At 69.5% G+C, this 57,671-nt stretch carries 49 protein-coding genes and 1 pseudogene (2 of these 50 running past the window's edge); 37 read left to right on the top strand and 13 right to left on the bottom strand.

The genetic code is table 11. The annotated features are described in order from the left end of the window. The 17 genes and pseudogenes from LC438_RS03125 to LC438_RS03205 all read left to right on the top strand — a co-directional run. A protein-coding gene (locus tag LC438_RS03125; protein ID WP_223585811.1) for a proline dehydrogenase family protein crosses the window boundary here: on the top strand, nt 1-3,090 show its 3' portion. Its footprint begins 555 nt before the window's first position; 3,090 of the gene's 3,645 nt are visible here — the last part of the coding sequence; its start codon lies beyond the left edge, outside the window; the stop codon is at nt 3,088-3,090. 163 nt (nt 3,091-3,253) lie between these two features. Then, nucleotides 3,254-3,700: a hypothetical protein gene (locus LC438_RS03130; RefSeq protein ID WP_223585812.1), complete on the top strand. Its 447-nt coding sequence runs from the start codon at nt 3,254-3,256 to the stop codon at nt 3,698-3,700. Continuing rightward, nucleotides 3,700-3,924, top strand: a complete 225-nt coding sequence (locus LC438_RS03135; RefSeq protein WP_105675110.1) for a helix-turn-helix transcriptional regulator — start codon at nt 3,700-3,702, stop codon at nt 3,922-3,924. The genes LC438_RS03130 and LC438_RS03135 overlap by 1 nt, the downstream gene beginning before the upstream one ends. Next, nucleotides 3,917-4,912 (top strand): NAD(P)-dependent alcohol dehydrogenase, encoded by a 996-nt coding sequence (locus LC438_RS03140; protein WP_223585813.1) that lies wholly within the window; start codon nt 3,917-3,919, stop codon nt 4,910-4,912. The genes LC438_RS03135 and LC438_RS03140 overlap by 8 nt, the downstream gene beginning before the upstream one ends. Before the next feature lie 172 nt (nt 4,913-5,084). After that, nucleotides 5,085-5,945, top strand: a complete 861-nt coding sequence (ddaH, locus tag LC438_RS03145; protein ID WP_105675114.1) for a dimethylargininase — start codon at nt 5,085-5,087, stop codon at nt 5,943-5,945. Next, on the top strand, nt 5,942-7,141 hold the full coding sequence (gene rocD / locus LC438_RS03150; protein WP_223585814.1) for an ornithine--oxo-acid transaminase: 1,200 nt from the start codon (nt 5,942-5,944) through the stop codon (nt 7,139-7,141). The genes ddaH and rocD overlap by 4 nt, the downstream gene beginning before the upstream one ends. Before the next feature lie 88 nt (nt 7,142-7,229). Then, nucleotides 7,230-8,357: a hypothetical protein gene (locus LC438_RS03155; RefSeq protein ID WP_223585815.1), complete on the top strand. Its 1,128-nt coding sequence runs from the start codon at nt 7,230-7,232 to the stop codon at nt 8,355-8,357. Between the two features lie 244 nt (nt 8,358-8,601). Next, nucleotides 8,602-9,282 carry an LPXTG cell wall anchor domain-containing protein gene (locus LC438_RS03160; protein WP_223585816.1) on the top strand — a complete coding sequence of 227 codons (681 nt, stop codon included), beginning with the start codon at nt 8,602-8,604 and terminating at the stop codon, nt 9,280-9,282. Beyond that, nucleotides 9,282-15,725 carry a DUF6531 domain-containing protein gene (locus tag LC438_RS03165; protein WP_223585817.1) on the top strand — a complete coding sequence of 2,148 codons (6,444 nt, stop codon included), beginning with the start codon at nt 9,282-9,284 and terminating at the stop codon, nt 15,723-15,725. Before LC438_RS03160 ends, LC438_RS03165 begins: the two co-directional genes overlap by 1 nt. Before the next feature lie 801 nt (nt 15,726-16,526). After that, complete coding sequence (locus LC438_RS03170) at nt 16,527-16,820, top strand: hypothetical protein (protein ID WP_223585818.1); 294 nt, start codon at nt 16,527-16,529, stop codon at nt 16,818-16,820. A 133-nt stretch (nt 16,821-16,953) separates the two neighbouring features. Then, entirely contained in the window at nt 16,954-17,682 is a 729-nt protein-coding gene (locus tag LC438_RS03175; RefSeq protein WP_223585819.1) for a DUF4328 domain-containing protein, read from the top strand. Between the two features lie 27 nt (nt 17,683-17,709). Further along, nucleotides 17,710-18,813: a hypothetical protein gene (locus tag LC438_RS03180; RefSeq protein WP_223585820.1), complete on the top strand. Its 1,104-nt coding sequence runs from the start codon at nt 17,710-17,712 to the stop codon at nt 18,811-18,813. A gap of 99 nt (nt 18,814-18,912) precedes the next feature. Further along, a pseudogene (locus LC438_RS18905) lies at nt 18,913-19,047 on the top strand (DUF2510 domain-containing protein); the annotation flags it as partial. A 33-nt stretch (nt 19,048-19,080) separates the two neighbouring features. Beyond that, the gene (locus tag LC438_RS03190) at nt 19,081-19,398 is read left to right on the top strand and encodes a hypothetical protein (RefSeq protein WP_223587495.1); all 318 of its coding nucleotides are present in this window, start codon (nt 19,081-19,083) and stop codon (nt 19,396-19,398) included. A 318-nt stretch (nt 19,399-19,716) separates the two neighbouring features. After that, a complete protein-coding gene (locus tag LC438_RS03195) occupies nt 19,717-20,058 on the top strand; it encodes a hypothetical protein (protein WP_223585821.1) in 342 nt (113 codons plus the stop codon). A gap of 8 nt (nt 20,059-20,066) precedes the next feature. Further along, complete coding sequence (locus LC438_RS03200; RefSeq protein WP_223585822.1) at nt 20,067-20,534, top strand: DUF4279 domain-containing protein; 468 nt, start codon at nt 20,067-20,069, stop codon at nt 20,532-20,534. A 98-nt stretch (nt 20,535-20,632) separates the two neighbouring features. Next, the gene (locus tag LC438_RS03205) at nt 20,633-21,721 is read left to right on the top strand and encodes a hypothetical protein (protein WP_223585823.1); all 1,089 of its coding nucleotides are present in this window, start codon (nt 20,633-20,635) and stop codon (nt 21,719-21,721) included. A gap of 21 nt (nt 21,722-21,742) precedes the next feature. Here the strand turns inward: LC438_RS03205 and LC438_RS03210 are convergent, their stop codons facing one another. Together LC438_RS03210 and LC438_RS03215 are read right to left on the bottom strand one after the other, a co-directional pair. Next, nucleotides 21,743-23,071, bottom strand: a complete 1,329-nt coding sequence (locus tag LC438_RS03210; RefSeq protein ID WP_105675213.1) for an MFS transporter — start codon at nt 23,069-23,071, stop codon at nt 21,743-21,745. A gap of 5 nt (nt 23,072-23,076) precedes the next feature. Then, nucleotides 23,077-23,517: a MarR family winged helix-turn-helix transcriptional regulator gene (locus tag LC438_RS03215; protein WP_105675140.1), complete on the bottom strand. Its 441-nt coding sequence runs from the start codon at nt 23,515-23,517 to the stop codon at nt 23,077-23,079. A gap of 73 nt (nt 23,518-23,590) precedes the next feature. Between LC438_RS03215 and LC438_RS03220 the strand changes: the two genes are divergently transcribed. The 5 genes from LC438_RS03220 to LC438_RS03240 all read left to right on the top strand — a co-directional run bounded on the left by LC438_RS03220 (nt 23,591) and on the right by LC438_RS03240 (nt 28,267). Continuing rightward, nucleotides 23,591-24,325 (top strand): copper homeostasis protein CutC, encoded by a 735-nt coding sequence (locus tag LC438_RS03220; RefSeq protein WP_223585824.1) that lies wholly within the window; start codon nt 23,591-23,593, stop codon nt 24,323-24,325. Between the two features lie 45 nt (nt 24,326-24,370). Beyond that, complete coding sequence (locus LC438_RS03225) at nt 24,371-25,225, top strand: alpha/beta fold hydrolase (protein ID WP_105675144.1); 855 nt, start codon at nt 24,371-24,373, stop codon at nt 25,223-25,225. A gap of 131 nt (nt 25,226-25,356) precedes the next feature. After that, nucleotides 25,357-26,094, top strand: a complete 738-nt coding sequence (locus LC438_RS03230) for a DUF1684 domain-containing protein (RefSeq protein WP_223585825.1) — start codon at nt 25,357-25,359, stop codon at nt 26,092-26,094. Between the two features lie 26 nt (nt 26,095-26,120). After that, nucleotides 26,121-27,170 (top strand): biotin/lipoate A/B protein ligase family protein, encoded by a 1,050-nt coding sequence (locus LC438_RS03235; RefSeq protein ID WP_105675148.1) that lies wholly within the window; start codon nt 26,121-26,123, stop codon nt 27,168-27,170. Between the two features lie 134 nt (nt 27,171-27,304). After that, a complete protein-coding gene (locus tag LC438_RS03240; protein ID WP_223587444.1) occupies nt 27,305-28,267 on the top strand; it encodes a site-specific DNA-methyltransferase in 963 nt (320 codons plus the stop codon). Nucleotides 28,268-28,518: 251 nt separating this feature from the next. On the opposite strand, the gene LC438_RS03245 is transcribed toward LC438_RS03240, so the two are convergent. After that, nucleotides 28,519-29,085 carry a TetR/AcrR family transcriptional regulator gene (locus LC438_RS03245; RefSeq protein WP_223585826.1) on the bottom strand — a complete coding sequence of 189 codons (567 nt, stop codon included), beginning with the start codon at nt 29,083-29,085 and terminating at the stop codon, nt 28,519-28,521. 149 nt (nt 29,086-29,234) lie between these two features. Here LC438_RS03245 and LC438_RS03250 point away from each other — a divergent pair, with 149 nt between their 5' ends. The 3 genes from LC438_RS03250 to LC438_RS18715 are packed head-to-tail and all read left to right on the top strand — an operon-like array spanning nt 29,235 to nt 32,766. Further along, on the top strand, nt 29,235-30,542 hold the full coding sequence (locus LC438_RS03250) for an MFS transporter (RefSeq protein ID WP_223585827.1): 1,308 nt from the start codon (nt 29,235-29,237) through the stop codon (nt 30,540-30,542). Between the two features lie 17 nt (nt 30,543-30,559). Beyond that, complete coding sequence (locus LC438_RS03255) at nt 30,560-32,035, top strand: carboxylesterase family protein (RefSeq protein WP_308116170.1); 1,476 nt, start codon at nt 30,560-30,562, stop codon at nt 32,033-32,035. After that, a complete protein-coding gene (locus LC438_RS18715) occupies nt 32,032-32,766 on the top strand; it encodes a phosphatase PAP2 family protein (RefSeq protein ID WP_223585829.1) in 735 nt (244 codons plus the stop codon). Before LC438_RS03255 ends, LC438_RS18715 begins: the two co-directional genes overlap by 4 nt. A gap of 42 nt (nt 32,767-32,808) precedes the next feature. Here the strand turns inward: LC438_RS18715 and LC438_RS03265 are convergent, their stop codons facing one another. The 4 genes from LC438_RS03265 to LC438_RS03280 all read right to left on the bottom strand — a co-directional run bounded on the left by LC438_RS03265 (nt 32,809) and on the right by LC438_RS03280 (nt 35,736). Next, entirely contained in the window at nt 32,809-33,270 is a 462-nt protein-coding gene (locus LC438_RS03265; protein ID WP_223585830.1) for a DUF3237 domain-containing protein, read from the bottom strand. After that, nucleotides 33,267-33,749 (bottom strand): MarR family winged helix-turn-helix transcriptional regulator, encoded by a 483-nt coding sequence (locus LC438_RS03270; RefSeq protein ID WP_105675159.1) that lies wholly within the window; start codon nt 33,747-33,749, stop codon nt 33,267-33,269. The genes LC438_RS03265 and LC438_RS03270 overlap by 4 nt, the downstream gene beginning before the upstream one ends. Further along, nucleotides 33,746-34,996 carry a flavin-dependent oxidoreductase gene (locus LC438_RS03275; RefSeq protein WP_223585831.1) on the bottom strand — a complete coding sequence of 417 codons (1,251 nt, stop codon included), beginning with the start codon at nt 34,994-34,996 and terminating at the stop codon, nt 33,746-33,748. The genes LC438_RS03270 and LC438_RS03275 overlap by 4 nt, the downstream gene beginning before the upstream one ends. A gap of 77 nt (nt 34,997-35,073) precedes the next feature. Continuing rightward, nucleotides 35,074-35,736, bottom strand: a complete 663-nt coding sequence (locus tag LC438_RS03280) for a TetR/AcrR family transcriptional regulator (protein ID WP_223585832.1) — start codon at nt 35,734-35,736, stop codon at nt 35,074-35,076. 160 nt (nt 35,737-35,896) lie between these two features. On the opposite strand from LC438_RS03280, the gene LC438_RS03285 reads away from it, so the two are divergent. The 5 genes from LC438_RS03285 (at nt 35,897) to LC438_RS03305 (ending at nt 42,694) form a co-directional block, all read left to right on the top strand. After that, complete coding sequence (locus tag LC438_RS03285; protein ID WP_223585833.1) at nt 35,897-37,570, top strand: amidohydrolase; 1,674 nt, start codon at nt 35,897-35,899, stop codon at nt 37,568-37,570. Next, nucleotides 37,570-39,210: an ABC transporter substrate-binding protein gene (locus LC438_RS03290; RefSeq protein ID WP_223585834.1), complete on the top strand. Its 1,641-nt coding sequence runs from the start codon at nt 37,570-37,572 to the stop codon at nt 39,208-39,210. Before LC438_RS03285 ends, LC438_RS03290 begins: the two co-directional genes overlap by 1 nt. A 90-nt stretch (nt 39,211-39,300) precedes the next feature. Further along, entirely contained in the window at nt 39,301-40,257 is a 957-nt protein-coding gene (locus LC438_RS03295) for an ABC transporter permease (protein WP_223585835.1), read from the top strand. Continuing rightward, nucleotides 40,254-41,120, top strand: coding sequence for an ABC transporter permease (locus LC438_RS03300; RefSeq protein ID WP_223585836.1), 867 nt, complete (start codon nt 40,254-40,256; stop codon nt 41,118-41,120). Before LC438_RS03295 ends, LC438_RS03300 begins: the two co-directional genes overlap by 4 nt. Continuing rightward, nucleotides 41,117-42,694, top strand: coding sequence for an ABC transporter ATP-binding protein (locus LC438_RS03305; RefSeq protein ID WP_223585837.1), 1,578 nt, complete (start codon nt 41,117-41,119; stop codon nt 42,692-42,694). The genes LC438_RS03300 and LC438_RS03305 overlap by 4 nt, the downstream gene beginning before the upstream one ends. 148 nt (nt 42,695-42,842) lie before the next feature. On the opposite strand, the gene LC438_RS18720 is transcribed toward LC438_RS03305, so the two are convergent. Genes LC438_RS18720 through LC438_RS03320 form a run of 3 tightly spaced genes read right to left on the bottom strand, consistent with a single transcriptional unit; the run spans nt 42,843 to nt 45,182 of the window. After that, nucleotides 42,843-43,286 carry a cupin domain-containing protein gene (locus LC438_RS18720; protein ID WP_223585838.1) on the bottom strand — a complete coding sequence of 148 codons (444 nt, stop codon included), beginning with the start codon at nt 43,284-43,286 and terminating at the stop codon, nt 42,843-42,845. Then, on the bottom strand, nt 43,283-44,686 hold the full coding sequence (locus LC438_RS03315) for an FAD-binding oxidoreductase (RefSeq protein ID WP_223585839.1): 1,404 nt from the start codon (nt 44,684-44,686) through the stop codon (nt 43,283-43,285). Before LC438_RS03315 ends, LC438_RS18720 begins: the two co-directional genes overlap by 4 nt. Nucleotides 44,687-44,714: 28 nt before the next feature. Next, on the bottom strand, nt 44,715-45,182 hold the full coding sequence (locus LC438_RS03320; RefSeq protein ID WP_105675177.1) for an Lrp/AsnC family transcriptional regulator: 468 nt from the start codon (nt 45,180-45,182) through the stop codon (nt 44,715-44,717). Between the two features lie 100 nt (nt 45,183-45,282). On the opposite strand from LC438_RS03320, the gene LC438_RS03325 reads away from it, so the two are divergent. Then, nucleotides 45,283-46,728: a gamma-aminobutyraldehyde dehydrogenase gene (locus LC438_RS03325; protein WP_223585840.1), complete on the top strand. Its 1,446-nt coding sequence runs from the start codon at nt 45,283-45,285 to the stop codon at nt 46,726-46,728. Between the two features lie 165 nt (nt 46,729-46,893). On the opposite strand, the gene LC438_RS03330 is transcribed toward LC438_RS03325, so the two are convergent. Next, nucleotides 46,894-47,607 carry a FadR/GntR family transcriptional regulator gene (locus LC438_RS03330; protein WP_223585841.1) on the bottom strand — a complete coding sequence of 238 codons (714 nt, stop codon included), beginning with the start codon at nt 47,605-47,607 and terminating at the stop codon, nt 46,894-46,896. Between the two features lie 168 nt (nt 47,608-47,775). Between LC438_RS03330 and LC438_RS03335 the strand changes: the two genes are divergently transcribed. From LC438_RS03335 to LC438_RS03345, 3 genes are all read left to right on the top strand, one after another. Beyond that, complete coding sequence (locus LC438_RS03335; RefSeq protein WP_105675183.1) at nt 47,776-49,179, top strand: GntP family permease; 1,404 nt, start codon at nt 47,776-47,778, stop codon at nt 49,177-49,179. A gap of 2 nt (nt 49,180-49,181) precedes the next feature. After that, entirely contained in the window at nt 49,182-49,769 is a 588-nt protein-coding gene (locus LC438_RS03340; RefSeq protein ID WP_223585842.1) for a gluconokinase, read from the top strand. Nucleotides 49,770-49,896: 127 nt separating this feature from the next. Continuing rightward, complete coding sequence (locus LC438_RS03345; protein WP_223585843.1) at nt 49,897-52,530, top strand: hypothetical protein; 2,634 nt, start codon at nt 49,897-49,899, stop codon at nt 52,528-52,530. A 30-nt stretch (nt 52,531-52,560) separates the two neighbouring features. Here LC438_RS03345 and LC438_RS03350 read toward each other — a convergent pair whose 3' ends face one another. Then, entirely contained in the window at nt 52,561-53,085 is a 525-nt protein-coding gene (locus tag LC438_RS03350; protein WP_105675188.1) for a GNAT family N-acetyltransferase, read from the bottom strand. A gap of 102 nt (nt 53,086-53,187) precedes the next feature. Between LC438_RS03350 and LC438_RS03355 the strand changes: the two genes are divergently transcribed. Genes LC438_RS03355 through LC438_RS03365 form a run of 3 tightly spaced genes read left to right on the top strand, consistent with a single transcriptional unit; the run spans nt 53,188 to nt 56,560 of the window. Continuing rightward, complete coding sequence (locus LC438_RS03355; protein ID WP_223585844.1) at nt 53,188-54,321, top strand: ROK family transcriptional regulator; 1,134 nt, start codon at nt 53,188-53,190, stop codon at nt 54,319-54,321. Further along, a complete protein-coding gene (locus tag LC438_RS03360; protein WP_223585845.1) occupies nt 54,318-55,241 on the top strand; it encodes a polysaccharide deacetylase family protein in 924 nt (307 codons plus the stop codon). The genes LC438_RS03355 and LC438_RS03360 overlap by 4 nt, the downstream gene beginning before the upstream one ends. After that, nucleotides 55,238-56,560, top strand: coding sequence for an MFS transporter (locus LC438_RS03365; RefSeq protein ID WP_223585846.1), 1,323 nt, complete (start codon nt 55,238-55,240; stop codon nt 56,558-56,560). The genes LC438_RS03360 and LC438_RS03365 overlap by 4 nt, the downstream gene beginning before the upstream one ends. 144 nt (nt 56,561-56,704) lie before the next feature. On the opposite strand, the gene galE is transcribed toward LC438_RS03365, so the two are convergent. Further along, nucleotides 56,705-57,671, bottom strand: partial view of a UDP-glucose 4-epimerase GalE gene (galE, locus tag LC438_RS03370; RefSeq protein WP_223585847.1) — the 3' portion only. 11 nt of this gene lie beyond the right edge of the window; only the last 967 of its 978 coding nucleotides appear in the window; its start codon lies beyond the right edge, outside the window; the stop codon is at nt 56,705-56,707.

Below are 57,671 nucleotides of genomic sequence, written 5' to 3' on the forward strand. Positions count from 1 at the left end.
AGCCACATCTCCATGTGGGCGTTCGACGAGGTCGTCGACAGCGTGGTCGAGCGTCTGCTGCCCCTCTACCTCACGGCGTCCGCCGACGGCACGTTCATCAACCTCGACATGGAGGAGTACCGCGACCTCGACCTCACCATCGCGGTGTTCACGCGCATCCTGGAGGATCCGCGCCTGAAGGGACTGGAGGCCGGGATCGTCCTGCAGACCTATCTGCCCGATGCCCTCCCCGCGCTGCAGGAGCTCAGCGCCTGGGCGCAGGACAGGGTGCTGCACGGCGGCGCGGCCATCAAGGTGCGCCTCGTGAAGGGCGCCAATCTCGCGATGGAGCGCGTGGACGCGACCATGCACGGCTGGACGCCCGCGACCTACGACATCAAGCTCGACACCGACGCGAACTACCTGCGCTGCCTGGACTGGGCGCTGGACCCCGACCGCACCCACGCTGTGCGGATCGGCGTCGCCGGGCACAACCTCTTCGGCATCGCCCACGCGTGGCTGCTCGCGGGGGAGCGCGGCGTGCGCGACGGCGTCGAGTTCGAGATGCTGCTCGGCATGGCGCAGGGGCAGGTGCAGGCCGTGTCGCGCGAGGTCGGACCGGTGCTGCTGTACGTCCCCGTCGTGAAGCCCGCCGAGTTCGACGTCGCGATCAGCTATCTGGTCCGCCGACTCGAGGAGAACGCGTCGTCGGACAATTTCCTCTCCGCCGCGTTCCGCCTCGACGAGGACCCGTCGCTCTTCGACCGCGAACGGGATCGCTTCCTCGATGCGCTGCGCCGTTCGACGTCGCCGACGCTGCGGACCGGCCCGCGGCGCTCGCAGAACCGCCTCTCTCCCGTGCACGAGTCGGCGCGGCCCGCACCGGCCGCTCCCCGCGAGGAGGAGGAGCTGACCAAGGCGGTGCTCGGCATCACCCGGGGCTCGGACGATGAGGCCTTCCTCGAGACCGCCGTCTACTCCGACCGGGAGCTGGCCGCCGCGGAGGTCGGTGCGGATGCCGGCGGAGCCCCCGGCTTCGTGAACACCGCGGACAGCGACCCCTCCCTGCCGGCCAACCGCGACTGGGCGCGCGCCGTGATCGGCCGCATCGGCTCCGCGGAGCACGCGGTTCCTCCTCGTGTCAGCGACCCCGATGAGCTCGATCGCGTGATCGCCGGGGTGCAGGAGGCCGGTGCGCGCTGGGGGTCGCGGTCGGCGGCGGAACGTGCCGAGGTCCTGCTGCGTGCCGCGGCCGCTCTGGAGGGGCGTCGGGGTGAGCTCATCGAGATCGCGGCATCCGAGACCGGCAAGGTCTTCGCCGAGGGCGACGTCGAGGTGAGCGAGGCGGTCGACTTCGCCCGCTACTACGCCGCCAAGGCCAGGGAGCTGGATGCCGTCTCCGGCGCCGCCTTCGAGCCCGCTCGCGTGACGGTCGTCACGCCCCCGTGGAACTTCCCCCTCGCGATCCCGGCCGGGGGAGTGCTCGCCGCGCTCGCCGCAGGCTCCGGTGTCGTCTTCAAGCCGGCGCCGCAGGCCCGCCGCTGCGCCGCCGCCATCGCCGAGGTGCTGTGGCAGGTGGGGGTGCCGCGCGACGCGCTCGCCCTCATCGACATCGACGAGGACGGTCTCGGTCAGCGGCTCATCGCGCACGAGGCCGTCGACCGCGTCATCCTCACCGGGTCGTGGGAGACCGCCGCCCTGTTCCGGTCGTGGCGCCCCGACCTGCCGCTGCTCGCCGAGACGAGCGGCAAGAACGCGATGATCATCACCCCATCGGCCGATCTCGATCAGGCGGCATCCGACCTGGTCCGCAGCGCCTTCGGGCACGCGGGGCAGAAGTGCTCGGCGGCATCCCTCGCGATCCTCGTCGGTCCCGTGGGTCGGTCGAAGCGGTTCGCGCGGCAGCTGGCGGATGCCGCGCGGTCGCTGCACGTCGGCTGGCCGTCCGACCCGCTCGCCGAGGTCGGTCCGGTGATCGAGAAGCCGCAGGGCAAGCTGGCCTGGGCGCTGAGCGAGCTGGAGGCCGACGAGGAGTGGCTGATCCGCCCCCGGCTGGTCGGCGGAGATCCGTCCGGGAGGCTGTGGAGCCCCGGCATCCGGGTCGGCGTGCAGCCGGGCTCGCGCTTCCACCGGGAGGAGTTCTTCGGACCGGTGCTCGGCGTCATGCACGCGCCGACGCTGGAGAAGGCGATCGAGCTGCAGAACGCGGTCGCCTATGGCCTCACCGCCGGGCTGCACACGCAGGACCCCGACGATCTCGCGCTGTGGCTGGACCGCGTCGAGGCGGGCAACCTCTACGTCAACCGCGGCATCACCGGCGCGATCGTGCAGCGGCAGCCCTTCGGCGGCTGGAAGCGCTCGTCGGTCGGACCCGGTGCCAAGGCGGGAGGCCCGAACTACCTCATCGGCCTCGGCTCCTGGCGTGCTCAGCAGGCGGGCGCCGTGTCGAGCACACTCCACCTCCGCGGTCTCGACGCCCGGATCACTGCTCTCATCGAGGCCGCCCAGCCGTCGCTCGACTACGAGGCCTTCGAGTGGCTGCGGAGGGCGGCGCTGTCCGACGCCCTCGCCTGGGATCGCGAGTTCGGCAGGGTGCGCGACGTGTCGAGGCTCGGCGTCGAGCGCAACCTGTTCCGCTACCGCCCGGTGCCCGTCGCGATCAGGGCGACGGGGGATGCCGGATGGCAGGAGCTGCTGCGGGTCGTCATCGCCGCGGTGCGTGCGGGTGCCGGCTTCACCCTGTCGACCCCGGTGGGCCTGCCGTCGGCCGTTCGTCATGCCCTGGGCGACCTCGGCGCGGTCGTGTTCATGGAGACCGACGAGGAGTGGATCGAGCGGATGCGCCGGCGCGATGCGACCGAGGCGGACCCGTTCGCCGACGCGGCGCCGCGCCCCGACCGCGTGCGGCTCGTCGGGCAGCGCGCATCGGTGGCGGCGCTGCATCGAGCGCTGGCCGTCGCCGTGGAGGGCGACCCCGACCTCGCGGTCTACGCCGGCGAGGTCACGTCCGCCGGTCGCATCGAGCTGCTCACGTTCGTTCACGAGCAGTCCATCACGATCACCGCGCACCGCTACGGCAACCCAGACTCCACGTTCAGCGACGTCATCTGAGCCTCCGCCCTCGGGGCTGTGCGCTCCCGTCGCAGAAGATCCCGGTATCCGGCGTCGATACCGGGATCTTTCGCGACGGGAGCGGAGAGGCAACGATGGGAGTGTAAAGAATTCTTGACATGGGGTGAGAGGGCGGCGTACGCTCATGTCAAGAATCTTTTACATGGAGGCTGACATGGTCTATCACGAGCGCTTCGCCTGGTCGGGGCTCATCACCTCGGTCGTCACGATGGTCGCCTATGTCGTGCTCGTGCTGCGGGATGCCGCGGGCGGACCTCTGGAGCAGGTCGACTGGCTCCCGCTGATGCTGTGGACCATCGGCGGCGGCATCGTGCTCAGCATCGTGCTCACGATCGCGTGGGGCATCATCGGCAGCCGCGGCGATCGTGAGTCGGCGATGGCGTCGGACATCCGCGACCGCGACATCAGCCAGCTGGGCGGGCGGGTCGAACAGGGCTTCGTCACGATCGCCGGGCTCGGCGTGATCGCCCTGTGCGCGGTCGGAGCCGACGTGTTCTGGATCGCCAACACGATGTTCGCGGGCTTCGCGATCGCGGCGTTCGTCGGCGGCATCGCCAGGGTGGTCGCCTACCGCAGGGGGCTCGTCTGATGGTCAAGCCGACGCTGGTGTCCAACAGCATCCGCTCTCATCGCGAGGCTGCGGGGTTCACGCAGGCCGAGCTCGCTCGCACGGTCGGCGTGACGCGGCAGACCCTCATCGCGATCGAACAGCAGAAGTACTCCCCGACTCTCGAGCTGGCGTTCCAGATCGCACGCGCGTTCGGCGTCGGGCTCGACGAACTCTTCCAGTACCCGGAGGTGCGCAATGACTGAATCGATGAGGGCCTGGCGTCGTGAGACGTACGGGCCGGCCGCGGGCGTGGCGCTGGAGCAGGTGCCGATCCCCGAGCCCGGCGCCGGCGAGGTGCTGCTTCGTGTGCGTGCGACGTCCCTCAACGCGGGCGACGTGCGGCTCCTGCTCGGAGATCCCCTCCTGGTGCGTCCGGTGTTCGGGCTCACCCGCCCGAAGTATCCGATCCGCGGGATGGATGCCGTGGGCGAGGTTGTCGCGGCGGGCCCCGGTGTCATCGGCGTCGAGGTCGGCGATGTCGTCCTGGGCGAGATGCAGGGCGGCGGAGGGCTGGGGGAGTACGTGAGCGTTCCGGCCACCAGGGTGCAGCCGCTGCCGCCGGGGATCGACGAGCGCATCTCGGTCACCCTCCCGGTCGCCGGTGGCACCGCGTGGCAGGCGCTCGACCTCGCCGAGGTGGGCCTCGGCGAACGCCCCGCGCGGGTGCTGATCATCGGCGCCTCGGGCGGGGTCGGCACCTTCGCCGTGCAGTTCGCCGCCCTGCGCGGCGCCGAGGTGTGGGCCAGTTGCTCCGAGCGCAACGCGTCGTTCGTGCAGGGCCTCGGAGCGGTGCGGACTCTCGATCACCGTCGCGAGCCGCTCTCGGCGATCCCCGGCGGCCACTTCGACGCGGTCGTCGACATCGCCGGAGGCATCGACCTGCGCGACCTGCAGCGGCTCGTCGCGCGCGACGGCGTGATCGTGCTCGTCACCGGAGACGGAGGTCACGTGATGGGGCCGATCCCGCGCATGATCAGGGCGGCGCTGCTGTCGATCGGTTCGGGGCCGCGCATCCGCTCGCTCGCCGCGAGCAACCGTCCGGAGGTGCTCACGAAGATGCTCGAACTGCTGGCCGCCGGACGCTTCGCGCCCGTGATCGCGCAGGAGTACGACTTCGCGGATGCCGGTGCGGCGCTGGAGCGGCTCGAAGCGGGGCACGTCGTGGGCAAGCTCGTGGTCCGCGGCTCCTGAGCCGCGGGCGGCCGCGGCATCCCTGGCGACGCCCAGCCAGCGGTGACAGAATGGATGCTGGCGTGCCCGAGTCGCATCTTCCCCGGGCGCCGACTCTGACAGAGCGGCGTGGGTCGAAGGACCGCCGGGCCCCTGGACAGCGTCCGCCGCACCTGTGTCCCCAAGGAGCACCATGTCGACGCCTGAGACCGCCGTCACGTCCACTCGCACCGCGCATCACCGCCGCTACCTGATGTGCAAGCCGGAGCACTTCACGGTGAACTACTCGATCAACCCGTGGATGGAGCCGGCCAACCCGACCGACACGGCCAAGGCCGTCGCGCAGTGGCAGAAGCTGTACGACCTCTACATCGAGCTCGGCCACGAGGTGGAGCTCATCGAGCCGCTCCCCGGCTACCCCGACATGGTCTACACCGCCAACGGCGGCTTCCTCATCGGCGGACGCGCGTACGTGCCCTCGTTCTACTACGAGCAGCGTCAGGGCGAGTCCCCCGCGTTCGCCGACTGGTTCCGCGCGCACGGCTTCGACACCGTGATGCCGAAGGAGATCAACGAGGGCGAGGGCGACTTCCTGCTCGCGGGCGATGTGATCCTCGCCGGCACCGGTTTCCGCTCCGCCGGCGACAGCCACCGCGAGGTGAGCGAGGTCTTCGGCCGCGAGGTCGTGACGCTGACCCTGGTCGACCCGCGCTTCTACCACCTCGACACCGCGCTCACCGTGCTCGACCCCGTGGTCGAAGAAGGACGGACCGCGGGCATCGCGTACCTGCCGCACGCCTTCGACGAGGCCTCGCAGAAGGTGCTCGCCGAGCGCTTCCCCGACGCCATCCTGGTCTCCGACGAGGACGGCGCCGTCTTCGGGCTGAACTCGGCCAGCGACGGCTACAACGTCGTCATCTCGCCGCGGGCGAAGGGCTTCGAGAAGCAGCTGCGCGAGCGCGGCTACAACCCGATCCTCATCGACCTGTCCGAGCTGCTGCTCGGCGGCGGCGGCATCAAGTGCTGCACCCTCGAACTGCGCGGTGCCGAGTGACCTCCGCGGGCGTCGACGTCGCGGCCGAGCCGCACGTCGCGCACAACTACCACCCGCTGCCTGTCAACATCGCCCGCGGTGAGGGCGCCTGGGTGACGGACGTCGAGGGCAAGCGCTACCTCGATCTGCTGGCGGCCTACTCCGCGGTGAACTTCGGGCACCGGCATCCGGCCCTCGTCGCCGCGCTCACCGAGCAGCTCGGCAGGGTCACGCTCACGAGCCGCGCGTTCATGAGCGATCGGCTCGAGCCGTTCGCCGCGGCGCTCGCGAAGCTCGCGGGCAAGGACATGGTCCTGCCGATGAACACCGGGGCCGAGGCGGTGGAGACCGGCATCAAGGTCGCCCGCGCCTGGGGCTACCGGGTCAAGGGCATCGCCGACGGGCGGGCCCGGATCATCGTCGCGGCGGGCAACTTCCACGGTCGCACCACCACGATCGTGAGCTTCAGCGACGACGAGTCGGCGCGCGAGGGCTTCGGCCCGTACACGCCCGGCTTCGACGTCGTCCCGTACGGAGATGCGGATGCCGTGGCCGCCGCGATCACGCCGGACACCGCCGCCGTGCTGATCGAGCCGATCCAGGGCGAGGCGGGAGTCGTCATCCCGCCGGAGGGCTACCTCCGACGCATCCGCGAGATCTGCGATGAGAACAACGTGCTGTTCATCGCCGACGAGATCCAGGCCGGTCTCGGCCGCGTGGGCGAGACGTTCGCGTGCGACCGCGAGGAGGTCGTGCCCGACCTGTACCTGCTCGGCAAGGCGCTCGGCGGCGGCATCCTTCCGGTCTCGGCTGTCGTCGGGAACGCCGACGTGCTGGGTGTCATCCAGCCGGGCGAGCACGGCTCGACCTTCGGCGGCAACCCGCTCGCGGCGGCCGTCGGGCTCCGCGTCGTCGAGATGCTCGAGTCGGGTGAGTTCCAGGAGCGCGCCCGCGCTCTCGGCGCCCACCTCGCGCAGGCACTCGAGCCGCTGATCGGGCACGGCGTCACCGTGGTGCGCATCGCGGGCCTGTGGGCCGGCGTCGACATCGACCCCGCTCGCGGAACGGGGCGTGAGATCTCCGAGAAGCTGATGCACCGCGGCGTGCTCGTGAAAGACACGCACGGCCAGACGATCCGCATCGCACCGCCCCTGGTGATCCGCGCGACGGAGCTCGACTGGGCGGTCGAGCAGCTCCGTCTCGTGCTCGGCGAGTAGTCCATCGCATCGAACCGCTCCCCGCCGCGCACCGGGGAGCGGTTCGCGTGCGGAGTCGCGGCGTCGGGCTAGGCTGACCATCCAGGGGGTGGTCCGCATCGAGCAGCGAACGGACATGCGCGTCGGCATCGACGCCTTCTCCGCGCCGCCTCCGGGCCGCGGCGGACCGACCGGGATCCTCGGCTTCGTCTGGGCGGTCTGGCCGTGGATGAACTGGATCCTGCCGGTGTTCCTCGTGCTCCACGGATTCATCGGCAGCGTCGGCGGCTGGGAGTCGCTGATGCTCCTCGTCGGCTCGCCCGTGATCGTCCCGGCGTTCGGACTCCTCGGCTCCCTGCCCCGCTTCATCCTCCGCAGGCGCGGCCACCGCACGGCGCCCGGTGTCATCGTTCCGCTGCTCTTCCTCAACTGGTGGGGGTGGGTGACGTTCACCCTCACGATGGAGGGATCCGGAGACAACGGCGCACTGCCCTCGATGCTCCGGATGTTCGTCACGGCCCCGCTGGCGCGTGACTACGAGGGGACTCTCTTCGGCGGAGCCGTTCTGACCGCGGTGGCCGCCTGGGTGGTGGTCCTCGTGCTCGCGTGCGTGCTGAAGCCGCAGCCGTCGCAGCAGACCCGCACGTGGAGCATCGTGGCGTGGGCATCCGCCGTCGCCGTCCCTGCCCTGCTCATCGGGGTGATCGTGCTCGGCGTCTCGCTGACCCCGCAGCAGCGCGATTCCGCGGGGCTCACGGTCGCGGAGGTCGCGGCGACGCCCCTGCAGGAGCAGGCCGACCGCGCACGGGAGAACTACACCGAGACGCAGGAGCGGGCAGCGGCGGTGCGCGAGCTGATCGCTCCGGACGGGTGGACCGTGAGCGAGAGCGGCTTCACCGGAACCCCGAGGGCGTGCCGCATCGCGGATGCCGAGTGCTATGCGTTCGCCGCGGAGTTCGCGGCCCCGTCGACGTCTGGGGCGTCGGACCTGGAGTCGATCGTCGAGCCGCTGCGTGCTCAGGGCTGGGATGTCGAGGCGACAAGCCGTCTCGAGGCGACCGACGCGCAGGGCTACACGCTGCGCATCGAGGTCGTGCGAGACGACATCTATGTCGAGGTCACGAGCCCGCACTGGTGGGGCTACGACTACGACATCGGCGAGGTCATCGGAGACCGGGAGCCGCTCGATCCCGCTCGCGTCTACCGGTTCGACGAGTGGCCGGAGCTCGGGGCGTAGACCGCCTGGGCTGTTCTTCGCCGCGCTCGTGCGTGACCGGATGCGGTTTCGAGGTTAACAAGACCCGGTGACGGCGGTTTCATTACGCGATTGCGAGAAGTTCCCCTGAACGGGGGATTTTTCCGTCTTCGGGCTTGCAGTAGGCCTGTGCATGCCGCCATTCTGGGTGGCAGTGTCGGCGCCTGTGAGGCGCCTGTGAGCGTCCGGGGGGATCGCTGTGGCTGGTCGTGGTGTGAGGCGAGCGGTGGCTCGTATGGTGCTCGGTGTCGTGGCTGTGCTGTCGATGATGCTGGTGCCGCAGGTGGCGTCGGCCGGAGTGCTGCCGGCCGGTCCGGCGGTCGGAGTGCAGGCTCTGGCGGCTCCGGCGAGCGTGCTGGTGCCGCTGGCGGCGTCGGAGAAGGATGTCGATGGCGACACGATCCCCGACGTGGTCGAGCGGGAGGTGTGCGGCACGGCGACGTGCGCGGTGGGCACCGAGGATCGGGATGCGGACGGCATCCCGGATTGGACCGAGGTGCTGTCGTGCGATTCGACGACGTGCGCGAAGGTGACGGCCGACCGTGACAAGGACGGCATCCCCGACTTCGCGGAGCGTCTGGTGTGCGGGACCGACACGTGTTCGAACTCGAAGGAGGATGCCGACGGCGACCGTATCGGCGACTGGGTCGAGTTCGTGATCTGCGGGACGCGGACGTGCGCGGACGGCAGTGAGGACTTCGACGGCAACGGCGTCTCGGATGCGGCGGAGCTCGCGGCGTGCGTGGTGCGCATCGATGATCTCGCCATCACGGGCGGGCAGATCGCCTGGGGGCTGATCATCCTCGCGGTGGTCCTCCTCGGCGGTGGTGGAGGACTGTGGTGGTGGCGTCGGCGCCGGGCTGCCGCTGAGGTGGCGGATGCCGACTCGACCGAGGCTGTTCTCTGATGTGGTTCCGTTCGCTGGCCGCCTCGACGGCGGCGGTGCTCGTGCTCGGTGTCGGCGCGGTCGCGCCTGCTCCGATGACCGCGGCCGAGTTGATGGAGGCTGCGCGTGATGAGGTGCTGCAGCGTGTCTACGCCGCTGCGGGACTGAACGCGGAGGGGGAGCCGGAGGCGACGGCCACGCCCGAGCCGGAGTCGACGCCCGCTGTTCCGGGCGGGTTGTCGTCGGTGCCGGTGGCGGGCGCGAAGACCGCAGCCGCGACGGATGCCGACCTGAGCCCCGGTGAGCAGGCGACGGTGTCGTCCGATGCGCTGGGCGTGGAGGCGGTGTTCTCCGGGCATGAGGTGACGGCGCCGGTGACGCTGAGTCTCACGGAGGCGCCGGCGGAGGCGCAGGCGCGCCGGTCGGCCGTGGTGGACACCTCCGGGGTCGTGGTGAGCGACCCGGTGGAGATCATCGCCCGCAACGGCGACGGCGACAAGGTCACGTCGTTCCCCGCGGAGCTCATCGACGTCCCCGACGAGGACCCCGAGCACGGCCCGGTGGTCAAGGACGTCATCCCGGGCATCAGCCTCTCGTTCGATGTCGACATGGACCGGGTGAAGGATGCCGGTGTGGCGACGTCGACGCTGCGGATCTACACGCGGTCGACGCCGGATGAGGAGTGGACGGAGCTGCCGTCGTACTTCGACGCGAAGACGAAGACGGTCAAGGGCGAGTCGGATCACCTGTCGCAGTTCGTCGTCATCGGCACCCCGTTCCCCGTTCCCCCTGGCCCGGTGGTCGTTCTCGACCCGGACAACGACGAGGGCATCGTCACGACTCCGTCGCCGGCGACGGAGTTCCCGTACAACTGGAATCTCGTGCAGGGGCTGAGCGCGTACCTGGCCCTCCAGTGCAACGCGCGGGTCGTCGTCACCCGCCCGGCAGGGGTTCCGTTCGTGTCCCGCGCGACTCGTGCGGGGGTCGCCGCGGCGGCGAACCCGGTCGCGACGGTGGGGTTCGGTTTCGCGACGAACCAGGGGCACGCGTGGGGGACGGTGTCGGAAGGCGGCACGATGGGCTTCTCCCGAGGAGGGGCTGCGGACAATGCGCTGCGGGATTCGTTCCTGACGCACATGCCGACGTACACAGGTCGGCCGGCGAATGCGGAGCCGTCGAACGCGAACTTCCCGTTCTCTCAGTACGCGGGTCTTCCCGGGGCGTACGCGCACATCGAGACGTTGTTCCTGGACGGCAACTTCGACCGCCCGGTCATCGACAACGGGTTCCCGTCCATCGTCGACGGGGCGTTCCGGAGCCTGGGCGGGTATCTGGAGGGTGCGGGGTTCGACTGCACCGACCCGGTGGTGGGCGGCTGGCCGTCGCCGCCGTCGCAGGCGGAGCTCGCCCGGTGGCGGCAGCTCGGCTACCAGAACTACCAGACCTACGGGGCTGACCCGGTGTCGTTCTCGACGGGCAACCTCGTCGAGTCCTTCCCGCTCTTCGACCTCACGGGCCCCGGCGAGAGCAGCATCGGCGCATCGCTGGTCTACAACTCGCAGGACGGGCGGCTGTCGCGCGTCGGGGCGGGGTGGACGTTCGGGCTGGGAGCTCGGGCGCAGCGCTTCGACGACGACTCGGTCATGGTCGTGCGCGGTGACGGGGCGTCGTTCGTGTTCGCTCTCGACGGGAACGGGGGATACGAGGGCGAGGATGGCCTGGGGCTGACGCTGACCGAGGCCGGCGCCGGGCAGCTGCGGCTGGACAGCGACACGGGTGAGACGTGGGTGTTCGACGCGGCGGATGTCTGGGGCATCGGCGAGCTCGTCCGCCATGTCGACCGGCAGGGCAATGCGACGACGCTGACTTATGGTCCGGCGGACCGGAACGTCCACCAGTTCACCCCGCTGACCTCCATCACGGATGCCGCGGGGCAGACCGTCTCCGCCAGCAGCGACGGCGTCGGACGTGTGACAGGGTTCACGCTCCCGGACGGTCGCACGTGGGGGCTGGCGTACAACGCGGCGGGCGACCTGACGTCTCTCTCGTACCCGGATGGGACGACCCGGTCGTTCACGTACGACGCGGCGCATCGGATGCTGACCGCTGTCGACCCGAACGGCGTCACGTACCTCGTCAACGAGTACGACGACGCGGGTCGTGTGACGAAGCAACTGGATGCGGAGAGCAACGTCCGCACGTTCGAGTACGGCGACGGGGAGACCACGTACACCGACAACGAGGGCCAGGACACGGTCTTCGCGTTCGACGACAAGTCCCGCATCACCGGCATCACGAACGCCGCGGGTGAGACGGCGAAGTGGACGTTCACGTCCACGGGCGAAGTGAAGTCCCACACCGATGAGGCCGGCCGCACCTGGACCTACACGTACGACGGCGACGGGAACCTCCTCACGGAGACCGATCCGACCGGCGCAATCGTGGAGTACACGTACACCGCCGAGGGCGATGTCGCGACGGTCACCGACCTCGACGGCGACCGCACGGAGACGACCGTGTACGACGCGCGGGGTCTGGTGACCGAGGTGCAGCAGGCCGATGGCACGACCGTGCGGTTCGAGTACGACGCGGCGGGTGACCTGACCCGCAGCATCCTGCCCTCAGGGTCTGCGACCACGTACGTGTACGACGCCCGGGGCAACCTCGTCACGTCCACGGACCCGCTCGGCCGCGTCACGACGTTCGCCTACGACGCGGGCAACAGGCTCACGTCGGTGACCGACCCGGCGGGCGGCGTCACCTCGTTCGCGTGGGATGCTGCTGACCGCCTCACCGCGTCGACGGATGCCGAGGGCGGGGTCACGGCGTACGCGTATGACGCGAACGGACAGCTCACGTCTGCGACCGACCCGACCGGTGCGGTCACCGCGTATGCGTGGGACTCGATGGCACGTCTGGTGACGGTCACCGACCCTGAGGGTGGGGAGTCGTCGTTCTCCTACGATGCGGAAGACAACCTCACCGGGACGGTCGACCCGGAGGGCGGGACGACGAAGTTCCTTCTCGACGATACGTACCGCACGGTCGGGGTCGTCGACCCCAACGGCGGGGAGTGGAAGCGGACCTACGATCCGACCGGCATCCTGACCGGCTCGACCGACCCGCTCGGCGCCTCCACGACGTTCGCGGTGGACGATGCCGGCCGTCCCACGACGACGACCGATGCGACCGGCGCCTCCTCGAAGGTGGCGTACGACAGCGCGGGCCGAGTCGTGTCGGAGACCGACGCCGCGGGTGGGAAGACGACCTACACGTACGACCTGATGGACCGGGTCACGAAGGTCACCGACCCGGCCGGCTTCGAGACCACGTACCTGTACGACGTGGACGGGTTCCTCATCGGGATGGTGGACCGCAACGGCAACCCGACGCTGTACGAGGTGGATGCCGCGGGGCAGGTGCTGACCGAGACGGATGCGACCGGGGCGGTCACGACATTCGAGTACGACCCCGCCGGGCGCATCGTCTCCATCACCGATGCCGACGGACGAGTCACGGGCATCGAGTACGACCGCAACGGTCAGGAGACCGCGATCGTTGCTCCGGGTGGGGCGCGCACGAAGTACGCCTATGACGCGGCGGGGCGGATGCTGTCGATGACCGACCCGATGGGCGCCACGACGACGTATGCGTATGACAGGGCGTCGCGTGTCGTGTCGGCGACCGACGCGCTCGGCGCGGTGTCGTCGTTCGCGTACGACAGGGCGGGGCGGCAGACGTCCGTCACAGATCCGCGGGAGGAGACCACGCGTTTCGGGTACGACTCTGCCGGTCAGCTCACGAGCGTGATCGAGGGGTATGCGTCCGGGGAGCCCGTGTCGGCGGACACGAACGTGAAGACCGCGTATGCGTACACGCCGACCGGGCTGTTGGAGAGCATCACGAATCCGCTGGATGCGGTGACGTCGTTCGCGTATGACGCGGCGGGTCGTCCGACGTCGGAGACGGGTCCGACCGGTATCACCACGACGACCGTGTATGACGCGGCGGGGCGGGTGGCGCGGGTCACGAATCCTGCGGGTCTTGTCGCGGCGTACGCGTATGACGTACGCAGTGACGTGAAGTCCCTGTCGCGGGCGGATGGGGAGGTGTCGTTCGAGTATGACGGGGAGCAGCAGCCCATCGTGATGGACGACCCGACCGGCACCACCGGGTGGGTGTACGACGAGGTCGGCCGGCTGGTGGAGCAGACGGACACGCACGGCCAGACCCTGACCTCGACGTATACGGCGGCGGGGTTGCGGGAGTCGTTGACGTATCCGGATGGGGCGACGACGGCGTACACGTTCGATGCGGCGGGGAACCCGGTGACTCAGTCGACCCCGGATGGGGACCTGGGGTACACGTGGGATGCCGCGAATCGGTTGACCGGTGTGACGCGCCCGAATCAGGTGACGACGTCTGTCGCGTATGACGTGACGGGTCGGGTCACGCAGGTGCGGCACGAGACCCCGCAGCCTGCGACGGTGGCCCCGCCGGCGGTGGCGCCGGTGGTGCCGTTGCAGATGACGGCCGAGCAGTGCGCGGCATCCGATTACTACAAGGATCGGGATATCCCCGCGGCGGGTGGGCAGAAGCCGTGTGTGAAGACGTGGGACTATCTGAGTCGTCGCACGCTCCCGGAGCCGGTGTCTCCGGTTCCGGCGGGTGCGTCGTTGCAGTACGACTACGAGTACGACCCGGCGGGGAACGTCACCGACACGGTCCGCACCATCGACGGCCCCGAGATCACCGAACCGGAGGCGCCGGTGACTCCGGAGGTTCCGGCGGGTGAGGTGCCTGCCGTGGAGGCTCCGGTGGTTCCGACGCCTGCTGCTGTGGTGCCGGAGGTTCTCGAGCATGCGTATACGTATGACCGGGTCGGGAGGCTGTCGTCGTCGACGGCGTCGGATGGGGAGGTCAACGAGTACGGGTATGACCCGGCGGGCAACCGCACCCGTGTGACCACCTCCGGCACTCCGGCGGGGGAGTCGGAGGTGGTGGCGCAGTTCAACGCGGCGGGGCAGCTGACCGGCACGACCACGACGGGTGCTGGTGCAGGGTCTGCGTCGTATGCGTTCGACGGGGCCGGGAACCGGTCGTCGCAGACGGTGAACGGCCAGTCGACGTCGTTCGCTCACGACCCCGCGGGACGGTTGTTGTCGACCCAGGCGGATGGGCGGTCGACGTCGTATGCGTATGACGGTCTCGACCGTCGCACCCAGGTCACCGATGTGACCGAGTACGGGTCCAACACGACCGGCACGGTGTGGGATGGGTTCGACCCCGCCGCGACGTCCAGCGACCTGCACGGGGCGACCGACCTGTTCCGCGACCCGTATGGTGCGGTCGCGTTCCAGGACGGCCCGTATGGCAACGAGTGGGTTCTCGGGGACCAGCGCAACGCAACCGCGACCGCGGGAGCCGACGGCGCCATCACCGACCTCGTCGACTACGCCGACTTCGGCGGCGCGGACTACGAATCCACAGGATGGTCCAGCCTGGTCGGCAACGACCAGCAACCCGGCGACCCCACCCTCGGACTCGACAACTACTACGCCCGCGACTACGACACCACCACAGGCACCTGGGTGCAGCCGGACGAATGGCGAGGACTCCTCGAACGCCCCCAGTCGTTGAACCGGTACGCGTACATCGAGAACACCCCCGTGTCGTTCAGCGACGACCTCGGGTTCCTGAAGAAAGCGATGGGGAGCCTCGCCGTGAAGTCGCCGGCGAAGAAGGTGGTCGCCAATGCGTTCGCGCATGCGGCGCCGGCGAAGGTTGCAAACAAGCTCAACAACGCATTCACGAAGCAGGCGCTGGGCAAGTCAGCTGGAGTGATCCCGAAGGCGAAAGTGGAAAATCCAAGCAAACGATCGGGGCCGCTACTGTCGCAGACGCACAGGGCTGAGACAGCTGGATGCGCTTTCGCTGACTGGGATTGCCGTGTAGACAAAGCAAACAAACAAGAAGTATGCAAGGGTGGCGGACGTAAGCAATCTTGCAAGAACATGCCCGGTGCGGGAGTGTGGTCCTATTACTACGAATATGACCAGCTCTTGGACGTGCCCCGTGGAACCACGGCGCAAGAGGCCATGTCCGTATTCAAGGCGAATCCATCGAAGATATTCCCCTTCCCCGTAAAGGGCTGTAAAAGCTTCTATACAGGTGCAGAATGTCAGCTCAAGACTGGAGTTCCCATCAATCCAGATGGGGTTGTGGGAGTGACGGCGACATCAACGTCGGTGAAGTTCACGGTCTTGGAGAGAGGATACTTTGATGCGCCTGGTTCGACTATCATGTTCAGTACATGGACGGATAGTAAAGGAAACGTGTACCTCCGCCAGACGGGCGACGGCCACGGGACAGACTTGTTTACCAAGCTAGGAGTCGATTTGTTCGGTGCGGCGCGTCCGGGTTGGGAAGAGCAGGCGGACAACCTTAGCGAGTTGATTCGATGACAGAAAACGAAGGTCGAGTAAGTCGACGACAGTTATTTTGGCGGGCGATCTTTCTCCTTGGTGCATCGCTTATTGTTGCTGTCGGTTCCACGATTGCTAGAGAGATCATCTTTTTCGAACCTTCAAAGATCATCGCCCGAGGTGAGGTTTCAATCCTACGTCAGCTTGCCGAGTGTAGTGTGATATTGCTGGGGGGGATAATTGCATCTCTGGTGATTCTCGTGCAGGCGAGAAAGGTTCGACATCTTTCTTGGCGACGTGCACTGTTTGCATCATCGATTGCAAACTTTGTTGTGGTGCCCGTAGGGTTCATCTTTCTCGCCCTCGTTTGGTGGCGCTACTTGGACTCTGCCATTTGGGCGCTTTTGCTAGGGCTTGGCGGGACGGTTATGCATACAGTTGCGCTCTGGGTCTCCAATCGAGTCTCTCCATGAAGTTAGATTCGAATCGGTGTGACATGCCGAGAGTCGGTCTCGCGCGGGCTGTGATTCCATGACAGTGAAATACGACTCCGAAGCGGATGCCGTCTACATATACCTCGCCGATAGAAGTGATCTGGAAAGAATTGGACATACTGTCCCAGTCGATCCGGCCGAAATCGAGGGTGGTCAAATACCATTGCGAGCGGCCGATCCCTGGCTGCGTGATTCACGTGGATGAAAGTGTGAAGAAGCTGAGCGGACCCCCTGCGGCGGGGTGGTATCCGGCACCGGACGGATCGGCGGCCAACTTTCGTTGGTGGCTGTGACCGCCGTTTATGGATATTTTGCACACAAAGCTCCGAGATGAGGATTGCGGAACATGTCCAATGGTCGTAATTTTCGATTGCTGAGTTTGGCTCACAGCGCGCTTACGAGCTACTCGGACGGAAGATCCTCACTTCGTGAATTGGTCAATACTCTAGATGCCGTATGGTCTCAACTGGAAATGCCTGAGGCATGGATGAATGATTTTCGTTCCGAATGGCTCACACTCGAAACCGTGCTTGCGGTGACTTCTGATGATCCTCCTCGACGGCGGGACGAGGAAATGGAACGAATCGTTGTCGAATCTGTCAGCGCACTTTCTAGCTTGATTCGCTTAGAAGAGAGCTGAGCACAAATCTTCAAGTGGCGGGGTGAAGATCGACACTACGGATGAGCTACTCACCCCGAAAGTGAGATGAGGGTCTTCAGTGATTTCTGACACCACAATCTGGGCGCAGATCGAATCTCTGTAAGGAGGAGCAATGTCAATACTCCCCCCTGTGGCGGGGTGGTATCCGGCGCCGGACGGATCGGCGGCGGTTTGGTGGTGGGACGGGGCGAAGTGGGCGCAGTCGCAGCCGCACCCGGTTGCGCCCAGAACGATCGCCAATCTGGCGGTCGCCATTCAATCTCTTCTGATCGTCACTGCCGTCGCTACGCTCGCGTTCTTCTGCGTCGACGTCTACGGCATCGCCGTGGTCACAGACTTCCTTGACGGACGCAACTCGTCGATCGAACTTCTTGATGCATATGACCAGTTGGCTTTCGGTGCCCTTGTCGTGTGGTCACTGGCTTTGCTCAGCACAGCCGTGTGTTGGGTCCTCTGGCAGTACCGGGTCGCCAAGCGGTTTACGGGGAGAACGCGACGCGTAGCAGGTTGGCATGCGGGCGATTGGTTTATCCCTGTCCTGAGCTACTGGCGGCCGTACCAGGACATCGCTGATCTCTGGCGCGCGCTGGGGCGAGACCGGCCTCGGTGGCAGATCGTCTGGTGGATCCTGTGGGTCGCGAGCACCATCATGACCGCCGTCGCAAACCGGATCACGCTCACGGCCGTGACGCTTGATCAACTGCGATCGGCGATGTGGTTCGATGCCGTCGCCGACCTCCTTCTTCTTGTCGCGGTGCCCTTCGCCTGGCTCGTCGTCAGCGGCATCACGCGCTTGGTCGCTCAACCAACACAAATGGGTGAACTCTTGACACCTCGCTGACGCGTGCTCGTTGTGGGGGCACGATGAGTGAGCACCAGACTGCGGAGGAAAGGGGAGAGGGTGGACCATCCGAATGACGGGCAGAGCCACGAGAGGGGTGTCGTTGGCGGGTCAACGATCACAGTGACTGCTGAGGATCAGAAGGCCGTGCTCCGTGGCTATCGCTCCCAATCACGCGGGATGCTCTGGATAATCCTGATGGTGGTGCTCCTGACAGCCGGAGCCGCACTGCTCAGCTCGATAGACGACTCGTGGGGTGATCCGGAGTGGTTCGCCATCGTCGCTCTCGCGATCATTGTCGTTCTCGTCTCCATCGTCTTCGTGTCATCTATGGGGTGGGTCCGACGACAGTTGCCGATCGGTAGCGAGATCGGTCTCCGGGTGGCGGATGAAGGACTTTACATGTCAAGCCCATCCGGTGACGACCTGATTCTCTGGCATCGGCTGTCGAACCTCAAACGCGTCGGTGGAGGAGTGTTCTTCAACTGCGAGCCCTCCAAGATTCAGCTGGCTGTTCCGGGGCGCCTGGTGAGCGAGGAGGACTTCGCGTCCTTCGGCCAGCAAATTGAGGTCGCGGCGCGAACAGCTCAGGAGGAGCACGTAGTTTCACCAACTCCAACCGCTTCGACGGCGGACTCAGCGAACACCTTTGTCATCACCGCAACCGCTTCCGATCAGAAGAACATGGCTCGACTGATGCGCCGCCGTTTTTCGCGATTGCTGCTCATCTCAACGGCGTGCGCGCTTGTCGGTATCGCTGGGGTGGTGATGATCGTTTGGGGGGTCCTTCCCGGCCCGCTCCTGGCGGTCTTTCTGACAGTCGCGGGAATCGGGTGTTTGTTGGTCGCAACAGTCGTCCGGGGGATCGGAAAGAATACGAAGTCAGCGTTTCCGCTCGGGGCGGAGCAGCGCCTCGTCCTTCGGGAGGAAGGGCTCGAAGTGACAGGGCAGTTGGGCACGATGACTCTCCCGTGGGATCGGCTGTCCGATCTGAAGAGGGAGAATGGTGCGGTCTTCGTCACGAACACGGCGACCAAGGTGGTGTTCGTCTTCTCGGGGCGGCTCGTGACTGACGAAGCCTTCGCAGCGATCAATGAACGAATCAGACATGTGACTGATCGGGATGGGTGACGAACCGGCTGATGCCAGGGAAGGCCGAGCAGGCACCGAACGAGGATGCTCACCTGTTGGGTGCACTGCGGTCCTTGAGGATGAAGAAGGGAAGAAGTGATGCGAAGGTCGCGAACGTCGCGGGAAGGGCTGATCGCTGTTGCGCCGAAGCCTGGCTGGTATCCGGACCCGGAAGATCTCGATGGGTCGCTGCGGTGGTGGGACGGACAGGACTGGGCTGAGGCGACCGCTCCATCTACGGCGGACGTCGCTACTCTCCCCGGTGCGGTGGCCGTCGAAGTGGACTTCTGGTCGCGGCTGTACAGCGCTCGAGCGGACGAGTCAGCGAGGGGCAACGCCCCTGCGACGATGTCGGTCGTGATGGGGGTGGCTTCGGTCATCACCGGGCAGATTCCGCACTTCACGGCCGTGTTGTTGAGCGTGTTCACGGCAATCAGCGCGGTCGTATGGGGGTTGATCGGCGTGCGTCGAGCGATGAAGACCCGGGTGGGGCTCGCTCGTGCGCTCTCGGGCACGGTGCTCGGAGTCCTCGTGTGTGTGCTCTCCGCGATCGGCGTTGTCTACCTCGTCGGCGCGTACTCATGAGTGCAGCGTCGGTGAGAGGTGTTGAGACGGTAGCGAGCCCGCAAGCACACATGGAGGGGTGTGTCGCCCCGTCGGGATCGAGATCGACACGATGCCAGCTCGGCCTCTCGGGCCGTACGGCAGGTCACGGATGGTGCCGGGCGCGGGGGAATCGGAACAGAGGAAATGATCAATGGACGGACGGAGGGACCCGCGGTGAGATGGTTGACGCGAGAGTGGGCGTCGGGGGAGTTGGACGACGACGAGTGGGACGCGCGGTGGGAGCAGTACGCCTCTCATTGCGCTGATGTGCGTTCGCGTCTCTCCAAGGATGCAGAGTTGCTGCTGGACGTGAATCTGCACGATGCGCAGCATCGGTCGTTCGAGTACAGCCCGCATGAGACCCTCACGGTTCGCGCGCTCATGGGTGATCTCATCGTCGGATACGAGTTCGTCGAGCTCACGTACATGGATGCCGAGCTTCGGGTGAGCGAGGTCGGGAGCGTTCGAGCTCTTCGACTTCTGCACGACCGGACGGAGATTCTCTACACGGAAGTCGATGCGGAAGCCGACGGCCGATTCGTGCATCGTGTTCTGCTCTGGCCTCGCGGCGAGTACGAGGTCGTCTTCACGGCCGTGAAGGTGCATCGCGAACCCGCGAGCCCGGGCGACCGGAGATAGGAGAGTCCATGCGCATCCGCCAGTACGTGTACTTCGCTCTGGACAGTGAGACTGTGCCCGCAGCAGACATCAGCGGTGTGCTCGCGAGCGAACCCGACCGGTTCACCGTGCGGGCGAGCAGACGATCAGAGCCGCCGATTCCGATCCAGCATTCGTGGCAGGTGCGCTGCGACGAGCCGGGCCTCACGATCGACGAGCAGATCGAACGTGTTCTCGGACGCGTCCGCCCGCTGGTCGAACCGATAGCCACTCTCGTCGAGACGACCGACGTCACCGCCAGGCTACAGATCGTTCGCGACTTCAACGCGAGAGACGGAGAGGACGAAGTCCTCGACGAGATCGTGACCCCGGACGGAGAGATCCTCACCAAGCTGCCCGGCCAGCATCAGTTGCTCGGATGGGGGTTGGAGCCTGCCGACCTTGCGTTCCTGGTCCGCATCGGGGCGAGCCTCGATTGCGATGAGTACGGAAGCTGATCGGAGTGGCGTTCCCACGTGGTTGCGGGTGGGAGCGATTCCCGCCCTTCTTCCGGTGTCTCCGTGACACCACGGGGTAGCCTGTGCCCGGGGGTGCGATGGCAGATCGGCAGGGGCTCGAACCGCGGGTGAGACACGGCATCCATGTGGTCACCTGGTGGATGTGGTGGCCCATGAGCTGGCTGTTGCCGGTGCTCTTCTGCTTCCACGGCGTGTTCGCGCCCGGAACGTTCATCGCCGCCGTGCTGATGGTCGGATCCGTGGTCATCGTGCCGCTGGTGGGGTTTCTCGGGATGCTCCCCTGCAAGATCCTGCAGGATCGTGGCGTCGAATCGACGCCGCCGCCGATCACCGGACTGCTGATCCTGCACTGGTGGAGCGCGGTGACGGTGACGCTCGTGGCGACCGACTTCACGTGGGCGGGGGAGCCGACATCGGTGCTGCGCACGGCGTTGAGGGTGCCGATCTCCGAGGCGTCCGCGCATGCGATCTTCGTCGTCGCGGCGATCGTCACGGTCGTGACCTGGGGTGCGATGGTGGCGTTCGCGCTCGCCGCCACCCCGGTCTCCGCCACGCACCAGATCTGGGGCGTGGTGGCGTGGATCGTGGTCTTCGCCGCCCCGGCGATCGTCGTGGCGGCGGTCGCCTCCGGGGCCGCGGCATCCGCGGAAGAGCAGGACGCGGCCGGCGACAGCCGCTCCGTCGCGAGCTCGCGCACGCTCGACGAGGAGCGCGCACTCGTGCAGGCGCGGTACGAGCAGCAGCAGGAGCGGCTGTCGGCGGTGCGTCAGGCGATCGTCGGCGGGGTCTGGCAGGCGCAGCCGACCGTGATCGACGACTGCTACGGCACCGCAGGTGAGTGCTATCGGATCACGATCGGCTACGTCTACACGCCCGACGGTCCGGTCGACGTCGACGATGTGCGCAGGGTGCTCGCCGATGCCGGCTGGGACATCGCCGACTCCGAGGATGAGGCCTTCGGGTCGGATCGGATCGAGGCGTCCGACGAGGCCGGACGGATGCTCGTGTTCGACGCGTTCACGAACGGCAGTTTCACGCTCGAGCTGCACTCCGAATCCTGGTGGATCGCGCCGGAGTCCTTCCGGGCGATCGCGACCGGTGAAGAGCTGCCGCCGCCCGGAGAGCTTTACGCGCCCGACGACTGGCCCGAACTGGAACCCCGCTGACGAGGACCGCGCTCGGCGGCGTCAGCTCGACTTCTTCGCCGTGCGGATCGGCGTGGTCGCCGCCGCCTCGTCGCTGAACTCCACCGGGTCGACCTCGTCGATCACGCTCAGCGGACGCGTCTCGTCGAGTGTCATCAGGAACCGCCGGTTCTCGTCGCGGTGCAGACGTCCGCTCGTGAGCACCCAGGTCACCCCGATCGCGCACGCGACGAGTCCGGCCACACCGCCGAGCATGATCGCGGTGCGCGGCCCGAAAGTGTCGGCCACCCATCCGGCGATCGGCGCGCCGATCGGAGTCGCCCCCATGATGACCGCCATGTACAGCGCGAGCACACGTCCGCGCAGCGCAGGATCGGTGGTGGTCTGCACGTAGCCGTTCGCGGTGGTGAGCAGGGTCACGATCGTGAATCCGGTGAACATGAGCGTCACGGCGTACGCCGCATACGTCGGCATCGCCGCGGAGACGAACGCGAACACGCCGAACCCGCCGGCGGCGAAGATCACCACCCGCACCCTGGCGCGGTCACGGCGTGCGGCCAGCAGCGCACCGGTGAGCGAACCGATCGCGAGGATCGAGCTCAGGATGCCGTAGCCGTCGGCGCCCGCGCCGAACTCGATCGCCATGGTCGACGCGAAGATCGGGAAGTTCATGCCGAAGGCGCCGATGAGGAACACCGTCACGAACACGACGCGCAGATCGCTGCGCCCCCACACGTAGCGGAAGCCCGCGGCGAGGCCACCGCGGTTGCGGTGCTTGGGGCGCGGTGCGAGCTGGCTCCTGCGCATGAGCATCAGTGCGACGATCATGGCGAGGAACGTGGCGGCGTTCACGATGAACACCCACCCGGAGCCGATCGCGACGATGAGCAGACCCCCAACCGCGGGGCCGATCATGCGCGCCAGGTTGAACGACGCCGAGTTGAGCGCGACGGCGTTGGAGGTCTCGCTCGCCGACACCATGTCGGACACGAAGGTCTGCCGGGCCGGGGCGTCGAACGCGTTCACGACACCGAACCCCGCCGCGAAGCAGAACATCATCGGCAGCGTCATCACGCCGAGCAGCAGCAGCGTTCCCACCGCGACCGCCAGGGCGAGCAGGGCGGTCTGGGTGGTGAGCAGGATGCGTCGGCGGTCGAAGCGGTCGGCGACCCAGCCGGTGAGGCTCACCAGCACCAGGGGTGGCCCGAACTGCAGCGCCATCGTGGCGCCCATCGCCGCGGCGTCGTTATTCGTCAGCTCGGTGAGCACGACCCAGTCCTGGGCGGTGGCCTGCATCCATCCGCCGACGTTCGAGACGAGAGCCCCGCCGAACCAGATGCGGTAGTTGACATTGGAGAAGGAACGGAACATCGCGCTCATCGCTCGGCCACCCTCCGCATCAGGACGCTGGCGTCGTGCAGGATCTTCAGCTCGTCCTCCGTGAACTCGAGCTCGCGCATCGCGTCGAACAGCAGCTCGTCTCGGCGCTGGATCGTCTCGGCGACGATCTCGACCCCGGCATCCGTGATGTCGACCTGCACGCGTCGGCGGTCCTCGTCATCGGGGGTGCGGGTCACGAAGCCCTGTTCTTCGAGGCCGTTGATCATGCTCGTCATCGACGGGGCGGTCACGCGCTCGCGCTCGGCGAGAGACGTGATCGTGCGCCGGCCGTACATGCGCAGGGTGGACAGGACGGCGAGCTGCGCATCGCTCATGGCGTCGATCGCGCGGGCGCACCGCAGGCGCCTCGCCAACCGGAACGTGGCCATGCGCAGTTCTGTCGCCGTGAGGTGGAGGGATTCATCAGACGCAGACATTACTTAGACAGTCTAAGTAATTCTTCGGCCGGAGGGAAGCGCGGATGCCGGCTCGGCGCGCGAGAATGGACGGATGCCGCAGAACCTCGCCCTCGAGATCGCCGTACAGGACCCCGCCGGAGTGCGCGTCGCCGGAGCCGTCGGCGCCGCCCGCGTCGAGCTCGCCCAGGCCCTCGCCCTCGGCGGACTCACGCCGTCACCCGCCACCCTGGAGCTCTCGATCGAGGCCGCCCGAGAGGCGGGGCCCGAGGTGCACGTCCTGATCCGCCCCCGCGCCGGCGGCTTCCACTACGACGCCGACGAGCTCGCCGTCTCCGAGCGCGACGTCCGCCGTGCCGTCGACGCGGGAGCGCACGGCGTCGTGATCGGCGCCCTCGACGCGTCCGGCGTCCTCGACCTCGACGCGATGGCGCGGCTGCGCGACGCCGCGGGCGGAGCATCCGTCACCCTGCACCGCGCCATCGACGTGACACCCGACCCGCTCGCGACCCTCCGTGCCGCCCGTGAACTCGGGCTGCGGCGGGTGCTCACCTCCGGCGGCGCCTCGGCGGCCGTCGACGGCATCGATACCCTGCGCGCCCTCGTCGCCGAGGCTGAGGGGGCGATCGAGATCATGGCCGGAAGCGGGGTGACCGCGGCATCCGCCAGAGCGCTCGCCGCCACCGGAGTCGACGCCCTGCACTTCTCCGCCAAGCGCAGCGTCGTCGAAGACGGCGGCGTGCGCATGGGGTCGGCGGCCGACGGCGTCGGCGGCTACGAGGTGACCGACCTCGCCACCGCTCGCGCCCTCGTCGCCGCTCTCGCCTGAGCCATCGCCCTCGCGGCCCCCGCACCCCGTGGGTAGGGTGGGGGCGTGACGGATACGCGTGAGTTCACGGATGCCCACGGCATCGCCATCGTCTACGACGTGCACCCCGCGGCGGGTGTCGCGCGAGGGGTGGTGCAGCTGCTCCACGGAGTCGGCGAGCACGCGGGCCGCTACGGCGCGCTGATCGCCGCCCTCACCGACGCCGGATTCATCGTCTACGCCGACGACCACCGAGGCCACGGGCGCACCGGCATCCGCCAGCACGACGGACCTGCAGGGCTCGGCCACCTCGGCAAGGGCGGCATCCGTGCGACGAAGGAGGCGATCTGGCAGCTCACGGGCATCATCCGTGAAGAGAACCCCGATCTCCCCCTCGTGCTCCTCGGGCACTCGTGGGGATCGTTCCTCGCGCAGATGCTCGTCAACGACCACCCGGAGGCGTGGGATGCCGTCATCCTCTCCGGCTCCGCCCTGCGCACGCCGACCTCCCTGAACGCCGCCCCGCTGAACGCCCGCTGGGCAGGGGAGGGTGCGACGGGACTCGAGTGGCTCAGCCGCGACCCCGCGGTGTGGAAGGAGTTCGACGAGGACCCCCTCACCACCGACGTCCCGCTCCTGAAGCTGTTCGGCCCCATCGAGGCCGCGAAGCTCTACGGTCGCCCGCGCAAAGACCTCGGCCGTGACATCCCGATGCTGCTCCTCGTCGGCCGCGACGACCCGGTCGGCGGCCCCCGCAGCGTGCACAAGCTCGCCGACGAGTACCGCTCGCGCTCTGGTCTGACCGATGTCACGACGCTCGTCTACCCCGACGCCCGGCACGAGATCTTCAAGGAGCTGCAGCAGGAGGAGGTGCGCGCCGACGTCCTCGCCTGGCTCGACGCGCACATCGCCCGACGCTGAGCCGCGCATTCCCTCGACCCCGAAACATTTCGCTCGGAGTCGTGACGTTACGTCGGGTGTAACCGGATGACGATGCGCGCGCGCCAGCCCTCTCCCTCCCCGTAGATTCGCGGCGAGAGGGAGGTTCTCCGATGGGCTTCGAGGATGACTGGCGCGGCTGGCACGCGTCGCGGGAGAGCTACGCGGGCGCCGAGTACGGGCCGTCCGCGCTGGAATCGACGAACTGGCTGATCATCGAACCCGCCGCGGTCGACGGGGTCCCGGGGCTCTGGGCGCTCACCGGCGACGGCGGCATCCGGGGCAGCGACCTCGGAACGGCGGGGGCCAGCGTCACCCTGCGCGGAACCGAGACGATCAGGTTCGGCAGGCGCGAGCTGCGCGTGTTCGAGCGCAACGGCACGATCGGCCTCCGGGTGTTCAACCCGCAGCGGCCGCAGCGGCAGCGGTTCAGCGCGATCGACGCCTACCCGCCGCGGGAGGGCTGGCGGGTGCCCGCCGTCTTCGAGGAGACGCCGGGGGAGAGCATCACCATCACCGCAGTCGACGGCGAGGAGCAGGATTCTCCCGTCGCCGGGCGACTGCACTTCACGCTCGACGGCATCCCGCTCTCCCTCACGGTGACGCGCGGGGCGCAGGGGGCGCTCAGCGCCGTGTTCGCCGACGCCACGAACGGCATCGAGACGTACCGATTCCGGTTCCTGCCGATCGACGAGCCCGCGGCGGACGGGAGCGCCTGGATCGACTTCAACAGGGCGTATCTGCCGCCGTGCGCGTTCTCCGACCAGTTCGTGTGCCCGCTGCCCCCGGCCGGCAACCGCTACACGGCGTCGATCCGCGCGGGCGAGCGGGCGGTGATCCTCGGCCGGTGAGGCTCCTCGCGCCTTAAGCTGGAGGGGTGCACGGTGAATACAAGGTCCCCGGAGGAAAGCTCGTCGTCGTCGACGTCGAGGTAGAGGACGGCAGGCTCGCGGGATTCCGCCTCGCCGGCGACTTCTTCCTCGAGCCGGACTCGGCGCTCGACGACATCAACGCCGCGGTGAACGGCCTCCCCGCAGAGGCGGACGCGACGGCCATCGCCGCCGCCGTGCGCGCCGCGCTGCCCGACGGCGCGCAGCTGCTCGGGTTCACCCCCGACGCGGTCGGCACCGCGGTGCGTCGTGCGCTCGTCACGGCCCCCGGATGGCGTGACTTCGACTGGGAGATCGTGCATGAGAAGGCCGTCTCCCCGCGCATGAACCTGGCGCTCGACGAGGTGCTCACCTCGCGCGTGGGTGAAGGCCGCCGGCGCCCCACGCTGCGCATCTGGGAGTGGGACCAGTCGGCCGTGGTGATCGGCTCGTTCCAGTCGTACCGCAACGAGGTCGACCCCGAGGGTGCGGCTCAGCACGGCTTCGACGTCGTCCGCCGCATCTCCGGCGGTGGGGCCATGCTCATGGCCGCCGGGCAGATCATCACGTACTCGCTCTATGTGCCGGCATCCCTCGTCGCCGGGATGACCTTCGCCGACTCCTACGCGTTCCTCGACGACTGGGTGCTGCAGGCGCTGCGCTCCCTCGGCATCGACGCGGTCTACCAGCCCCTCAACGACATCGCCTCCTCGTCGGGCAAGATCGGCGGCGCCGCGCAGAAGCGCCTCGCCAACGGCGGGGTGCTGCACCACGCGACCCTGTCGTACGACATCGACGGACAGGTCATGACCGAGGTGCTGCGCATCGGCCGCGAGAAGCTCAGTGACAAGGGCACGACGTCCGCTGCCAAGCGCGTCGACCCGCTGCGCAGCCAGACCGGCCTGCCCCGCGCCGAGATCATCGAGCGCTTCAAGGACACCTTCCGCTCGCTCACCTCCGCGGAGGACGGTGCGATCACAGCCGACGAGTACGCCGACGCCGAGGCCCTCGTCGCGTCGAAGTTCGCGACGGACGCGTGGCTGCACAGGGTTCCGTGACCGACCCCTCGGAGGAACCCGGGGCGGCAGGCGCTCCAGGAATTCGGACGGATGCAGGAATCTCGGACGATTCTGCGGCATCCATCCGAAAAACGGACCAGTCTCCGAAATACGGTGCGGCGACCGTGGGCGCGGTGACCGTGATCGAGGGCGACAACCTGGTGGCCGCCGCCACGCTCCCCTCCGGATCGTTCACGCTTGTATACCTCGATCCGCCGTTCAACACGGGGCGCACGCGCGAACGCCGGGTGATGACCGCCACGCGGATGTCCACAACTCCGGAGGATCGGGTCGATACCGGGGCGGATGCTGCCGAAGCTGGCGGATCCGACGCAGATCTCCGGAGTTCTGGCACGGAGCCGAGCGAGCCCCGCGGTGCGGAACCGGCGAGACCGGAGCCCGAACCCGAGACCGAGGTGCGGCACGGCTTCCACGGACATCAGTACGAGCGGGTGCGCGGGATGCTCCGCGCCTACGACGACCGCTTCGACGACTACGGCGACTTCCTCATGCCGCGGCTCGAGGAGGCCTGGCGGCTGCTCGCCGACGACGGCACGCTCTACCTGCACCTTGACTACCGCGAGGCGCACTACGCCAAGGTGATGCTGGACGCGGTCTTCGGGCGGGACTGCTTCCTCAACGAGCTGATCTGGGCCTACGACTACGGCGCCAAGTCGCGCCGCCGCTGGCCCACCAAGCACGACACGATCCTCGTCTACGTGAAGAACCCGCGCGAGTACGTGTTCAACTCCGACGACGTCGACCGGGAGCCGTACATGGCCCCCGGGCTGGTCACGGCCGAGAAGGCCGCACGGGGCAAGCTCCCCACCGACGTGTGGTGGCACACCATCGTGCCGACGACGGGGCGCGAGAAGACCGGGTATCCGACGCAGAAGCCCGCCGGCATCCTGCGCCGTATCGTGACGGCGTCGAGTCGTCCGGGAGACAGGGTGCTCGACCTCTTCGCCGGATCCGGCACGACGGGGGCCGTGGCGTCGGCCCTGGGGCGCGACGCTGTGCTCGTCGACGACAACCCCGAGGCGATCAGGGTCATGAGCGAGCGGATGCCGCACGCCGAGGTGACGCGGGTCGACTGAGTCAGGCCGGTCGTTCTGTCGGCGGAGAGTCCGGTTCGTCGGCCGAAACAGGCGGATCCGACCGGCAGCGCGAACTTCGCACCGGCAAATCGACCTGCAGCGCTGGCAGGCGGGGCGAGCGGACAGGGCAGGCGGGCAGGCGGGGCGAGCGGGCAGGGCAGGTAGGCGGGGCGAGCTGGCGGGGCGAGCGGGCAGGGCAGGCAGGCGAGCAGGGCAGGCGGGGCGGCGGTGCCTGCGCCGACGCCACCGGGCTACGGGCGCAGCAGCGCGATGAACCGTTCGATGTCGGCGGCCATGTCGAGCGTCGGGTCGAGCATCCACGCGGACTGGAGCCCGTCGGCGAGGGCGTGCAGCGAGCGGACGACCCAGGCGGGGTCGAGGTCGGCGCGGATGTCGCCGGCATCCTGCGCCTCGATGACACCGGCGATCGCGGCGCCCTCGACGGTGGCGGTGCGGGCGCGGAAGTAGGCGTGCGCCGGGTGCTCCGGGTCTCCGGCCTCGGCCGCGAGCTGGGAGTAGAGCTGGACCAGGCCGGGCACCGAGGCGTTGTGCCGGATCACGGCGAGGAATGCCTCGGTGGTGTCCTCTCCGACGTACTCCAGCTCGTCGCGCTCGTCGCGGGCGCGGAGGATGGCCACGAACAGCTCCTCCTTGGTGCCGAAGTAGTGCAGGAGTCCGGCGGGGCTCAGGCCTGCGGCATCCGCGATCTCCCGCACCGACGCCTTGCGGTATCCATGCGCCGCGACGACGGACAGCGCAGCCTCGAGGATCTCCTCGCGCTTGATGACGCCCTTCGCGTATGCCCCTCGAGTCGCCATGACCCCAGCGTAAACCGGCGGCGCCGATCGCAAAAACCGAACGAAGTTCGTGAATGGCTTGCGAGGTCGACATCCGATCTGCGAGCATGTCCCATGAATACCGAATGATGTTTGGTATTGGTCCTGAAACCGCTCAACGAGGAGCCCCCATGTCTCTCTCCCCGCTCGACCCGGCCGCCGAGATCGCGGCCACCGGCGTCATCGCCACCGAACCGCCGTCCGCAGGCTCTCCCGCCGCGAGTCCGCCCGCGAATCGGCGGCTGCTGCCCAGCATGCTGATTTCGTCGCTCACCCTGTTCGCCACCTACGGCGGCCTCATCGCGATCCTGCTGCCCTCGCAGATCGCACTGCTGGACGAGGAGAACAAGGTCGCGAACCTCGCGATCGTCACGACCGTGTCGTTCGTCTTCACGCTGTTCGCGCAGCCCCTCGCCGGCGCCTTCAGCGACAGGACGCGCTCGCGGTTCGGCCGCCGAGCGCCGTGGATGGTCATGGGCGCGATCGTCGGAGGCATCTTCCTCTTCGGCCTGGGGTCGTTGACCGACATCCTGTGGATCACGGTGTTCTGGGTCGTCATCCAGGTCGCGCTGAACTTCCTCCAGGCGCCGCTGACGACGATCACCGCCGACCGGTTCCCGCGGTCGAAGCGCGGCGGCGCGAGCGCGATGATCGGACTCGGCACGCAGCTCGGGATGACGGTCGGCGTCATGATCGCGGCCGCACTCGGCTCGCAGATCGGGATCGGCTACTCCACCTTCGGCATCGCGGTGATCGTGGTGACGGTCCTGTTCGTCCTCCTCAACCGCGACTGGTCGTCCAAGAGCGCCCTGGTCGAGCCCTTCAGCTGGGGCGCCTTCTTCCGAGGCTTCTGGATCAACCCGCGCAAGCACCCCGACTTCGCCTGGGCCTTCGGGGCGAGGTTCCTCCTCATCCTCGGCTACTTCGTGGTCGCGACCTACCAGCTCTACCTGCTCACCGACTACATCGGGATGTCGCTCGTCGAGGCGCAGGGCGCGACCCTCACCCTGACGCTGATCCCTCTGGTGCCGACGCTGATCGCGATCGTGCTCTCCGGGTGGCTGAGCGACAGGCTCGGACGCCGCAAGGTGTTCATCTACGTCGCCTCCGTCGTCATGGTGGCGGGGCTCTCGGTGCCGATCTTCCTGCCGAACATGACGGGCATGATCATCATGAGCGTCGTGAACGGCATCGGGTTCGGTCTGTACATGTCGGTGGATGCCGCGCTGATGACCGAGGTCCTGCCGAGCGAGGGCACCGCGGCGGGCAAGGATCTCGGCATCCTCAACGTCGCGACCAACATCCCGCAGGCGATGAGCCCCGCGATCGCCGCGGTGATCATCACGTCCTTCGGCGGCTACGCCATGCTCTTCGGCTTCGCGATCGTCTTCGTGATCCTCGCCGCCATCGCCACCGCACCGATCAAGGGAGTCCGCTGATGACCGAGAATACGACCATGACCGATTTCGTAGAGGTGGACACCGCGGCAGGGCGGGTGCGCGGACGCTGGCGCCCGACGACGGGGACCGGACGGATGCCGCGGTCGGCGGCGTTCCTCGGCATCCCGTTCGCCGAGGCCCCCGTCGGGCCGCTGCGATTCCAGGCGCCCGTGCCCAAGGCTCCGTGGGAGGGCGTGCGCGACGCGCTCGAGTTCGCCGCCACCGCGCAGCGCGGCGACCCGGGTGTGACGCTGATCCCCGAGCCGTCCGTGCCGGGGGAGTCCACCCTCAACGTGAACGTCTTCACGCCCGATCCCGACGCGGCCGGCCTGCCCGTGCTCGTGTGGATCCACGGTGGAGGCTACTTCGCCGGGTCTCCCGCGAGCGCCTGGTACGACGGCCGCAACTTCAACCGCGACGGCGTCGTGACCGTGTCGATCTCGTACCGGCTCGGCTTCGACGGCTTCGGGTGGATCGAGGACGCCCCGTCGAACCGCGGCATCCGCGACTGGCTGCTCGCCCTGGAGTGGGTGCAGCAGAACATCGCGGCCTTCGGCGGCGATCCCTCGCGCGTCACGATCGCCGGGCAGTCCGCCGGCGGCGGCGCGGTGCTCACCCTGCTCGGGATGGAGAAGGCGCAGCACCTGTTCCACGGCGTCTACGCGATCTCGGGTGCGCTCGCCGACGTCTCGGCGGAGCGCGCCGAGAAGTTCGGCCGAGGGCTGGCCGCGGCCGGCGGGGTCGCGCCGACCGTCGCCGGCTTCTCCTCTCTCGACGAGGAGCGCGTGATCGCGCTCCAGAAGAAGGCGACGGAGCTGGGCCCGAGCTCTCTCGGCAGCATCGTCGAAGAGGGGCTCCCGCTGGGTCCGTCCGTCGACGGCGACCTTCTCGTGCGTCCGACGCGGGAGTCGCTGCGGGCGGGCGTCGGCGCCGACAAGCCGCTGGTGATGGGCGCGACCGACGACGAGTTCACGATGGCCTTCTCGGGGGTCGCGAAGAAGCTGCGCTGGGTTCCCAAGGCGTTCCTGCTGAACAGGCTCGGGATGCCGAAGGGCGCGATGCGTCCCTACCTGGCCGCCAACCAGGACGCCCTGGAGCGCGGCACCGCGGGCATCGCCGGGCGCCTGCTCACCGACAGGATGTTCCGCACCGCCGTGCTGAACATCGCCGAGGACCGCGGGGACGCTCCGACCTGGCTGTACCGGTTCTCCTGGCCGTCCGGCACATTCGGTTTCGCCGAGCACTGCCTCGACGTGCCCTTCTTCTTCGACTGCCTCGACGGCCCCGCGATGGTGCCGCTCGCCGGCCCGAACCCGCCCCAGGCCCTCGCCGATCAGGTGCACGCGGCCGCGACCTCGTTCATCGAGACGGGCGACCCCGGTTGGCCCGTCCACGAGGGCGATCGCGGCGTCGTCCGCGTGTGGGACACGCCGGTCAGCGACGTGGTCGACGGGTACGCGTCGGTGCGTGCGCTGCGGGAACCGGTGTCGTGACCGCGGCATCCGGGCGGGAGGGGCAGGCCCCTCCCGCCAGTCCGTCGCGCCCGCGTGCGCTGCTGTGGACCGCCGTCGCCCTGTTCGTCGTGTTCGTGCTGCTCGGCGTCGGCGTGCTCGCCTCCCCGCCGTCTCCGTGGACGCAGGCGCTCGACGACGCGTGGCGGGCGCTGCTCGGAGTGGGGCCGGAGTCGGCGCTGCCGGCCGGTCCGGTGGCGCAGCTGTTCCAGAACCTCGGTGCCCTGCCCGGCTTCGCGCTCATGATGATCGTGCTGCCGCTCGCGCTCGTCGCGATCGGGCGCTGGCGATCCGCGCTCTTCGTGATCGCCGTGCAGCTCGCCGGTCCCGGACTGCTCTCGCAGCTCACGAAGAACCTCGTCGACCGTCCCCGCCCCGCCGCCGACGAGGCCGCGGGTCTCTTCGGGCCGCTCGTCATGGTCGACCACGGATCGTTCCCCTCGGGGCACGCCGTGAGCACGGCGACGGTGATCGTCACGGTGTTCGCGCTGATTCCGGCATCCGCGGTGTGGATGCGCCGCATCTGGACGGTCGTCGGCCTGCTGCTCGCGATCGGCATCGTGTGGCAGCGCACGCTCATCAACGCGCACTGGTTCAGCGACACGCTCGCCGGACTCATCGGAGGCGCGGCTGTCGCGCTGCTGCTCTGGTGGGCGTTCGAGCCCTGGCTGCGTCGGGATCGAGCCCGGAAGGCGACCTTCCTCGGCCGCTGAGCGCTGAGCTCCGGGGACTGCGTGGGGTGGCGCCGCGCGGCGCTACCCCACGCGGTACGCGCGGTAGTGCACGGCGCTGGCCAGGCGCTGCGCCGACGCGAGGAAGAGACTCCGCTGCAGGTGGGCGAGCGCCGGGGCCGAGGTCTCGACGGTCACCGTCGTGCGGAAGGAGTACAGCGTCGGATCGACGTCCTCCCCGCGGCCCAGCCGGGCGAGCACCTCGTGTGGTCCCGTGCGCAGCCCGCGGGCGTGGAGCAGCAGGAGGTCGCCGGATGCCGTGCGCGCCGAGTACCTGCTGTCGATCTCGATCGTGCCGTCGGGGCGGACGAGCTGCCAGTCGGCGCCGCCGGGCAGGACCTCCGCGTCGACCTCTCCGCTCACCCGTCCGCCGAGGATCGGCACGACCCTGCGGTGGCCGGCGCTGGTGCCGAGGTGGTCCTCCAGTGGGCCGAGCGCGACCTCGACGTCGAAGGCGGGGGTGAGCGTGGGGACGGGCAGGGTCATCGGTCGTCCTTCGGGTCGTGGGGAGCGGATGCCGCGGCATCCGCTCCGGTGAGCACGGTGCACAGCCTCTCGAGCACCGGAACCGCCGCGGAGAGCACCGCGCGCTCCTCCTCGTCGAGGGCATCGGCCGCGCGCGCCACGAGCGCGGAGTGGGCGGCGTCGAAGCGGTCGAACAGATCGAGCGCGCGCGCCGAGGCGCGGACGACGACGCGGCGACCGTCGGCCGGGTCGGGGGTGCGCTCGACGAGATCATCGGCCTGCATGGCTCCGAGCAGGTTGCTCACCGTCGGACGGCTCAGACGCAGCGTCGCCGCGATCTCGGCCGGACCCTTCGCGACACCGCGCGGGAGGGTGCGGAGCACGTCGATCTGCGCCTCGGAGAGCTCGGGGAGGCGGGCCTCGGCACGGGTCGCCGCGAGCAGCGCCCGCCGCAGCGGGGAGATCACGCCGGCGAGGCGGGCGGCGTCGAGAGCGCTCATCGGTCCGCCCTCGCGCTCAGCGACGGACGCTCGTTGAGCGTCTCCGGGAGGAAGCCCGCCGCGGTCTTGTAGTCGGCGGCGATCCGCTCGCGCTCGGCGCGCGGCACCACGTCGTCGATGTCGGCGAACCCCTCGGGCGCGCGCTCGGCGGCGACGAGCATCACCCGCTCGGGGCCGGTGGCCCTGGTGCCGGCGAGCAGGGCGGTCATCGCGGGACGGCGGTCGTCCTCGTAGCGGGTGAGCGCCTCGTCGATCGAGTCGGCCGTGGCGAGGTGGAACGCGAGGGTGCGCGCGTCGAGGATCGCCTGTGAGCCGCCGTTCGAGCCGTTCGGGTACATCGCGTGCGCGGCGTCGCCGAGGAGCGTCGTGCGGCCGAAGGTCCACCGGGGCAGTGCGTCGCGGTCGACCATCGGATACTCCAGGATCTCCTCGGCTGCGGCGATCGCCCCCGGAACATCGAGCCAGTCGAAGCTCCAGTCGCGGAACAGCTCCGCGATCGGCGCCGGGTCGATCGCCCGGTTCCAGTCGGCGTCGCCCGAGCCCCCGACGCGCTTCTCGGCGATGAAGTTCACGAGCACCCGGCCGTCGGCATCGGCCTCCTGCAGCGGATACGCGACGAACTTCTGCTCGCCGTCGCCGGCCATGATCATGGTGCGACCGTCGAGGAACGCCGGGATGCGGGCGACCCCCCGCCACAGCGTCAGGCCGCTCCAGGGCGGAGCGCCCTCCGCGGGATAGCGCAGGGCGCGCAGGGCGGAGTGGATGCCGTCGGCACCGACGACCACGTCGGCCGTCGCCTCGACCTCGCCGTCGGCCGTCGCGAATCGCGCGGTCTCGGTGCCGTCGGCGTTCGAGCGGATGCCGATGAGGCGGTGGCCGAGACGGATCGGCTCGGCCAGCCGCGCGTCGGCGAGATCGCGCAGGGCCAGCTGCAGCCGCCCGCGGTGCACCGACAGCTGCGGCCAGCGGTACCCGGCGGCGACGCCGCGCGGCTCGTCCCAGATCGCCTGCCCGAAGCGCGTGAAGTACGCGAGCGTGCGCGGCTCGACCCCGAGCGCGGCGATCGTCTCGGCGACGCCCAGTTCGGTGAGCTCGCGCACCGCATGCGGGAGCAGGTTGATGCCGACCCCGAGTCCGCGGATGCCGGTGCTGCGCTCGTAGACGGTGACGTCCGTGAGGCCGGCCTCATGCAGGCTGATCGCGGCGGCGAGCCCGCCGATGCCCGCGCCGACGACGATGATCTTCATCGATCTCTCCCTCTCGCACCCGCCGTGGGTGCCGGGGATAGTTTTGCAACAAAACTAGTTTGGGCGCAAGAGGGGGTTCAGTCCTGGGCGGCCGCGCGGGCGGCGGACTCGAGGATGACGTCGACCCCGAGCAGGAAGAGCTCCCGGTCCTGCAGGTCCGACAGCAGGACGCTGTGCTCCGCGATCAGCGGGAACTGCCGCGGATCGGCGAGGAGGGGGGAGTCGATCCACGGGCTGTCCGCACCGTCGTCCTCGGCGACCGCGCGCGCCCTGGCGATGCCGGCCGCGACCGACAGGACGTGCGAGGCGAGCAGCGCGTAATGATGCACGAGAGTCTGCCCGCGCAGCCCCGCACGGTGCAGAGCGTCGAGCATGAGCTCGATGGCGGCGAGTTCCCCGGGGCCGTGGGTGGTCAGCGCGGTCGCCTCGGTGCCGATCGCGGGGTGGCGGACGTACAGCGCGAGGGTCTCCTCGGCGAGTGCGCGCAGGCGATCCGCCCACTCTTCGACGGGCAGGGAGACGGATGCAGCGGCGCGGCCGTTCAGCTCGTCGAGGAGCGCGCCCATCAGCGCCTCCTTGCTCGCGAAGTGCCGGTAGATCGCCGTGGGGTCCGCACCGAGCCGTGCGCCGAGGTCGCGAACCGAGATCGACGCGACCCCGGTCGCCGCGAGCTCCATGCCGGCCTCGATGATCACCGCGCGATCCAGCCGCACGCGGGTTGATGCCTTGTCGTTCGCCATCGTCTCTCCGGTCTTCCTCGCTCCATCGTGCCATGACGCGGCGCGATCTCCTCAGCAGACTACGGCCGCGCAACAGTCATGACAACAGTGTTGACATTGCCGATGACGGCGGATAGCTTTATCGCGATCCTGCAGCTTCGACGACGAAGAAAGGCGCGCGATGACGAGCGACATCATCTTCCACGGAGGTCCCGTGTTCACCGGAAGCGGTGCACCCCTCGAGAACCACGCGGTCATCGTCCGCGGCGGACGCATCGCGGCCGTGGTCCCCGAGACCGACCTCGCCGCCGCATCCGACGCCCGGCGCATCGACCTGCGCGGAGCCCTGCTCAGCCCGGGGTTCCAGGACGCGCACATCCATCCGGTCGGCGGCGGCATCGAGCTGCTGCAGTGCAACCTCACGGATGCCGAGAACGCCGAGGAGACCTCGGCCCTCATCCGCGCCTACGTCGCGGAGAACCCCGAGGTCGAATGGGTTCTCGGCGGCGGCTGGGGCATGGACCACTACCCGGGCGGCAACCCGCCCCGGCAGCTGCTCGACGAGGCGGCGGGCGGACGACCCGTGCTGCTGCAGAGCCGCGACCACCACAGCACCTGGGCCAGCACCGCGGCCATCGAGCGCGCCGGCATCACCGCCGAGACGGCGGATCCCGAAGACGGCCGCATCGTCCGCGAAGCCGACGGGTACCCCGCCGGGACCTTCCACGAGGGCGCGGGCGACCTGTTCGCCCACGTGCGCCCCGCGACCTCGGACGAGCTCGCCTACCAGGGGCTGCTGCGCGCGCAGGACGAGCTCATCGCCCTCGGCATCACCGGCTGGCAGGACGCGATGGTCGGCGCCGGGGTCGCCGGCATCGCCGATCCGCTCGGCGCCTACGAGCGGGCCATCGAGGAGGGAACCCTCAAGGTGCACGTGGTCGGAGCCCAGTGGTGGGTGCGCGACGGAGGCATCGAGCAGGTCGAACGGATGATCGCCCGGCGCGAGGCGGCAGCGGCGGCTCATCCCGACCGCCGCCTCGATCTCGGCACCACGAAGATCATGGTCGACGGCGTCGCCGAGAACCAGACGGCCGCGATGCTCACGCCGTACCGCGACGGCTCGGGGCACGACACCTGCAACCACGGCCTCAGCTTCATCGCCCCCGAGAACCTGCGCCGCTACGTCACCGCGCTGGATGCCGCAGGGCAGCAGGTGCACATGCACGCGCTCGGCGACCGGGCGGTGCGCGAGGCGCTCGACGCCCTCCAGGACGCGCACGACGTGAACGGCGCGACCGACGGCCGGCACCACCTCGCCCACCTGCAGATCGTCGCGGAGGACGACGTCCTCCGCTTCGCGGAGCTCGACGCCATCGCGAACATCCAGGCGCTGTGGGCCACGCACGAGGACCAGCTCGACGAGCTCACCCTCCCTTTCCTCCAGGACGGGCAGGAGGCCAGGCAGTACCCGTTCGGGGACTTCGCACGCGAGGGCGTCCGCTTCGCCGCCGGCAGCGACTGGCCGGTGTCGACCGCCGACCCGATCGCGGCCATCCACATCGCCGTGAACCGCACCGTGCCCGGCTCCGAACGCGGCCCGCTCGGCGGCGAGCACCAGCGCCTCGATCTGGAGACCGCGCTCGCCGCGTACACCTCCGGCACCGCGTACGTGAACCGCCGCGAGGGCGACACCGGCAGCATCCGCGAGGGCTATCTCGCCAACCTCGTCGTGCTCGACCCGAACCCGTTCGCCGGTCCGGCATCCGAGATCCACCGCACCCGCGTCGCCTCGACCTGGATCGAGGGGCAGCCCGTGTACGAAGCCGAATCCGCCACCACCCGCAAGGAGTCCTGATGTCGCGCATGTTCCTCCGTGGCGGCGCCGTCGCCGTCGCCGGCATCCTCTCGGTCGCCGCCCTGGCCGCCTGCTCGCCCGCCGCCGGGGGAGGAGGCGCCGACGAGCCGATCGACTGGAAGATCACGTCGACGACCGCGGCCCCCAGCGGCGACATCGACTCGTTCACCTTCGCGAGCTACTCCGAGCCGTACTCGCTCGACTACGCCTACGCCTTCGACTACTCCGATAACCAGGTGCTCGCCAACGTCTGCGAGTCGCTCCTGCGGCTGAACCCCGACTTCTCGCTCACGCCGGCCCTCGCCGAGTCCGTCGATCACCCGACGCCGGAGACCTGGGTCTACACCATCCGCCAGGGCGTGACGTTCCACGACGGCACGCCGTTGACCGCCGCCGACGTCGTCGCCTCCATGTCGCGCCACCTCGACCCCGCGGTCGGATCGTCGTGGTTCTCGGTGTACCAGAACGTCGTCGACATCTCGCAGACGGGCGAGAACCAGGTCACCGTGACCATGTCGGGTCCCGACTCGCAGTTCAACCTCTCGATGGGCGGCTCTGCGGGTGTGATCGAATCCGCGGCGACCCTCGCCGAGAAGGGCGCCGACTACGGCAACTCGACCGGAGGGGTCAACTGCACCGGGCCGTTCTCCTTCACGACGTGGGAGTCGGGGGAGTCGATCACCCTCACGCGCTACGACGGATACTGGGACGAGGATCTCCGGGCACGCTCGGGCGAGGTGACGTTCGTCTTCATGGGCGACTCCACGGCGCGGGTGAACGCGATGAAGTCGGGCAGCGTCGACGGCGGCTGGATGATCCCGATGGAGGCCGTGCCGCAGCTGCGCGCCTCCGGCAAGGGCGACGTGCTGTTCGGCCCCTCCACCGCCGTCGGCAACATCGTGATCAGCGACCTCGACGGCCCGCTCGGCGACCTCAGGGTGCGCAAGGCGCTGTTGCTGGCGATGGACCGCCAGGGCATCGTGCAGGCCGCGGCCCGAGGCGTGGGCGAGGTCACCGACGTCATGACCACCGAGTCGGTCTGGCGAGACGGATCGGATGCCGCCCGCACCACAGCTTTCGACGACATCACCCACTACGAGCAGAACCTCGAGGAGGCGAAGAAGCTCATCGCCGAAGCGGGCGTCGAAGGGGAGACCCTCACGTACGTCACGGCGCCGATCGGCAACGACTTCGCCGTCATCTCGCAGGCCACAGCCGCGGCCGCGCAGTCGATCGGCCTGAAGGTGAAGGTCGAGTCCGTGAGCCCCGCCGCGTACACGGCGCTGTTCTCCGACCCGAGCGCCAGGGAAGGGGTCGACCTCTTCTACACGAGCTGGTACCTCTCCAGCCCCGACGCGCTCGAGATGTACTCCGTGCTGCGCACCGGCGAGTTCAGCAACTACGGCGGCTGGTCCGACCCCGCATTCGACGAGGTCGTGAACCAGGCGATCGCCACCGACGACCCCGCCGCTCGCAGCGAGCTCACCGCGAAGGCGCAGCAGATCGCGAACGCCGAGCTGCCGTGGCTGCCGCTGTCGACCGGCCCGCTGTCGCTCTTCCAGGGCGAGCGCATCAGCGGGATCTCCCCGTCGATGGCCTTCCTTTACTACCCCTGGGCCGCCGAGGTCGGGGCTCGCTGAGGTCGGATGCCGCGCATCGCCCGGTGCGCGGCATCCACCCCTCTCCCGACACGGACGCCCTTCACCCCTGAACCCTGAGGAGATCACCCGATGCATGCCGCTCGACGCGTCGCCGGGAAGCTCGGCGGACTGCTGCTGACGCTGTTCCTCGCCTCGCTGCTCGTCTTCTTCTCGCGCTTCCTCGTGCCGGGGGATCCCGTGAGCTTCCTGCTGCGGGGCCGCAAACCCAGCCCCGAGGCCGTGGCGCAGGTCACGGCCCAGTACGGCCTCGACCGCTCGCCGATCGAGCAGTACCTCCGCTGGATCGGCGGGGCGGTGCGGGGCGACTTCGGCCGCTCATTGCAGTTCCGGCAGGACGTGAGCGTCGTGCTCGGGGAGCGGCTGCCCGTCACGCTCACCCTGGTCGTGATGGCGGGCGCGATCATCGCGGTCGTCGGGCTCGTGCTCGGAGCCGTGGCCGCTCTGAACAGGGGCCGGCTCGTGGACCGCGTCGTGCTGATCGGACTCACCGTGCTCGGGGCGATCCCGTCGTTCGTCGGCTCGATCATGCTCATCGCGGTGTTCTCGGTGCAGCTCGGCTGGTTCCCCTCGTTCGGGTCGGGGGAGGGCTTCCTCGACACCGTCCACCACCTGGTGCTGCCCTCCATCGCGCTGGCGATCGTGTTCATCGTGCTCGTCGGAAAGGTGACGCGCTCCGCGATGGTCGAGCAGCTGAGCCGGGAGCACGTCGAGGTCTCCACGAGCCGCGGCGTGAAGCGCTCGATCGTCGTACGCCGACACGTGCTGCGCAACGCGCTGGGCCCCATCCTCACGGTCAGCGGCGTGCTCGTCGCCGGTCTCATCGTCGCGAGCTCGATCGTGGAGGCCGCGTTCGGCCTCTCGGGCGTGGGCTCGCTGCTCGTCCAGTCGGTCGACCGCCTGGACTTCCCCGTCGTCCAGGCGATCGTGCTGCTGGTGGTGGCGGCGTTCGTCGTCATCAACGCGATCGTCGACATCCTCGAACCCTGGATCGACCCCCGATCCGCCGCAGGAGCTGGTGCCCGATGACCTCCTCGACCCCCACGCTGGCGGTGCGCGTGCTGCGTGCGCCGCGCATCCCCCGGCCGCCGATCCTCTTCGCGATCAGCGCCGTCGTGCTCCTCGTCGTCACGCTGGCCGCGGTCCTCGCCCCGTGGATCTCCCCCTACGACCCGGATGCCGTCGACTTCACCGCGTTCTACGCCCCGCCGTCCGCCGCGCACTGGCTCGGCACCGACGCGCTCGGCCGCGACATCCTCAGCCGCATCATCTGGGGTGGGCGCACCGCGCTGATCGGCCCGCTCGCGGTCGTGCTGTTCTCCACGGTGCTCGGCATCCTGCTCGGCCTCCTCGCGGGGTGGCGCGGCGGGTGGATCGACGCCGTCCTCGGCCGCGTGTTCGACGTGCTGTTCGCGTTCCCCTCGCTGCTGATCGCGATCATGGCCGTCGCGCTGTTCGGCAAGGGGCTGCTCGCCCCGGTGATCGCGATGAGCATCGCCTACGCGCCGTTCGTCGCGCGGCTGACGCGGTCGCTCGTCGCCGCCGAGCGCACCAGACCCTACGTCTCGGCCTATCGGGTGCAGGGGTTCGGCGGCGCGTGGATCGCACTGCGCCGCGTGCTGCCCAACATCACCCCCATCGTCGGCGCGCAGTCGACGCTGAACTTCGGCTACGTGCTCGCCGAGCTCGCCGGCCTCTCCTTCCTCGGCCTCGGCGTGCAGCCGCCGACGGCCGACTGGGGCGGCATGATCAACGAGGCCCAGTCGGGCGTCGCCTCAGGACAGTTCCTCCCCGCCATCGCCCCGGCCGTGATCGTCGTGATCGTGGTCGTCGCGGTGAACATCATCGGCGAGGAACTGTCGGACCGCATCGGCGGATCGGAGTTCGCATGACCCTTCTCGACATCAGCGACCTGACGCTCGACCTGCCGAACGGCATCCGCCTGCTCCACGGCATCTCGCTGAGCGTCTCGCCGGGGGAGACCGTCGGACTCGTGGGCGAGTCCGGCTCCGGCAAATCCCTCACCGCGCGCTCCGTGCTCGGTCTGCTGCCCGACGGTGCCGTGGTCGGAGGCTCCGTGACGGTCGACGGCCGCTCGCCGCTCCGGGCAGGGGCCGATCGGCAGGAGATCCGTCGGCACGAGGCGGCGATGGTCTTCCAGGATCCCCGCGCAGGCATCAATCCCATGCGCACGGTCGGCGATCACGTCACCGAGGCGCTGCGGCTGTGCGAGGGCTGGCCTGCGGGGAAGGCGCGCGACCGCGCCGTCGAGCTGCTGACCGCCGTGCGGCTGCCCGCGCCGAGCGAGCACCTGGAGCAGCATCCCCACGAGCTCTCCGGAGGCATGCTGCAGCGGGTGATGATCGCGGGGGCGCTGAGCGCGTCACCGAAGCTGCTGGTGTGCGACGAGCCCACCACCGCGCTCGACGTCACCACCCAGGCCGAGATCGTGCAGGTGCTGCGCGACCTCTGCGCGCAGATCGGGATGGGGATGCTGTTCATCACCCACGACCTCAACCTCGCCGGATCCCTGTGCGACCGGCTCGTCGTGATGAAGGACGGCGCCGTCGTGGAGGAGGGCCCGGCCCGATCCGTGCTGATCGCGCCCGCGGCGGACTACACGCGCAGGCTGGTCGCGGCGACGCCGAAGCTCACCGGCGCGGTGACGGTGGCGCCCGAGACCTCCGCCGACGCCCAGCTCGTGGTCACCGGGGTGGGGAAGACCTATCGTCGGCGGGGGCGCAGCGACGTCGCCGCCGTGGTCGACGCCGAGCTCGTGATCCCCCGAGGCGGTTCGCTCGCCGTCGTGGGCGAGTCGGGCTCGGGCAAGTCGACTCTCGCGCGCATGATCGTCGGGCTGGAGGAGCCGGATGCCGGGGAGATCCGCATCGGCGGCCGCTCGATGGCCGGCATCCCCCGCACCCGCGCGGAGCGGCTGGAGCGCGCCAAGAGCGTGCAGATGGTGTTCCAGGACCCGTACCTGTCGCTCGACCCCCGCATCCCGGCCGGGCGCGCGATCGAAGACGTGCTGACGCTGCACACGGGGCGCACCGGCGCCGCGGCGCGCGCACGGGCGCTGGAACTCCTCGTCGCGGTCGGCCTCTCCGAGGAGCACCTGACCGCGCGACCCCGCACCCTCTCCGGGGGCCAGCGCCAGCGCGTCGCGATCGCCAGGGCGCTCGCGGTGGAGCCGGAGCTGCTCGTGATGGACGAGGCCACCAGTGCACTCGACGTCTCGGTGCAGGCGCAGGTGCTCGATCTCGTCGCCGGCATCCGTCAGCAGCAGGGACTCACGCTGCTGTTCATCAGCCATGACCTCGCCGTGGTGCGCCGAGTGTGCGCCGAGACGATCGTGATGAAGCGCGGACGCATCGTCGAAGCCGGACCCACGTCGCAGCTGCTCGATGATCCGCAGCACGAGTACACCCGCCTGCTCATCGACTCGGTGCCCGTCCCCGTCGTGTGAAGATCGGGGCCGCCGCCGTCACTTTGTCGGCGCCATGGACGCTGAGCCGGCGGACGCGCCGGGGCTGCGCCGGCATCCGGTGTCTCGCGCCGACAGGACGACGACGGATGCCGGGACGAGGCCAGCACGACCAGCCCGCCACGGTGGCTCAGGCCACGTACACTTTGCGGAGCGTCTCGGTCACGGTCCACACGGTCTGCATGCCCTCGGCCAGACGCACGAGAGAGCCGGGGCCCATCTCCAGCGGCGGCAGAGGAGGTGACACGAACTCGATCACGGCGTGACCCGACAGCACGACGAAGACCTCGTCGGCCTCGGTGTCGGATGCCGTGCCGGGGGTCATCTCCCAGATGCCGACCTCGGTGTCCCCGACGGTCGCGAGGGGCAGCAGCGCCGCGGTCGGCGACCCGGACACGACCGTCGCCGCGGGCAGCGCCTCGTGCGGGAGATCGACAGCGCGCGCATCGATCCCGGACCCCGCATCGATCCCGGACCCGGCGTCGATCCCGGACCCCGCGTCGAGGCCGGACCCGGCATCGATCCCGGACCCGGCGCCGGCGTCGAGTCCGGACCCGGCGTCGAGCGCGCTCACGAGTCGAACCCCATGCCCACGGCGTCGAGCGCCTTGAGGAAGAGGTTGCGCTTCCCGTCGTTGTGGTCGGCCTGGTTCATCGCGGCTCGGACCAGGTTGATGCCGATCGCGGCGGCGGGCTCCGGCGGGAACGGGATCGGCTTCTCGCGCACCATCTTCAGCTCGGTGCGCTCGGTCTCCTCACCCGACAGCTTGTCGAGCATGACGTCGGCCGCGAAGCGCGCGGCGCCGACGCCCAGTCCGGTGAAGCCGGTCGCATACGCCACGCGGCCCTTGCGCGCGGTGCCGAAGAACGCGCAGAAGCGGCTGGACGAGTCGATCGCCCCCGCCCAGCGGTGCGTGAACGTCAGCCCCTCCAGCTGCGGGAACGTCGTGAAGAAGTGCGAGGCGAGCTTGCGGTGGCTCTCCATGCGGTCCTCGTACTCCGGGCGCACCTTGCCGCCGAAGTGGTAGATCGCGTCGTACCCGCCGAAAAGGATGCGGTTGTCGGCGGTGAGCCGGTAGTAGTGGAACTGGTTCGCGCTGTCGGCGAGGCCCTGACGGTTCGACCAGCCGATCGACGCGAGCTGCTCGTCGCTCAGCGGCTCCGTCATCAGCACGTAGTCGTACACGGGAACGGTCATGAGGCGGTTGCGCTTCAGCAGCGACGGGAACACGTTGGTCGCGAGCGCCACGGCATCCGCCGTCACCCGCCCGCCGGGGGCGATCAGAGTGATCGGACCCGACCCGTCGCCCTCGACGCCGCGCACGATGGAGTGCTCGTAGATCTCCACGCCGAGCTCGACGGCGACGCGGGCCAGTTCCATCCCGAGCTTCGCGGGGTGCACCATCGCGCAGCCCTCGCGGTCCCAGTCTCCGGCGAGGAACGTGGGGGAGTGCACCTCGGCCTGCACCGCGGACTCGTCGAGGTAGCCGTGCTCCTCCCGGTACCACTCGACCTGGTGCGGCTCGACCGCGACGGCCAGTTGTCCCGTGCGCTCGAAGTCGACCTTCATGTCGTACTTCGCGACCGTCGCCTCGATCGCGTCGAGGTTCTCGAGCCCCAGCTCCTCGAGCCGGTCGATCTCCTCGGGCCAGCGGTTCACGCCGTTCTCGTGCCCGTGGGTGAGGCTGGCCTCGCAGAAGCCGCCGTTGCGACCCGACGCCGCCCAGGCGATGCGCGAGGCCTCCAGCAGCACCACGCGCCGCTCGGGATCGCGCTCCTTGGCGCGGACGGCCGTCCACAGGCCGGCGTATCCGCCTCCGACGATGGCCAGATCGGCCGTGATGTCGACGGAGAGCGTCGGGTGCTCGACGCGTTCGACGTCGTCGAGCCAGAACACCCCGAGCGCGGTGTCGCGCAGGGAGGCGTCGATGACCGACTCGGCGGGCTTCTGGCGTTCGAAGACGGTGGTTCCCATGATCACTCCGTTGCGATCGGGGCGCGCGTCAGCGCGTGCCCCAGTTGTAGAGGTCCTTGTAGAGGCCCGCGTAGAGCAGGCTCTCGGTGTGCACGACGCCGGGGATGGTGCGGATGCGGGTCGCGATGAGGTCGATGAGGTCCTCATCGCTCTCGCACACGGCCTCGACGAGGATGTCGAAGGTGCCGAGCGTGACGACGACGTAGGCCAGCTCGGTGATCTTGGTGAGCTCCTGCGCGATCGACCGCGGATCCTTGTCGACGCGGATGCCGATCATCGACATGCGGTGGAAGCCGAGCTGCATCGGATCGGTCACGGCGACGATCTGGATGATGCCCGCCTCCGTCATCCGCTGCACCCGCTGGCGTGCGGCGGCCTCGCTGAGCCCGACCGCGCGGCCGATCTCGGCGTAGGGGCGGCGGCCGTCCTCCTGGAGGAGCTCGACGATCCTCTTCGAGACGTCATCCAGGGCGGGGTGCTTCGGAGTGCTGCTCATGTGTCGATATTGACAGGTTGAACACGCCCATGCAACTGATTCAGTTGTTTCGAGGGAGAAAGAGCTTCAGAATCCGCACGGATGCCGGTACGATATCGCCATGTCCTCAGAGAAGAACTCCGCGACGCTGCAGAACTTCATCGGCGGCCGCTACGTGCCCGTGAACGGAGCGGGTCACCTGCCGCTCATCGACCCCGCGACCGAGGAGGTCTACGGGCAGCTGCCCCTGTCGGATGCGAGCGACGTCGACGCGGCCTACGCCGCGGCATCCGCCGCCTTCCCGCTCTGGCGCGACACCACGCCCGCCGACCGTCAGCTGGCGCTGTTCCGCATCGCCGACGAGATGGAGGCGCGTGCGGAGGAGTTCGCCGACCTGGAGTCGCAGGACACCGGCAAGCCGCGCGCGAGCCTCGTGGCCGATGAGATCGTGCAGTCGATCGACCAGCTGCGCTTCTTCGCCGGAGCCGCCCGCAGCCTCGAGGGGCGCGCCGCCGCGGAGTACATGGCCGGCCACACGTCCTTCGTGCGGCGCGAGCCCGTCGGCGTGATCGGCCAGGTCACCCCGTGGAACTACCCGCTCAACATGGCGGTGTGGAAGATCGCCCCCGCGCTCGCCGCCGGCAACACGGTCGTGCTCAAGCCTGCAGAGTCGACACCGCTCACCACGCTGCTGCTCGCCGAGATCGTGGCGATGCACACCCCCGGCGGCACGCTCAACGTCGTGCTGGGCGACCGTGACACCGGTGTGGCCCTGGTCGAGCATCCTGTTCCGCAGATGGTCGCGATCACGGGTTCGGTCCGCGCGGGCATGGCCGTCGCACGGTCGGCCGCGAACGACGTCAAGCGCGTGCACCTGGAGCTCGGCGGCAAGGCCCCGGCGATCGTGTTCCCCGGCGCCGACATCGCGAAGGCGGCATCCGGCATCGTCACGGGCGCCTTCTTCAACGCCGGGCAGGACTGCACCGCCGCGACCCGCGTGCTCGTGCACTCGTCGATCCACGACGAGCTCGTCGCCGCTCTGGTGGAGAAGACGACGACGGATGCCCGCACCGGGGGGCCGCGTGAGGAGGGCGTGCTCTACGGGCCGCTGTCGAGCGCGGCGCAGCTCGCGCAGGTGCAGGGCTTCGTCGACCGGCTCCCCGCGCACGCCAAGATCGAGGTCGGCGGCCGGCGGCAGGGGGATGCCGGATACTTCTTCGAGGCCACGATCGTGTCGGGGATGCAGCAGGACGACGAGGCCGTGCAGGGCGAGATCTTCGGCCCCGTGCTGACGGTGCAGTCCTTCGAGACCGACGAGGAGGCGCTCGCGCTGGCGAACGGCGTGGACTACGCGCTCGCGTCCTCGGTGTGGACGACCGATCACGCGCGGGCCATGCGCTTCTCGCGTGACCTCGACTTCGGCTGCGTGTGGATCAACACGCACATCCCGTTCGTGTCGGACATGCCGCACGGCGGCTTCAAGCACTCCGGCTACGGCAAGGACCTGTCGCAGTACGGCTTCGACGACTACACGCGCATCAAGCACGTCATGACCGCGCTCGACTGAGTCGGCGCCGGTACGACAGGGGGCATCGCTCGGCCGTGTCGTTCTGTCGGCGGGGAAGCACGGATGCCGGTGGGATCGGACCGGTTCCGCCGACGGAGTGCTACTTGAGCCGACAGAACGGTCGGAGGGGCGCTCGGTGGGACGGTCGGAGTGGCGAGGTCGGAGTCACTCGGACTCGCGCAGTGCGCGGGTGGTCTGCTCCATCGCCTCCGCGGACTCGGCGACGATCGCCCGCATGGCCGACTCGGCGCGCTCGGCATCCCTCGACTGCACCCCGGCGGCGACCTCGCCGTGCAGGCGCAGCGCCTCCGGATCCGCGACGTCCGGCATCAGGTCGTGGTGCGTCCTGCCCTCGAGGACCGCGACGACGATCGGCGACAGGCTGCTGAGCATGACGTTGTGCGAGGCCTGGAGCAGCGTGGTGTGGAAGTCGATGTCGTGGGCGAGGTACTCGTCGGTGTCGGCGGCGCGTGAGGTCGACGACATCCCGATGACCGCAGCGGTCAGCGCACCGCACTGCGCCGGAGTCGCGTGCAACGCGGCGAGCCGGGCGGCGACGGGCTCGACGGCGCTGCGGAGCTCGCTGAGGCTCTGCAGCAGCTCGGCGCGCCGCGGTCCGTCGAGCCGCCACCGCAGCACGCGCTGGTCGTAGGGGCTCCACGTCTCCGGCGGCTGCACGATGATGCCGACGCGCTGGCGCGACGCGACCATGCCGAGCGATTCGAGCACGCGCACCGCCTCGCGGATCGCGCTGCGTGAGGCGCCGAACTCGGCCACGGCGTCGTCCATGATGATCCGGCTGCCGGGGGTGCGGCGCTCGGCGCCGATGTCCGCACCCCAGCGCTCGACGATCACATCGTGCAGAGCGTTCTGAGGCATGGCCTCATGGTAGGGGAAAGACCCGATGTTTGCATCCGCTCACGCAAGCGGAGCAGATAATCCCGCACAGATCTTGAAATAGTCAGATTATTTAGGTACCGTACTCGTAAATATCAGACGGAAGCGCCGTGGCTCTCGGACAGTGCTTCCCCCATGGGAGGAACAATGATGGTTCCCTTGACACTGCTGAAGACGGCGGACCCTGCCCCGATCGTCCCCGTCGGCTCGGACGCCCAGCTCATCACCGCCGCACTGATCGGCTTCGCCGTGATCATCGTCCTGATCACCTGGCTGAAGGTGCATCCCTTCCTCGCCCTGACGATCGGCGCACTCGGCGTCGGCATCGGCGCGGGTATGGCCACCGGCCAGGCGCTCACCAGCTTCTCCAACGGCTTCGGCTCGACTATGGGCGGCGTCGGCGTGTTGATCGCCCTCGGCGCGATGTTCGGCAAGCTGCTCGCCGACTCCGGCGGCGCGGATCGCGTCGTCGACACCCTCGTCTCGCGGTCGAGCAAGAGGGCACTGCCCTGGACGATGGGCGTCGTCGGCGCCGTGATCGGTCTGCCGATGTTCTTCGAGATCGGCCTCGTGCTGCTCATCCCGGTGATCATCCTCGTCGCCCGCCGCTCGGGCGTCGCGCTGATGAAGATCGCCATCCCCACCCTCGCCGGCCTCTCCGCGATGCACGGTCTCGTGCCCCCGCACCCCGGACCGCTGATCGCGATCGACGCCCTCGGCGCGAACCTCGGCCTCACCCTCGCGTTCGGCGTGATCATCGCGATCCCGACGATCATCATCGCGGGCCCCGTCTTCAGCGGGTTCGCCGCGAAGTGGGCTCCCGTGCCCGTGCCCGACATGTTCCTCACCGCCGAGGACAAGGGCGAGGACGTCACGCAGCGCCCGCGCCCCTCCTTCGCCGCCGCGCTCTCCAGCATCCTGCTTCCGGTCGTGCTCATGATGGGCAAGGCGCTCGCCGCGGTCATCGCGCCCGACTCGACGGATGCCTGGAAGGTCGTGCTCGACTTCGTCGGCACCCCCGCGATCGCGCTGCTCATCACGTTGATCTTCGGCATCTTCGTGCTCGGCGCCGGCGGGAAGATGAACCGCACCAGCGTCGCGCACTCCCTGGAGAGCAGCCTCCCGCCGATCGCCGGCATCCTCCTCATCGTGGGTGCGGGCGGCGCGTTCAAGCAGGTCCTCATCGACACCGGCATCGGCGAGGTCATCACCAGGGCCGTGCTCGAGAGCGGGGTCTCGGTGCTGCTGCTCGGCTGGCTCGTCGCCGTGCTCGTGCGCATCGCCACGGGCTCAGCCACGATCGCCACGATCACGGCGGCCGGTCTCATGACCTCCGCCGCGTCGACGCTCCCCGGCCCGGAGGTCGCCCTCCTCGTGCTCGCGATCGGCTCCGGCTCGGTGTTCCTCTCGCACGTGAACGACGCCGGGTTCTGGCTCGTCAAGCAGTACCTCGGAACGAGCCTGCCGCAGACGTTCAAGACCTGGACGGTGCTGGAGTGCCTGATCTCGGTCGTCGGCCTCGCCGGCGTGCTGCTCCTGGATCTGGTGGTCTGATCATGACGACGACGAACGGACAGGACGCCGTGCAGACCCCGCCGGACCCGCCCATCGTGCTGGTGGTGATGGGTGTCTCCGGATCGGGCAAGTCCACCGTGGCCGGCATGCTCGCCGGACGGCTGGGCTGGGACCTCGAAGAGGGCGACGATCTCCACCCCGCGGCGAACGTCGCCAAGATGGCCGCCGGGGTGCCCCTCACAGACGAGGACCGGTGGCCGTGGCTGGAGCGGATCGCCGCGTGGATACAGCTGCACACGGCATCCGGAACCCCCGGGATCGTGACCTGCTCTGCGCTGCGCCGCGTCTACCGGGACCGGCTCAGCGGACCGGGCGTCGCCTTCGTCCATCTCGACGGCACGCGCGAGACGATCGCGAACAGGCTCAGCACCCGCTTCGACCACTTCATGCCGCAGAGCCTGCTGGGCTCGCAGTTCGCGACCCTGGAGCCGCTCGAGCCCGACGAGGAGGGCATCGTCGTCGACCTCGGCCGCGGCCCGAAGGACGAGGTCAAGGAGATCATGCGTCGCCTTCAGCTGTCGGCGCTCCCCGCGCCGGAGTACACCGACGAGGGGATGCTGGCCGACTGAGGCCCGCTCCGACGGGACCGACGAGTCTCGCACGGGCGCCGTGACCGACGCCCGTGCGAGACTGTCGGTCGTGGCGGAACGCCGGCCGAGAGCACCCGCCGGCCGGCGAGGAGGGGGACGCGTCGACATGGGGATCTTCAGCCTGCTCGAAGAGGCGCGAGCACGCATCGACGAGGGCGAGCAGGGGGCGGCGCGCGCCCTGCTGGTCGAAGGACTCGCAGGGGCGACATCCGCGACCGGCGCCGACGAGGCGTGCGCTCTCGCCGAGGCGACCGGACTGCTCATCGGACTCGACGTGGAGATCGAGCAGCCGGAGACGATCGATCGCCACCTGGAACGCCTGGCCGCTCTCACCGATGGCGTCGACGACGAGCGCACGGCGGAGGCGCTGGCGTACGCGGAGCTCCCGCGGATCGAGTTCGTGCACGGTCTGGACGACGTCGATCCGGTGCTGCACGTGGAGGTGCTCCAGCGCGCCGTCGCCCTCGACGCTCGCTGGCGCGACTCCCCGCATGCGGGCGTCCGGCGGGCAGCCGCCGAGGCCGCGCTCACCGCACAGATGATCCGCAAGTGGCTGGGGCAGTCACCCTCGTCCATCGCCGTGTCTCTCGACGAGCTCGCCCTCCGCCTCGGCGGAGAAGCCGACCCGCGGTCGGCGACGATCAGGCTCGATGCGATGTTCACCGCCTCGCGGCTGCGGGTCGAGAACGACCTCGACCTCTCCGGTGTTCCCGAGGTGCTCGATCTGGTCGTACGGGAGGCGCGCTCCGGTCCCGGCTCCGCGGGATTCGCCCTCGACGCCGCGCTGCTCCTCGCCGACATCGCGATCGCCGAGGGCGCTCCGGCGCTCGATGCCGTCGCCCCCGTGAGGCGGCTGCTGGCAGACGGGCTCGGCGAACCAGGGGTGCAGCGCGCGCGGCGCGAGACCCGGCACCTGGAGGAGATCCTCGATCGTCTCGACGGAGCGGATCGGGATGCCGTCGCCGCCGAGGAGTGGTCTGCTCTCCTCGGGCGGTACGCAGCGGACGCCGACGCCGATGCGCGCTCCCTCGTCCTCTCCGATCTCCTTCGCCACGTCGGCCCCACCGCGTATGCGACGGCATCCGGTCTCGCGCTGCTGCGCGAGGCCGACCGGGTGTTCCTGTCGGACGATGATCCGCGGTCGGCCCTCGCCCGGTTCGGCGTCGCGGCGCGCATCGCGAGCGTGCTCGGCCATCCCGATGGAGCGACGGCGGCGCGCGAGCCCTCGTCTCCCGAGCGAGACCCCGTGGCGGCCGTGGCCGCGTCCTTCGCCGTGGAGGAGAGGTTCGCCGCCTTCTGGGACGACGTCGAGACGGTGCCGATGATGGCCGCGCTGCTCCTCGACAGGGCGCTCCGGCAGTCCGATCTCGGCGGGCGGGACGATGCGCTGTCGACGCTCGCCCGGCTCTCCGCGAACGTGCGGTCGACGGGGCGCGACATCGCCAGGTCGGAGCGCGTGCAGGCGGGGTACTGGGAGAGCAGGTTCCTCCGTGATGCCGGACAGCAGGACGCATCCCGGAAGGCGATCGACGAGGTTCTCGCCGAGTTCTCCGCGGACCCGTCCGGCGACGTGCGCCGGTGGGCGGCGAACGCGCTGTGGTCGGCGTGGCGCTCCGATCTCACAGGGCAGACCGAATCGAGGGAGCTGCGGCGCCTCTTCGCCGAACGATTCGCCGACGACCCCGACGTGAGGATCCGCCGACTCGACGCGACCAGGATGCTCGGCGACGCGGTGGAGTCGCATGAGCAGGGGAGCACGGGCGCGGCGATCGACCTGCTCCGTGCGCTCGACGCCCGCTTCGGCGACGCCGACGACGACGACATCCAGGACACGGTCCGCCGTGCCCGCGAGAACCTCCGGATCCTCTCGCTGATGCCGGGGGCGGATGCCGCGTCCGGTGATGCGGCGACCGAACGGTACCGGTCGCTGCGAGATCGTCTCTACGCCGCCGACGAGCTCGCCGAGAAGGGGCGGGTCGCCGAGGCGGAGGGCCTCTGGAGGGGCGTCGTCGAGGAGAGCGCCGGAACAGACGACGTCGATGTCGCGATGCTGCGGCTCGCGGCGCTGGACGCCTGGGCGGGCTGGCTCCAGGACGCCAAGTACTGGGAGCAGGTCGCGACGCTGGCGCGCCAGGCGACCCTCATCCGGGCAGGGAGCGACCTCCGCGCCGAGCGCGTGCAGGCCCGCGCGTACCTCCGGCTGGGCATGGCGCTCGGAGCTCTCGGGGACCCTCGCGGGGCGATCGCGGCGTACGAGGCGCTCGATGCGCTCGCCGAGGGGGAGACAGACGGAGAGCTGGCGACGACGCGCCAGCAGGGCGTCTACAACCGCGCCATCATGATCGACGAGATCGGCGACGTCGCCGGCGCTCTCGCCGCCTACGAGCACGTCGTCGCCGTGCACGGGCAGTCGGTCGACACGGCATCCGGTCGGCTCCGCTGCGCGAAGGCGCTCCGCAACCAGGCGATCCTCTTCGGAGGGCTCGGGCGCACGGCGGAGGCCGCCGGAGCGCACCGCCGGGTGCTCGACATCGGTGCGGGCACCGCCGACGCCGACCTGATGGTGCGCGTCAGGGCGTCGGCGTTCGATCTCGCCGCGTGCTTCGCGGCGCTCGGCGATCACGCCTCGGAGGCCGCGACCTACGCCTGGATCCGCTCCGCCCCGCATCTCGGCCTCTCCGCGGCGGAGGTCCGTTCCGCGGCGCGTGCGGAGAAGGTCGCGCGGCGACGAGCGCGCTGACGCCGTTCGTCTGACGCCGGCGTCGTCCGTTCAGCGCAGCGGGTCCTTGACGCGGCGGTGCTCCGCGAGCGACTGGTCGGGGCGCTGCTCGACCTTGGTCGCGCCGTCGGCGATCCAGCCGTGCGCCGCGTAGAAGGCGTCTGCCCTGTCGTTGCCGTCCAGCACCCACAGGTAGGCGCGGGTGTGCCCGGCATCCGCGATGACCTTCTCCGCGGCGGTGAGCAGGGCGTGGCCGACGCCGGTCGACCACGCGGAGGGGTCGGCGTAGATGCCGTACACCTCGCCGTCGGCCAGCCCGTCGTCGTCGCGCCCCGAGCCGAACGAGGTCCAGCCGATGACGGCGCCGTCGCGGACGGCGACGAGGATGCCGAGGCCGGTCGGCAGCGGTTCGGCGACGAAGCGCCGCCACCCCGCCGCGCGCTCCTCGATGGAGAGGCCGTCGAGGAGCTCCTGCGGCATGAGCCCTCGGTACGCGACCTGCCAGGAGCGCACGTGCACGGCGGCGACCTCGTCGGCGTCGTCGATCTGAGCCTCGCGGATCACCAGCTGCGTCATCCGTCCACCCTAAATGGAAGCCGGATCGGGCGGGAGCAACACCCGTCGACAAGTACGACGCGATGTGTCAGGCTGGGCGAAGTCGACTCCCGGGGGATCACCATGGCCAGGCCGATCGCAGGTCCGCAGTCTCTGCTCCGCACGCTCAACGGGCGGGCCATCCTCGAGACCCTCGGGCGCAGGGGGCCGCAGACCCGCGCCGAGCTCATGGCCGCGACCGGCCTCTCGCGCACCGCCGTCACCCAGGTGCTGCGGATGCTCGAAGGTGCGGGCGCCGTCGTCCCCGCCGGCGTCGACCGTGAGACCAGGGGGCCCGCGGCGAGCAGGGTGGCGCTGCATCCCCGCCTCGGCGTGGCCGCCGCCGTCCACGTCGACCACCATGCCGCGCACGTCGCGCTCGTCGACCCGATGGGCGTCGTCAGAGCGGAGCAGCACGCGCCCTTCCCGCTCCGCGGCGACCGGGTCGAGCACATCACGAGCCTCATCGACGAGTGCCTGCTGGCGGTGCAGGCGCCGCTGCGCCTCGTCGTCGTCGGGGTGCCGGGCATCGTCACGGCCGACGGCGGCATCCGCGACGACCAGGGACCAGACGGCGGCGCGTTCAAGGCGGCCCTGATCTCCCAACTCGACTGCCCCGTGCGGGTGGAGAACGACGTCAACCTCGCCGCTCTCGCCGAGCTCACCTCGGGAGCGGGCGCCGAGCTCTCCAGCTTCGCGCTGCTGCTGCTCGACGACGGCCTCGGCGGGGGCATCGTGATCGACGGCATGCTGCACAGAGGCTTCTCCGGTGTCGCGGGAGAGGTCATGTACCTGCCGCAGACCCCGCTGCCGATCGGCGCCCCCGTGCTGGGCGACGCGGTCGTGGGCGACCTGGCGCTGACGAACGGGCGCGACCCCTCGCTCACGCTCGACCAGCACCTCGACGCGGCCGCCGCCGGTGATGAGGCCGCGCTCGCGATGGCCGCCGAGATGGGGCGGCGCATCACCCTCGTCGCGGGCAGCGTCGCCCTCGTGCTCGACCCCGAGGCGTTCGTGCTGAGCGGATCGGCGGCGCACCCCGTGCTCGTCGACGCCGTGCAGTCCGTGGCCGACGCCTATGCCGCGCAGCTGCCCATGCGCTTCCTGGTCTCGTCGTTCGGGCCGGAGGCGCCGCTGGTCGGCGCGATCGGCGAGGCGGCATCCGCTCTCCGCACCACCGTGTTCAGTAGCGTCCTCCCCGACAGGAGCAGTCGATGATCTCCGACCTCGCCGATCGACTCGGCCTCGCCCCCGGAGCACGGGCGATCATCCTCAACGCCGACGACTTCGGCATGTGCCATGCGGCGAACCTCGCGATCACCGAGCTGCTGGATGCCGGGCGCATCGACTCCACGACGGTGATGGTGCCGTGCCCGTGGTCGCCGGAGGCGCTGGCGTTCGCGGCATCCCGCACCGACCTCGACGTGGGCGTGCACCTCGTGCTGACCAGCGAGTGGACCCGGTACCGCTGGCGGCCGCTCACCGGCGTGGGCACGACGCTCGTCGACGCCGACGGGTTCTTCCCCTCGGAGGTGCGGCCGGTCGAGGAGAACGCGGCCGAAGACGACGTCGCCGCCGAGATCGCCGCGCAGCTGCAGGCCGCGCTCGACGCCGGGGTCGACGTCACCCACCTCGACAACCACATGGGCTCGGTCTACGGACTCCTCACCGGCCGCGACTTCCTCGCACCGGTGTTCGCGCTCGCCGCACGCCACGGTCTGCCCTTCCGGCTGCCGCGCAGCATGGACGGCGCAGACGCGGACGTCGAGCTGCAGCGCACCCTCGACCGGGCGGCCGCTGCGGCGGACTCCCTCGGCGTCGAGATCATCGACCGGCTCTGGTCGCACCCCTTCGAGATCGTCGGCGAGGGCACGGATGCCGAGGAGGGGTACGAGCAGGTGCGCGACGGCTTCATCGCGCTGCTGCGCGCCGTCCCCGCCGGAGTCACCGAGATCTACCTGCATCCGATGATCGACGACGCGGAGCTCAGGGCGGCGGTCGACTTCGCCGCCGCCAAGCGCGGGTACGAGCACCGGCTGCTCGCCGACCCCGCTGTGCTGCAGGCGATCGAGGACGAGGGTCTCGTGCGCATCGGCTGGCGCGCGCTGCGCGAGCTGCAGCGGAGTGCGGCGCGGTGACCCTGCTCGGCGCGCTCCGCGACCGCCGCATCGACGAGGCGCCCCCGCGCGCCCAGACGATCGCCTTCGGCGCCTCCGGGTTCCCGACCCAGCTGATGGCGCAGACCTTCTCGGCCTTCGTCGTCTACTTCTACGTCACGCACCTGGGCGTGCCGCCGGGATGGGTCGCGGCGGCCATGATCGCCCACGGCATCCTCAACGCCGTGCTCAACCCCGTCGTGGGGGCGCTGTCCGACCGGATCCGCACGCCGTGGGGGCGCCGGGTGCCCTGGATCGGGCTCGGCATCGTGCCGCTGGTCGTGGCCTTCGCGCTGGTGTGGATGCCGCCTGAGCTCCCCGTCGCCGGGCTGATCGCCTGGTTCCTCGTGGTCGTCGCGGTGTACGACATCGCCTTCGTCGTGGTCGTGCTCAACATCTCCGCCCTGTTCCCCGAGATCTTCCGCACCACGGAGGAGCGCGCCCGCGGCAACGTCCCGCGGCAGATCTTCGCGATCCTCGGCATGGTGCTGGGCACGGCAGGAGCCCCGGCACTGTACGGCTCGATGGGCTGGCCTGGCATGGCGCTCGTGCTCGGCGGGGTCTGCCTCGTCCTCCTCGTGTGGTCGTTCCTCGGCGGCATGGTCGAGCGCACCGTGCCGGAGGCGGCATCCGAGGCCATGACCTGGCGGCGCCAGCTGACGCTCACCTTCGCCAACCGTGCCTTCGTGCCCTACGTGCTCGGGTCGCTGTGCGTGCAGACGTCGATCGCGATCATCCTCGCCGCCCTCCCGTTCTACGTGCGGTACTCGCTGCACGCGGCCGAGGGAGAGGGCAGCGTGCTGCTCGGAGCCATCTTCGTGACGGCCATCCCGTCGATCGTGCTGTGGAGCGCGGTCGTGCGGCGCACCTCGCCGCGCACGGCGCTGCTGTGGAGCGTCGGCGTCTTCGGCGTCGCCGTGCTCGGCTACCTGCTCCCGACGTCGGTGCTCGCCGCGGCTCTCGTCGGCATCGCGGTGGGGGTCGGCATCGGAGGCCTCCTCCAGCTGCTCGAGGTGATGCTGGCGCAGATCATCGACGACGACGCCGTGCGCACGGGGCATCGGCGCGAGGGCGCGTACTTCGGGGTGAACGGGTTCGTCGTGCGCGGGGCAGTGGTGGTGCAGGCGATCGTCGCCGCCGTCGTGCTGACGGCATCCGGGTTCGACGCGACGCTGGGCGACAGCCAGCCGGATGCCGTGGACGGCGGCATCCGCGTGATGGTCGCGGTGATCCCGCTCGTCTTCACAGCCCTGGCCTGGGTGTGCTTCTGGTTCTACCCGATCCGCACCCGCGACCTCTGACCCTCCCGAGCACCCCGGGGGCGTCGCCCGACCGCGACGCGAGGCGGAGGGATCGCCCGTCCGGGCGAATCGGGGAAGGGGCCCCGCTTGCGGGGAAGGGGTACCCGTTCTTCGCCCGGACGGGCGATCCCGGAGCCGTCCCGATCACACTGCCGCGCGACGAGCCTCCCAGCCCGTGCGGACCATCTCGTCGACCGTGTAGCGCATCCGCCAGTCGAGGTCGCGGGCGGCGAGCTCGCCGGTCGCGACGATGCGGTCGGGGTCGCCGGGGCGCCGGGGGCCGACCTCGGGGGTGAAGTCGATGCCGGTCACGCGAGCCACGGCATCCATGATCTGCGTCACGCTGAGGCCGTCACCCGAGCCCAGGTTGTAGGCGGGCTCGATCGACTCGCCCGCCGACAGGCGTCGCGCGGCGGCGACGTGCGCGGCGGCGATGTCGCCCACGTGCACGTAGTCGCGCACGTTCGTGCCGTCGGGGGTGGCGTAGTCGTCTCCGAAGATCTTCGGGGTCCTGCCCGCGATCAGCGCCTCGAACACGATGGGGAAGAGGTTGTGCGGACTCACGTCATAGACCGTGGGGTCGGCCGAGCCGACGACGTTGAAGTAGCGCAGCGACGTGTGCCGGAGCGGATGCGCGGAGTCGGCGGTCGCGGTGGCCTGGTCGCGCAGCAGCCATTCGCCGATGAGCTTCGACTCGCCGTAGGGGTTCGCCGGCCGCTTCGCCGTGTCTTCGACGACCAGATCGACGTCGGGGGTGCCGAACACCGCGGCCGACGACGAGAACACGATGTTCGCGACACCCGCGGCCGCCATCGCCTCCAGCACCACGCGCGTTCCTTCGACGTTCTGCGCGTAGGTGTGCAGCGGACGCTGCACCGAGACGCCCGCGTACTTGAAGCCGGCGACGTGGATCACTCCCTCGGCGTCGTGCTCACGCAGCGTGCGCTCGACGAGCTCCCGATCGAGGATGCTGCCGTGGACGAACGGCACGCCCTCCGGCACGAACGACGCGACCCCACTGGAGAGGTCATCGATCACGACCGGAGCGAGCCCGGCATCCGACAGTGCCCGCACGACGTGCGATCCGATGTAGCCGGCGCCGCCGGTGACG

This window comes from Microbacterium sp. OVT16B (assembly GCF_019969705.1).
GTDB classification, from domain to species: domain Bacteria; phylum Actinomycetota; class Actinomycetes; order Actinomycetales; family Microbacteriaceae; genus Microbacterium; species Microbacterium natoriense.

Bases quoted from the DNA above. Each gene is read 5' to 3' on its own strand.
- LC438_RS03130 (WP_223585812.1), top strand. From the start codon at position 3,254: ATGGAGGCTGACATGGTCTATCACGAGCGCTTCGCCTGGTCGGGGCTC.
- LC438_RS03340 (WP_223585842.1), top strand. From the start codon at position 49,182: ATGACGACGACGAACGGACAGGACGCCGTGCAGACCCCGCCGGACCCG.
- LC438_RS03140 (WP_223585813.1), top strand. From the start codon at position 3,917: ATGACTGAATCGATGAGGGCCTGGCGTCGTGAGACGTACGGGCCGGCC.
- LC438_RS03170 (WP_223585818.1), top strand. From the start codon at position 16,527: ATGTCCAATGGTCGTAATTTTCGATTGCTGAGTTTGGCTCACAGCGCG.
- LC438_RS03320 (WP_105675177.1), bottom strand. From the start codon at position 45,182: ATGAGCAGCACTCCGAAGCACCCCGCCCTGGATGACGTCTCGAAGAGG.
- LC438_RS03230 (WP_223585825.1), top strand. From the start codon at position 25,357: ATGGGCTTCGAGGATGACTGGCGCGGCTGGCACGCGTCGCGGGAGAGC.
- LC438_RS03345 (WP_223585843.1), top strand. From the start codon at position 49,897: ATGGGGATCTTCAGCCTGCTCGAAGAGGCGCGAGCACGCATCGACGAG.
- LC438_RS03215 (WP_105675140.1), bottom strand. From the start codon at position 23,517: ATGTCTGCGTCTGATGAATCCCTCCACCTCACGGCGACAGAACTGCGC.
- LC438_RS03270 (WP_105675159.1), bottom strand. From the start codon at position 33,749: ATGAGCGCTCTCGACGCCGCCCGCCTCGCCGGCGTGATCTCCCCGCTG.
- LC438_RS03290 (WP_223585834.1), top strand. From the start codon at position 37,570: ATGTCGCGCATGTTCCTCCGTGGCGGCGCCGTCGCCGTCGCCGGCATC.
- LC438_RS03330 (WP_223585841.1), bottom strand. From the start codon at position 47,607: ATGCCTCAGAACGCTCTGCACGATGTGATCGTCGAGCGCTGGGGTGCG.
- LC438_RS03300 (WP_223585836.1), top strand. From the start codon at position 40,254: ATGACCTCCTCGACCCCCACGCTGGCGGTGCGCGTGCTGCGTGCGCCG.
- LC438_RS03275 (WP_223585831.1), bottom strand. From the start codon at position 34,996: ATGAAGATCATCGTCGTCGGCGCGGGCATCGGCGGGCTCGCCGCCGCG.
- LC438_RS03315 (WP_223585839.1), bottom strand. From the start codon at position 44,686: ATGGGAACCACCGTCTTCGAACGCCAGAAGCCCGCCGAGTCGGTCATC.
- LC438_RS03220 (WP_223585824.1), top strand. From the start codon at position 23,591: ATGCCGCAGAACCTCGCCCTCGAGATCGCCGTACAGGACCCCGCCGGA.
- LC438_RS03205 (WP_223585823.1), top strand. From the start codon at position 20,633: ATGGCAGATCGGCAGGGGCTCGAACCGCGGGTGAGACACGGCATCCAT.
- LC438_RS03200 (WP_223585822.1), top strand. From the start codon at position 20,067: ATGCGCATCCGCCAGTACGTGTACTTCGCTCTGGACAGTGAGACTGTG.
- LC438_RS03210 (WP_105675213.1), bottom strand. From the start codon at position 23,071: ATGTTCCGTTCCTTCTCCAATGTCAACTACCGCATCTGGTTCGGCGGG.
- LC438_RS03255 (WP_308116170.1), top strand. From the start codon at position 30,560: ATGACCGATTTCGTAGAGGTGGACACCGCGGCAGGGCGGGTGCGCGGA.
- LC438_RS03335 (WP_105675183.1), top strand. From the start codon at position 47,776: ATGGTTCCCTTGACACTGCTGAAGACGGCGGACCCTGCCCCGATCGTC.
- LC438_RS03285 (WP_223585833.1), top strand. From the start codon at position 35,897: ATGACGAGCGACATCATCTTCCACGGAGGTCCCGTGTTCACCGGAAGC.
- LC438_RS03175 (WP_223585819.1), top strand. From the start codon at position 16,954: ATGTCAATACTCCCCCCTGTGGCGGGGTGGTATCCGGCGCCGGACGGA.
- LC438_RS03265 (WP_223585830.1), bottom strand. From the start codon at position 33,270: ATGACCCTGCCCGTCCCCACGCTCACCCCCGCCTTCGACGTCGAGGTC.
- LC438_RS03360 (WP_223585845.1), top strand. From the start codon at position 54,318: ATGATCTCCGACCTCGCCGATCGACTCGGCCTCGCCCCCGGAGCACGG.
- LC438_RS03325 (WP_223585840.1), top strand. From the start codon at position 45,283: ATGTCCTCAGAGAAGAACTCCGCGACGCTGCAGAACTTCATCGGCGGC.
- LC438_RS03165 (WP_223585817.1), top strand. From the start codon at position 9,282: ATGTGGTTCCGTTCGCTGGCCGCCTCGACGGCGGCGGTGCTCGTGCTC.
- LC438_RS03280 (WP_223585832.1), bottom strand. From the start codon at position 35,736: ATGGCGAACGACAAGGCATCAACCCGCGTGCGGCTGGATCGCGCGGTG.
- LC438_RS03135 (WP_105675110.1), top strand. From the start codon at position 3,700: ATGGTCAAGCCGACGCTGGTGTCCAACAGCATCCGCTCTCATCGCGAG.
- LC438_RS03250 (WP_223585827.1), top strand. From the start codon at position 29,235: ATGTCTCTCTCCCCGCTCGACCCGGCCGCCGAGATCGCGGCCACCGGC.
- LC438_RS03355 (WP_223585844.1), top strand. From the start codon at position 53,188: ATGGCCAGGCCGATCGCAGGTCCGCAGTCTCTGCTCCGCACGCTCAAC.
- LC438_RS03245 (WP_223585826.1), bottom strand. From the start codon at position 29,085: ATGGCGACTCGAGGGGCATACGCGAAGGGCGTCATCAAGCGCGAGGAG.
- LC438_RS03305 (WP_223585837.1), top strand. From the start codon at position 41,117: ATGACCCTTCTCGACATCAGCGACCTGACGCTCGACCTGCCGAACGGC.
- ddaH (WP_105675114.1), top strand. From the start codon at position 5,085: ATGTCGACGCCTGAGACCGCCGTCACGTCCACTCGCACCGCGCATCAC.
- LC438_RS03295 (WP_223585835.1), top strand. From the start codon at position 39,301: ATGCATGCCGCTCGACGCGTCGCCGGGAAGCTCGGCGGACTGCTGCTG.
- LC438_RS03350 (WP_105675188.1), bottom strand. From the start codon at position 53,085: ATGACGCAGCTGGTGATCCGCGAGGCTCAGATCGACGACGCCGACGAG.